Source organism: Methylobacterium sp. Leaf100, assembly GCF_001422845.1.
Lineage (GTDB): Bacteria > Pseudomonadota > Alphaproteobacteria > Rhizobiales > Beijerinckiaceae > Methylobacterium.
Window position 1 is genome coordinate 164,886 of record NZ_LMMW01000056.1, and the last position, 50,254, is coordinate 215,139.

52 protein-coding genes and 1 pseudogene (1 of these 53 running past the window's edge) are annotated in these 50,254 nt (G+C 69.8%); 25 read left to right on the top strand and 28 right to left on the bottom strand.

What is annotated here, in order from left to right:
- A protein-coding gene (rlmN, locus tag ASF25_RS18300; RefSeq protein ID WP_056172397.1) for a 23S rRNA (adenine(2503)-C(2))-methyltransferase RlmN crosses the window boundary here: on the bottom strand, positions 1-587 show its start. The gene continues 715 nt to the left of window position 1, outside the view; 587 of the gene's 1,302 nt are visible here — the first part of the coding sequence; its start codon is at positions 585-587; the stop codon falls past the left edge of the window.
- Positions 588-744: 157 nt separating this feature from the next.
- On the opposite strand from rlmN, the gene ASF25_RS18305 reads away from it, so the two are divergent.
- Complete coding sequence (locus ASF25_RS18305; protein ID WP_056267089.1) at positions 745-1,428, top strand: spermidine synthase; 684 nt, start codon at positions 745-747, stop codon at positions 1,426-1,428.
- Between the two features lies 1 nt (position 1,429).
- Here the strand turns inward: ASF25_RS18305 and ASF25_RS18310 are convergent, their stop codons facing one another.
- The 3 genes from ASF25_RS18310 to ASF25_RS18320 all read right to left on the bottom strand — a co-directional run bounded on the left by ASF25_RS18310 (position 1,430) and on the right by ASF25_RS18320 (position 2,694).
- Positions 1,430-1,630, bottom strand: a complete 201-nt coding sequence (locus ASF25_RS18310; protein ID WP_056266684.1) for a hypothetical protein — start codon at positions 1,628-1,630, stop codon at positions 1,430-1,432.
- 115 nt (positions 1,631-1,745) lie between these two features.
- On the bottom strand, positions 1,746-2,045 hold the full coding sequence (locus ASF25_RS18315) for a hypothetical protein (RefSeq protein ID WP_056306335.1): 300 nt from the start codon (positions 2,043-2,045) through the stop codon (positions 1,746-1,748).
- Positions 2,046-2,085: 40 nt separating this feature from the next.
- A complete protein-coding gene (locus tag ASF25_RS18320) occupies positions 2,086-2,694 on the bottom strand; it encodes a GNAT family N-acetyltransferase (protein ID WP_244473086.1) in 609 nt (202 codons plus the stop codon).
- A gap of 237 nt (positions 2,695-2,931) precedes the next feature.
- On the opposite strand from ASF25_RS18320, the gene zapE reads away from it, so the two are divergent.
- The 4 genes from zapE to ASF25_RS18340 all read left to right on the top strand — a co-directional run bounded on the left by zapE (position 2,932) and on the right by ASF25_RS18340 (position 8,017).
- Positions 2,932-4,161, top strand: coding sequence for a cell division protein ZapE (gene zapE / locus ASF25_RS18325; RefSeq protein WP_244473087.1), 1,230 nt, complete (start codon positions 2,932-2,934; stop codon positions 4,159-4,161).
- A 390-nt stretch (positions 4,162-4,551) separates the two neighbouring features.
- Entirely contained in the window at positions 4,552-5,031 is a 480-nt protein-coding gene (locus ASF25_RS18330) for a (2Fe-2S)-binding protein (RefSeq protein WP_056089887.1), read from the top strand.
- Positions 5,028-7,367: a xanthine dehydrogenase family protein molybdopterin-binding subunit gene (locus ASF25_RS18335; RefSeq protein ID WP_056172378.1), complete on the top strand. Its 2,340-nt coding sequence runs from the start codon at positions 5,028-5,030 to the stop codon at positions 7,365-7,367. The genes ASF25_RS18330 and ASF25_RS18335 overlap by 4 nt, the downstream gene beginning before the upstream one ends.
- Positions 7,368-7,615: 248 nt before the next feature.
- A complete protein-coding gene (locus ASF25_RS18340; protein ID WP_056306339.1) occupies positions 7,616-8,017 on the top strand; it encodes a hypothetical protein in 402 nt (133 codons plus the stop codon).
- Positions 8,018-8,104: 87 nt separating this feature from the next.
- Here ASF25_RS18340 and ASF25_RS18345 read toward each other — a convergent pair whose 3' ends face one another.
- Positions 8,105-8,326: a hypothetical protein gene (locus tag ASF25_RS18345; protein WP_056172371.1), complete on the bottom strand. Its 222-nt coding sequence runs from the start codon at positions 8,324-8,326 to the stop codon at positions 8,105-8,107.
- Positions 8,327-8,676: 350 nt separating this feature from the next.
- On the opposite strand from ASF25_RS18345, the gene ASF25_RS18350 reads away from it, so the two are divergent.
- The 3 genes from ASF25_RS18350 to ASF25_RS18360 all read left to right on the top strand — a co-directional run bounded on the left by ASF25_RS18350 (position 8,677) and on the right by ASF25_RS18360 (position 10,519).
- Positions 8,677-8,883, top strand: coding sequence for a hypothetical protein (locus ASF25_RS18350; RefSeq protein WP_056172368.1), 207 nt, complete (start codon positions 8,677-8,679; stop codon positions 8,881-8,883).
- 413 nt (positions 8,884-9,296) lie between these two features.
- Positions 9,297-9,704, top strand: a complete 408-nt coding sequence (locus ASF25_RS18355; RefSeq protein WP_056306398.1) for a DoxX family protein — start codon at positions 9,297-9,299, stop codon at positions 9,702-9,704.
- A gap of 203 nt (positions 9,705-9,907) precedes the next feature.
- Positions 9,908-10,519, top strand: a complete 612-nt coding sequence (locus ASF25_RS18360; RefSeq protein ID WP_244473094.1) for a hypothetical protein — start codon at positions 9,908-9,910, stop codon at positions 10,517-10,519.
- On the opposite strand, the gene ASF25_RS18365 is transcribed toward ASF25_RS18360, so the two are convergent.
- Together ASF25_RS18365 and ASF25_RS18370 are read right to left on the bottom strand one after the other, a co-directional pair.
- Positions 10,509-11,168: a methyltransferase gene (locus ASF25_RS18365; protein ID WP_056306340.1), complete on the bottom strand. Its 660-nt coding sequence runs from the start codon at positions 11,166-11,168 to the stop codon at positions 10,509-10,511. The genes ASF25_RS18360 and ASF25_RS18365 overlap by 11 nt on opposite strands.
- Complete coding sequence (locus ASF25_RS18370; protein WP_056306342.1) at positions 11,165-12,316, bottom strand: glycosyltransferase; 1,152 nt, start codon at positions 12,314-12,316, stop codon at positions 11,165-11,167. The genes ASF25_RS18365 and ASF25_RS18370 overlap by 4 nt, the downstream gene beginning before the upstream one ends.
- 91 nt (positions 12,317-12,407) lie before the next feature.
- On the opposite strand from ASF25_RS18370, the gene ASF25_RS18375 reads away from it, so the two are divergent.
- The 4 genes from ASF25_RS18375 to ASF25_RS18390 all read left to right on the top strand — a co-directional run bounded on the left by ASF25_RS18375 (position 12,408) and on the right by ASF25_RS18390 (position 16,860).
- Positions 12,408-12,830: a GNAT family acetyltransferase gene (locus tag ASF25_RS18375; RefSeq protein WP_056306344.1), complete on the top strand. Its 423-nt coding sequence runs from the start codon at positions 12,408-12,410 to the stop codon at positions 12,828-12,830.
- Positions 12,831-12,906: 76 nt separating this feature from the next.
- Positions 12,907-14,175, top strand: a complete 1,269-nt coding sequence (locus ASF25_RS18380; protein ID WP_056306346.1) for a DNA topoisomerase IB — start codon at positions 12,907-12,909, stop codon at positions 14,173-14,175.
- A gap of 133 nt (positions 14,176-14,308) precedes the next feature.
- Positions 14,309-15,319, top strand: a complete 1,011-nt coding sequence (locus ASF25_RS18385; protein WP_056306348.1) for an SDR family oxidoreductase — start codon at positions 14,309-14,311, stop codon at positions 15,317-15,319.
- 134 nt (positions 15,320-15,453) lie between these two features.
- On the top strand, positions 15,454-16,860 hold the full coding sequence (locus ASF25_RS18390; protein ID WP_056306350.1) for a cytochrome ubiquinol oxidase subunit I: 1,407 nt from the start codon (positions 15,454-15,456) through the stop codon (positions 16,858-16,860).
- A 2-nt stretch (positions 16,861-16,862) separates the two neighbouring features.
- Here the strand turns inward: ASF25_RS18390 and ASF25_RS18395 are convergent, their stop codons facing one another.
- The 10 genes from ASF25_RS18395 to ASF25_RS18435 all read right to left on the bottom strand — a co-directional run bounded on the left by ASF25_RS18395 (position 16,863) and on the right by ASF25_RS18435 (position 23,334).
- Entirely contained in the window at positions 16,863-17,534 is a 672-nt protein-coding gene (locus ASF25_RS18395; protein ID WP_056172343.1) for a response regulator transcription factor, read from the bottom strand.
- A gap of 213 nt (positions 17,535-17,747) precedes the next feature.
- Positions 17,748-18,644, bottom strand: coding sequence for a diguanylate cyclase (locus ASF25_RS18400; RefSeq protein ID WP_056266647.1), 897 nt, complete (start codon positions 18,642-18,644; stop codon positions 17,748-17,750).
- A gap of 86 nt (positions 18,645-18,730) precedes the next feature.
- Positions 18,731-19,186, bottom strand: coding sequence for a hypothetical protein (locus tag ASF25_RS18405; protein ID WP_056306352.1), 456 nt, complete (start codon positions 19,184-19,186; stop codon positions 18,731-18,733).
- Between the two features lie 197 nt (positions 19,187-19,383).
- Positions 19,384-19,644, bottom strand: coding sequence for a hypothetical protein (locus ASF25_RS18410; protein WP_082479073.1), 261 nt, complete (start codon positions 19,642-19,644; stop codon positions 19,384-19,386).
- A gap of 171 nt (positions 19,645-19,815) precedes the next feature.
- Positions 19,816-19,974 carry a hypothetical protein gene (locus ASF25_RS23290; RefSeq protein ID WP_200918827.1) on the bottom strand — a complete coding sequence of 53 codons (159 nt, stop codon included), beginning with the start codon at positions 19,972-19,974 and terminating at the stop codon, positions 19,816-19,818.
- A gap of 146 nt (positions 19,975-20,120) precedes the next feature.
- Positions 20,121-20,456, bottom strand: a complete 336-nt coding sequence (locus ASF25_RS18415) for a hypothetical protein (RefSeq protein WP_056172336.1) — start codon at positions 20,454-20,456, stop codon at positions 20,121-20,123.
- Entirely contained in the window at positions 20,453-20,617 is a 165-nt protein-coding gene (locus ASF25_RS18420) for a hypothetical protein (RefSeq protein ID WP_156369063.1), read from the bottom strand. Before ASF25_RS18420 ends, ASF25_RS18415 begins: the two co-directional genes overlap by 4 nt.
- A 262-nt stretch (positions 20,618-20,879) precedes the next feature.
- Positions 20,880-21,248, bottom strand: a complete 369-nt coding sequence (crcB, locus tag ASF25_RS18425) for a fluoride efflux transporter CrcB (protein ID WP_082502924.1) — start codon at positions 21,246-21,248, stop codon at positions 20,880-20,882.
- A gap of 25 nt (positions 21,249-21,273) precedes the next feature.
- Entirely contained in the window at positions 21,274-22,416 is a 1,143-nt protein-coding gene (locus ASF25_RS18430; RefSeq protein ID WP_056306355.1) for a complex I NDUFA9 subunit family protein, read from the bottom strand.
- Positions 22,417-22,617: 201 nt separating this feature from the next.
- Positions 22,618-23,334 (bottom strand): sulfate transporter family protein, encoded by a 717-nt coding sequence (locus tag ASF25_RS18435; protein ID WP_056172332.1) that lies wholly within the window; start codon positions 23,332-23,334, stop codon positions 22,618-22,620.
- A 198-nt stretch (positions 23,335-23,532) separates the two neighbouring features.
- Between ASF25_RS18435 and ASF25_RS18440 the strand changes: the two genes are divergently transcribed.
- Both ASF25_RS18440 and ASF25_RS18445 read left to right on the top strand, forming a co-directional pair.
- Positions 23,533-24,531, top strand: coding sequence for a kelch repeat-containing protein (locus ASF25_RS18440; protein ID WP_056306357.1), 999 nt, complete (start codon positions 23,533-23,535; stop codon positions 24,529-24,531).
- 67 nt (positions 24,532-24,598) lie between these two features.
- Positions 24,599-25,933, top strand: coding sequence for an NAD(P)/FAD-dependent oxidoreductase (locus ASF25_RS18445; protein WP_056306359.1), 1,335 nt, complete (start codon positions 24,599-24,601; stop codon positions 25,931-25,933).
- A 59-nt stretch (positions 25,934-25,992) separates the two neighbouring features.
- Here the strand turns inward: ASF25_RS18445 and ASF25_RS18450 are convergent, their stop codons facing one another.
- The 3 genes from ASF25_RS18450 to ASF25_RS18460 form a co-directional block, all read right to left on the bottom strand.
- The gene (locus ASF25_RS18450) at positions 25,993-26,208 is read right to left on the bottom strand and encodes a hypothetical protein (protein WP_056172325.1); all 216 of its coding nucleotides are present in this window, start codon (positions 26,206-26,208) and stop codon (positions 25,993-25,995) included.
- A gap of 34 nt (positions 26,209-26,242) precedes the next feature.
- Entirely contained in the window at positions 26,243-26,479 is a 237-nt protein-coding gene (locus tag ASF25_RS18455; RefSeq protein WP_056306361.1) for a hypothetical protein, read from the bottom strand.
- 117 nt (positions 26,480-26,596) lie between these two features.
- Positions 26,597-29,041 carry an EAL domain-containing protein gene (locus ASF25_RS18460; protein ID WP_056266628.1) on the bottom strand — a complete coding sequence of 815 codons (2,445 nt, stop codon included), beginning with the start codon at positions 29,039-29,041 and terminating at the stop codon, positions 26,597-26,599.
- Between the two features lie 640 nt (positions 29,042-29,681).
- On the opposite strand from ASF25_RS18460, the gene ASF25_RS18465 reads away from it, so the two are divergent.
- The 4 genes from ASF25_RS18465 (at position 29,682) to ASF25_RS18480 (ending at position 33,643) form a co-directional block, all read left to right on the top strand.
- A complete protein-coding gene (locus ASF25_RS18465) occupies positions 29,682-30,755 on the top strand; it encodes a sulfate ABC transporter substrate-binding protein (protein ID WP_056172316.1) in 1,074 nt (357 codons plus the stop codon).
- A 108-nt stretch (positions 30,756-30,863) separates the two neighbouring features.
- A complete protein-coding gene (gene cysT / locus ASF25_RS18470; protein WP_056172313.1) occupies positions 30,864-31,721 on the top strand; it encodes a sulfate ABC transporter permease subunit CysT in 858 nt (285 codons plus the stop codon).
- Positions 31,714-32,592, top strand: a complete 879-nt coding sequence (gene cysW / locus ASF25_RS18475; protein ID WP_056266621.1) for a sulfate ABC transporter permease subunit CysW — start codon at positions 31,714-31,716, stop codon at positions 32,590-32,592. Before cysT ends, cysW begins: the two co-directional genes overlap by 8 nt.
- A gap of 4 nt (positions 32,593-32,596) precedes the next feature.
- A complete protein-coding gene (locus ASF25_RS18480; protein WP_056172309.1) occupies positions 32,597-33,643 on the top strand; it encodes a sulfate/molybdate ABC transporter ATP-binding protein in 1,047 nt (348 codons plus the stop codon).
- 84 nt (positions 33,644-33,727) lie between these two features.
- Here ASF25_RS18480 and ASF25_RS18485 read toward each other — a convergent pair whose 3' ends face one another.
- Positions 33,728-34,150: an organic hydroperoxide resistance protein gene (locus ASF25_RS18485; RefSeq protein WP_056172306.1), complete on the bottom strand. Its 423-nt coding sequence runs from the start codon at positions 34,148-34,150 to the stop codon at positions 33,728-33,730.
- Between the two features lie 249 nt (positions 34,151-34,399).
- Here ASF25_RS18485 and ASF25_RS23940 point away from each other — a divergent pair, with 249 nt between their 5' ends.
- Complete coding sequence (locus ASF25_RS23940) at positions 34,400-34,981, top strand: MarR family transcriptional regulator (protein ID WP_280137360.1); 582 nt, start codon at positions 34,400-34,402, stop codon at positions 34,979-34,981.
- 84 nt (positions 34,982-35,065) lie between these two features.
- On the opposite strand, the gene ASF25_RS18495 is transcribed toward ASF25_RS23940, so the two are convergent.
- Positions 35,066-35,428: a cytochrome c family protein gene (locus ASF25_RS18495; protein ID WP_056089739.1), complete on the bottom strand. Its 363-nt coding sequence runs from the start codon at positions 35,426-35,428 to the stop codon at positions 35,066-35,068.
- A 311-nt stretch (positions 35,429-35,739) separates the two neighbouring features.
- Between ASF25_RS18495 and ASF25_RS18500 the strand changes: the two genes are divergently transcribed.
- Together ASF25_RS18500 and ASF25_RS18505 are read left to right on the top strand one after the other, a co-directional pair.
- Positions 35,740-37,173 (top strand): FAD-linked oxidase C-terminal domain-containing protein, encoded by a 1,434-nt coding sequence (locus ASF25_RS18500; protein WP_056172303.1) that lies wholly within the window; start codon positions 35,740-35,742, stop codon positions 37,171-37,173.
- Positions 37,174-37,324: 151 nt separating this feature from the next.
- Positions 37,325-37,594 (top strand): hypothetical protein, encoded by a 270-nt coding sequence (locus ASF25_RS18505; protein ID WP_056306363.1) that lies wholly within the window; start codon positions 37,325-37,327, stop codon positions 37,592-37,594.
- A gap of 796 nt (positions 37,595-38,390) precedes the next feature.
- On the opposite strand, the gene ASF25_RS18510 is transcribed toward ASF25_RS18505, so the two are convergent.
- Positions 38,391-38,624 carry a hypothetical protein gene (locus ASF25_RS18510; RefSeq protein ID WP_056172298.1) on the bottom strand — a complete coding sequence of 78 codons (234 nt, stop codon included), beginning with the start codon at positions 38,622-38,624 and terminating at the stop codon, positions 38,391-38,393.
- A gap of 707 nt (positions 38,625-39,331) precedes the next feature.
- Here ASF25_RS18510 and ASF25_RS18515 point away from each other — a divergent pair.
- The 3 genes from ASF25_RS18515 to ASF25_RS18525 all read left to right on the top strand — a co-directional run bounded on the left by ASF25_RS18515 (position 39,332) and on the right by ASF25_RS18525 (position 41,356).
- Positions 39,332-40,225: a cobalamin B12-binding domain-containing protein gene (locus tag ASF25_RS18515; protein WP_056306366.1), complete on the top strand. Its 894-nt coding sequence runs from the start codon at positions 39,332-39,334 to the stop codon at positions 40,223-40,225.
- A 101-nt stretch (positions 40,226-40,326) separates the two neighbouring features.
- Positions 40,327-40,749 (top strand): BLUF domain-containing protein, encoded by a 423-nt coding sequence (locus ASF25_RS18520; RefSeq protein WP_056306368.1) that lies wholly within the window; start codon positions 40,327-40,329, stop codon positions 40,747-40,749.
- Positions 40,750-40,879: 130 nt separating this feature from the next.
- Entirely contained in the window at positions 40,880-41,356 is a 477-nt protein-coding gene (locus ASF25_RS18525; RefSeq protein WP_056306370.1) for a BLUF domain-containing protein, read from the top strand.
- 361 nt (positions 41,357-41,717) lie between these two features.
- On the opposite strand, the gene katG is transcribed toward ASF25_RS18525, so the two are convergent.
- The 3 genes from katG to ASF25_RS18540 form a co-directional block, all read right to left on the bottom strand.
- Complete coding sequence (gene katG, locus ASF25_RS18530; RefSeq protein WP_056306372.1) at positions 41,718-44,039, bottom strand: catalase/peroxidase HPI; 2,322 nt, start codon at positions 44,037-44,039, stop codon at positions 41,718-41,720.
- A 389-nt stretch (positions 44,040-44,428) separates the two neighbouring features.
- The gene (locus tag ASF25_RS18535; RefSeq protein ID WP_056306402.1) at positions 44,429-45,091 is read right to left on the bottom strand and encodes a hypothetical protein; all 663 of its coding nucleotides are present in this window, start codon (positions 45,089-45,091) and stop codon (positions 44,429-44,431) included.
- Positions 45,092-45,519: 428 nt separating this feature from the next.
- The gene (locus ASF25_RS18540) at positions 45,520-46,434 is read right to left on the bottom strand and encodes an aldo/keto reductase (RefSeq protein WP_056306374.1); all 915 of its coding nucleotides are present in this window, start codon (positions 46,432-46,434) and stop codon (positions 45,520-45,522) included.
- Between the two features lie 202 nt (positions 46,435-46,636).
- On the opposite strand from ASF25_RS18540, the gene ASF25_RS18545 reads away from it, so the two are divergent.
- Complete coding sequence (locus tag ASF25_RS18545; protein WP_082502914.1) at positions 46,637-47,608, top strand: LysR substrate-binding domain-containing protein; 972 nt, start codon at positions 46,637-46,639, stop codon at positions 47,606-47,608.
- Positions 47,609-47,984: 376 nt separating this feature from the next.
- Here the strand turns inward: ASF25_RS18545 and ASF25_RS18550 are convergent, their stop codons facing one another.
- Both ASF25_RS18550 and ASF25_RS18555 read right to left on the bottom strand, forming a co-directional pair.
- Positions 47,985-49,193 carry an IS91 family transposase gene (locus tag ASF25_RS18550; protein ID WP_056306376.1) on the bottom strand — a complete coding sequence of 403 codons (1,209 nt, stop codon included), beginning with the start codon at positions 49,191-49,193 and terminating at the stop codon, positions 47,985-47,987.
- Between the two features lie 4 nt (positions 49,194-49,197).
- Positions 49,198-50,117: pseudogene (locus ASF25_RS18555) on the bottom strand (tyrosine-type recombinase/integrase).
- Between the last annotated feature and the right edge of the window lie 137 nt (positions 50,118-50,254).

Below are 50,254 nucleotides of genomic sequence, written 5' to 3' on the forward strand. Positions count from 1 at the left end.
CAGTCGTTGAGGTGGTCGCGCGCCACCACCACCTGCGCGACGATCTCGGCCGCCGTCAGGTTGCGCACGAGGCGCTGGGTGCCCGTGTGGCAGAACGAGCAGGTGAGGGTGCAGCCGACCTGGCTCGAGACACAGAGGGTGCCCCGGCCCCGGCCGGGAATGTAGACGCACTCGATCTCGGCGCCGCGATTGTGGTCGTGCTTGCCCGTCGGCGCCATGCGCATGAGCCACTTGCGGGTGCCGTCCCGCGAGACCTGCTCGGTGATCACCTCCGGCCGGTCGAGGGTGTAGGCGCGCGCCAGATCCGCCTTCAGGCCCTTGCCGACATTGGTCATGTCGTCGAAGTGCTTGGCGCCGCGCACGTTGACCCAGTGCCAGATCTGGCCCGACCGCATGCGCTGCTCGCGCTCGGACACGCCGATGGCGCCAAGCCGCGCCTTGAGGTCGTCCCGGGTCAGGCCGACGAGGGAGGACCGCCCGAGGGGGCCGCCGAGGGGCGTCGTCTCCGGCGCGAACTCGGGCAGCTTCTCGATTGCGGGGGCGGCGCTCGCGTCGCCCCGGGCGGTGTCGAACGACGCCGTCGCCATGGTCTTGGAACCTTCGATCTGGAATCGGTCCGATATAGGCGATCGGCGCGGCGAAGGCGAATACGGGTGCGGCATGGCCGGCGTGCACCGGGTTGGGCGCGGTGCGCCGGGTGTGGTACCGGGCGCCACGCCTGTTCTGACGCCCGCGAGGTTCGCCGTGATTCCCTGGGTCGCCCTCGACACCGCCCCGATCCCGGGCACAACCGACGAGCTGCGTCTGCTCCAGCGCGGCCATGAATTCCTCATCCGGATCGGCCGCAACGACCTGATGAACAGCCGCCTCAGCGGCTCGGAGGAGGCGCTGGCGACCTTGACGGCGGCGCGGATCGGCGGACGGGCCGGGGCGAAGGTCCTCATCGGCGGCTTCGGCATGGGCTTCACCCTGCGGGCGGCCCTGGACGCCCTGGGGCCGGATGCGCGGCTGGTGGTGGCTGAACTGGTGCCGGCGGTGCTCACCTGGGGGCGCGGCCCCCTGGCCCACATCTCCGCCGATGCCCTGTCCGACCCCCGGGTCGAGGCGCGGGAGGCCGATGTCGCCGCCCTGATCCGGTCCTCTGCGCTGGCCTTCGACGCGATCCTCCTCGATGTCGATAACGGCCCCGAGGGGCTGACCCGGGCGGAGAACGACCGGCTCTACGACGTGGGCGGGCTGGCTGCGGCGCGCAACGCCCTGCGCCCCGGCGGCGTGCTCGCCGTGTGGTCGGCCCATCCCGATCCGGCCTTCACCCAGCGCCTCGTCCGCGCCGGGTTCGCCGTGGAAGCGGTGTCCGTGCGGGCCGGGCGGGGGCGGGGCGCCCGCCACACGATCTGGCTCGCCGTGCGGCCGGAGCGGGCGAAATAGGTCAGCCCGTGGCGCGCAGGCCGTCGCGGCGGCGGCTCAGGCGCGTGGCGCCGTAGATTGCGGCGAGCTGGCGCCGGGCCGCCTTGACCGGAGGGGCGTCGCGCTCGGCGCAGGCCGCCGCGATGGTCCGCAGGGTGTCGGCGACGGAGCGCTGCAGGCGCAGGTCGCCGGGCTGGCGCGCGACGTGATCGCTGGTGCTCATGCGTGTGGCCCCTCGGTGCCGGCCCCCCCCGCGGGGCGTTGCCGCCAGCATCGGCACGGGGCTTGGCCGCAACATGGCAGCTTGGCCGTGACGCGTCCTGTCGGGACTGCGATGCCTATTCGCGGCCGCCGCCCTCGGTGAAGCGGTCGTGGCAGGTGTAGCCGACGAAGCAGCGCGGCGTGTCGCGCGTCAGCTCGAAGGCCGGCCGCGTCGTTTCCGGCAGGGGGCAGAAGCCGCCGTCGCGCACGAACAGGGCGTAGGTGAACGGCCCCGTCGTGAGCACGATGGCGCCCGTGCGGGCGACGAGGCCGGCCGCCTCGGCACAGATCATCTCCGGCATGGCCGGCCGCGGCTGGCCGAACCCTTGGCCGGAGGAGACGAGCAGGACGGCGGTGGCGAACAGGGTGGGGCGCATGGCGGGAGCCACTCTCGAAAGCGTGATCCCCAGTGTGGCCTCACGCGGCGGCGAGCGCCAGGGTGAAGTCGAACGCCTCGGTGACGCTCTCCTGCCACAGGGAAACGGGCGTCGGCCGGGCGAGGTGAAGCGCCCCCTCGGCCTCCCCGTCCGCCATCCGCAGGTCGGCGCCGACCCGGAGGGCGAGGTTCTGCATCGGCCGGTTCCGGCTGAGGCAGCGCACCCGCAGGTCGCGTACGCCGCGATTGCGCGCCGCCCCGGCGATCCGGCGAAACAGGGCGTGGCCGAGGCCGTTGCGCCGGTAGCCGCGCTCCACCGCGAAGGCGGCCTCCGCCTCGGCGCCGAGCCGGTAGCGCGACGGCGGCGCCCGGGTCGGTCGCAGCTCACCGAGGGCCCGTAGGGTGCCGTCGACGAACCCGCCGAACACCACGCCGTCGATCCTCAGGGCCCGGCGCGCATAGGCCAGGGCGGCCGCGTCGCTCAAGGTGCCCATGAAGCGGTTGGCGCGGGTCTCCGGATCGAGGCGCAGGAAGTAGGCCTCCACCGCCGCGGCATCGCTCGGCCACAGGCGGCGGATGACGGGGTGCAGGGCGCGCGGTTCCGATCGGGGTTCGCGTGTTCGGGATTCGGGCATTCGGGGCTCGGGCATGGTGATGCCTCTCCGGCGTGAGGGCGCGCCGCGGCGCGCCGGAATCCGGGCATTGCCTCCCTCAAGGCCGGGCAGATGTGGCATCGCCACCCGATTTGTGCAATGCAGCAAAACGTCATGCCGGCCCTGTCGCTGGCATACCAATCACCCCGCTTGATCCGGCCCCGGACGCGCGGCAGACCCGGATCGTGCGGGCCGCCCGTCCCGGTCCCGGCCCCTGCGTCGAGGCTTACCGTCGTGAGTTCATCAGCCCCCGTGGCGCCGTCCGATCACGCCCGTTCGGGCGCGGTCTCCCCCGGTCCGGTCTTCGAGCGCTACGAGGCCCTGGTGGCGTCGGGCGCCATCGAGCGCGACCCGGCGCAGGTCCACCTCGTGCGGGCGCTGGACGGTCTGGCGCAGGAACTCGGCCGGCGCCGGCGCGCCCGCAAGGGCAGCGCGCTGGGCTGGCTGTTCGGGCGCAAGGCGGATCCGGCCGCCGTGCCGAAGGGCCTCTACATCTGGGGCTCCGTCGGCCGGGGCAAGACCATGCTGATGGACCTGTTCCACGAGGCGGCACCCGGCCCGAAGCGCCGGGTGCACTTCCACGGCTTCCTCGCCGACGCGCACGAGCGCATCCACGCCCACCGCCAGGCCCTCAAGGCCGGCACGGCGAAGGGCGACGATCCGATCCCCGTGGTGGCCGACGCGCTGGCCGACGAGGCGACCCTGCTGTGCTTCGACGAGTTCACCGTCACCGACATCGCCGACGCGATGATCCTGGGGCGCCTGTTCGACGCCCTGTTCAAGCGGGGTGTCACCGTGGTGGCGACCTCCAACGTCGAGCCCGACCGGCTCTACGAGGGCGGCCTCAACCGGGCCCTGTTCCTGCCCTTCGTCGCCGAGCTGCAGAACCGCGTTGACGTCCTGCGCCTCGATTCGCGCACGGATTTCCGGCTGGAGAAGCTCGGGGGCGCCTCGGTCTATCACGTGCCCGCGGACGCGGAGGCCGAGGCGGCCCTCGCCCGCGCCTTCAAGGGTCTCACGGGCAAGGCCCGGGGCAGGCCCGCCACCGTGCGGGTGAAGGGGCGGGACGTGCCGGTGCCGGAAGAGGCGGCGGGCGTGGCGCGCTTCACCTTCGCGGATCTCTGCGCGCAGCCGCTCGGGGCCTCCGACTACATGGCCGTGGCACGGGCCTTCCACACGGTGATCCTCGCCGACATCCCGGTGATGAGCGCGGAGACCCGCAACGAGGCCAAGCGCTTCATCACCCTGGTCGACACCTTCTACGATGCCCACGTGAAGCTCGTCGCCTCGGCGGCGGCCGAGCCGCCGGGGCTCTACACGGCCACCGACGGCCGCGAGGCCTTCGAGTTCGACCGTACGGTGTCGCGCCTCATCGAGATGCGTTCTTCGGAGTATCTCGCCCTGCCGCACGGGGCCGGGGATTCGGAGGCGTCGGGATCGAGCGCGGGTCTGGTCGAGACCTGAGACCGCGATCGCCGCCCCACGCACTGCCCCTCACGTGCGATCGCGGCCCGCGGTCGCAGCGGCGCGGGTGAAGTTTGTGCGCCAACGCACATCCATAGTGCCGGATCGTCCCGGTCAGGGAGCCGGATCGGACCTCCGGCGTTGCACTGCAGCACGCGCTGCATTTAATTGGTCTCATTCCGAAGAACGACGTCGCGCCCGCCGCGCCGCCCATGCCGCCGCCGTCCGGTGGCGGTTGCCGTTCCTGCAGGAAGCCGGGGCTCTCCGCGCGAGCGATCGATGCGGGACCGCGACACGGATCGCGTGCCCGGACGCCGACCACGCGACCCAGACGGGCGGCCCGACGGTCCACGACCGCCGGAATCGCCCGATTCAGGATAGGACAGACCAATGATCAAACTCACCGTGAACGGGGCTGAACGCAGCTTCGACGGCGATCCCGACATGCCGCTGCTGTGGTACCTGCGCGACGAGGTCGGTCTCACCGGCACCAAGTTCGGCTGTGGCCAGGCGCTGTGCGGCGCCTGTACCATCCATGTCGGCGGCACCGCCGTGCGCGGCTGCGTCACGCCGGTCTCGGCCGCCGAGGGTCAGGCCGTCGTCACCATCGAGGGCCTGTCCCCCGACGGCAACCACCCGGTCCAGGCGGCCTGGCGCGACCTCAACGTCGCCCAGTGCGGCTATTGCCAGTGCGGGCAGATGATGCAGGCCGCCTCGCTCCTCACCGATACCCCGAAGCCCACGGACGCACAGATCGACGAGGCCATGAGCGGCAACCTGTGCCGCTGCGGCACCTACCCGCGCATCCGCGCCGCCATCCATCAGGCCGCCGGCCAGGCTGCCCCCGCCGCCAAGGGAGAGCGCCTGTGATCCACGATTCGAAGATGATGGCCGAAGCCACCGCGACCCAAGACACCGCCCCGACGGCCCTCGCCAATGTCAGCCGCCGCGCCATGCTGGGCGGCATGGGTGCCCTGGTGCTCGCCCTGTCGTGGCGTGATTCGGCGAAAGCCGAGGACAAGGCGAACGAGCCGAAAAAATTCGGCGCCGATGCCATGCCGCACGGGTGGCAGGACGACCCGAAGGTGTTCGTCGCCATTGCGCCCGACGGCACCGTGACGGTGACCTGCCACCGCGCCGAGATGGGCCAGGGGGTTCGCACCTCCATCGCCTTCGTGGTCGCCGACGAACTCGAAGCCACCTGGGACAAGGTGAAGGTCGCCCAGGCCTGGGGCGACGAGACCCGCTTCGGCAACCAGGACACGGACGGGTCGCGCTCGCTCCGCCACTTCTTCCAGCACCTGCGCCACGCCGGGGCCGCCGCCCGCCTGATGCTGGTCCAGGCCGCCGCCAAGCAGTGGAACGTGCCGGTCTCGGAAGTGAAGGCCGAGAACCACGTCGTCACCCACGCCAAATCCAAGCGCAGCCTCGGCTACGGCGAGATCGCGGCGGCAGCGGCCGAACTGCCGGTGCCGGCCCGCGAATCCGTGACGCTCAAGGATTCGAAGGACTTCAAGTACATCGGCAAGGGCAAGATCGGCCTCGTCGACAACCGCGACATCACCACGGGCAAGGCCGTCTACGGCCTCGACACCAAGATCGACGGGATGCTCTACGCCCTCGTCGCCCGCCCGCCGGTCTTCGGCGGCAAGGTGGTGAGCTACGACGACACCGAGGCCAAGAAAGTCCCGGGCGTCGTCAAGATCTTCAAGATCGACGCCCCGGAGGCACCGGTCGAGTTCCAGCCGCTGGGCGGCGTTGCGGTCATCGCGAAAAACACCTGGGCGGCCATGAAGGCCCGCGAGGCCCTCAAAGTGACCTGGGACGACGGCCCCAATGCCTCCTACGACTCCGTCGCCTTCCGGGGCGAGCTGGAGAAGGCGGTGCGTGCCCCCGGCAAGGTCGTGCGCAACCAGGGCGACGTCGACGGCGCGATGGCGAAGGCCAAGAAGCGGGTCGAGGCCGAATACTTCGTGCCCCACCTCGTCCAGGCCCCGATGGAGCCGCCGGCCGCCGTGGTGCGGATCAAGGACGGTTTCTGCGAGGCCTGGGCCTGCACCCAGGCGCCGCAGGCGACCCACGACCGGCTGGCGAAGAAGTTGAATCTCGCGGCCGACAAGGTGCGGGTCAACCAGACCCTGCTCGGCGGCGGTTTCGGCCGCAAGTCGAAGCCGGATTACGTGCTCGAAGCGGCCCTGTGCTCCCAGGCCGTGGACGGCGCCCCGGTGAAGCTGACCTGGACCCGTGAGGACGACCTGCACCACGGCTACTACCACACCATCTCGGTGGAGCGCCTGGAAGCCGGCCTCGACGACAAGGGCATGCCGGTGGCTTGGCTCCACCGTTCGGCGGCCCCCACCATCGGGTCGATCTTCGCGGCGGGCGCCAAGAACGAACTCCCGTTCGAGCTCGGCATGGGCCTCACCAACACGCCGTTCGCCGTACCCAACATCCGTCTCGAGAACCCGGCGGCCGACGCGCACGTGCGCATCGGCTGGTTCCGCTCGGTCTCGAACATCCCGCACGCCTTCGCGATCCAGTCGTTCGTGAACGAGTTGGCGCATGCGGCGGGGCGGGACCCGAAGGAGTACCTGCTCGCCCTCATCGGCCCCGATCGCAAGATCGATCCGACGACGCTCGGCGATGTCTGGAACTACGGCGAGGACCCGGCCCGCTACCCCATCGACACGGCACGCCTGCGCGGGGTCATCGAGGCGGCGGCCAAGGGCATCGGCTGGGGCCGCAAGATGGCGAAGAACACCGGGCTCGGCATCGCCGGTCACTACAGCTTCGTCACCCACACGGCGGTCGCCGCCGAGGTGGAGGTCGGGGCCAAGGGCGAGGTCGTGGTCAAGCGCGTCGACATCGCCGTCGATTGCGGACCGCAGGTGAACCCGGAGCGCATCCGGTCGCAGATGGAAGGCGCCGTGGTCATGGGGATGGGCCTCGCGCTCTCGGCCGAGATCACGTTCAAGGACGGTCGCGCCCAGCAGAACAACTTCGACGGCTACGAGATCACCCGCATCGACGCCGCCCCGAAGGAGATCCACGTCCACCTGCTGCCGAACCCAAACTTCTCGGGGCCGCTGGGCGGCGTCGGCGAGCCGGGCGTGCCGCCGGTCGCCCCCGCCATCGCCAACGCGATCTTCGCGGCCACGGGCCGTCGCATCCGGCAACTGCCGATCCGCGACCAGCTCAGCGCCTGAGCGGACGCCCCTCGGGGCGCCGCGACGAACCCGGCCCTGGGCCGGTGCCTCTCCGGGAACTTCACGACGATGGACAGCACGAGAAACGGGGGTGTCGCATCGCGCGGCACCCCTTTTTCATGGTCGGGCGCGACGAAAAACGGTGGTTCCGCCATCCGGGCCGGAGCCGTCCCGCCTCCCGGCGGGTTGACCCGGGGAAGAGGCCGCCGCTTCGGCGCCTCGCTGCTGTATCGGGATTCGATTCGACGATGCCATCGAACACGACACGACCCGCCTGGCTCGCCGCCGGCCTCCTCGCCGCGACGCTCGCGGGTGCGGTGAGCCAAGCCCACGCCTCGCCCTGCGCGGACGAAATCGCGGCCCTCGAGGGCAAGGTGAAGAATCAAGCCAAGGAGTCGATCTCGGCCTCCACGAGCGGCCAGGCCGATGCCGGCGCGCGCGGCGGCGAGGGTGGGGCGTCCGGCGGCAATCCGAGCACGCACCCCACAACGCCACCGGAGAAGTCGGCCGAGGCCGGCAAGGGCGGCGACAAGGCGATGCAGGCCAAGGTCGCCCTCGACGAGGCCCGCACCGCCGATGGCAAGGGCGACGCCAAGGGTTGCAGGGAGGCCCTCGGGCGCGCCAAGCAGCAGCTCGACGCGGCCCCTTGAGCGGGCGGCGGAGCGGCCCGGACGGGCGGGCTCCGCACGCAAGGACCGTCGTCTCGTCCGACGAGACGCCGGGCCGGGCGGCACCCCTCAGGCGGCTGCGCTGAGGGCGTGCTTGTTGCCGTTGAGGCCGGCACAGAGGTCGTCGATGGCGGCCAAGTCCAGGGCCTCGCCGGAATGCCCGGCGATGGCGTCGATCAAATGATCCTGCTGCGGATTAAATGGATTTCCCTGCAAACGATAGAATTGATAATACCGCAGCGCAGCGATCACTGTATCCCGCTCGCGTTCGGTCATTGCAATACTTTGCATGCCACTCAATTTGACCTCATCCAGACTGCGAGGTGGCTGAGCGTAGGGAGTGCTCATGCCTGAGTAAAAGATGTAAACCAGCCGCGATGCCGACGTCTACCACTTGACAGCGGCGCGAAAACGGGCGGCGGGCCGCGTCGGAATGGGGGGGCGGACGCAAGTCTCTGGCACCGCGCCATTTCTCTTCGATCCAACGGTCACGCTTTTATTTCGCGCCTGTCGCCCGAGTCGCGGCGGACCGGTGGCCGATCGCCGGAAACGCATCCTTAACCCTGCTATGCGATCGTCGCCGGGTCCGACCACGCCGATCCGGTGCTGTCGTGACGACGCGGCGAGAGGGGGCTTTTCGAATGCCCGAGACGCACGGCGAACGATCTCATGGCTCCCATGCCGCGGCTGCGACGGAGGCGGGTTCGGTACGCCGTCCGCCGGCCCTGGCGCCGCACGTCCGGCGCCACCTCGGCCACACCCTGCGGGCCTTCTATCCGGCGGATCCGGCCGAACCCGTGGGCGAGCGGATCGAAGCGTTGCTGATTCGGCTCGGCAAGATCGGTTAGCATCGCTTGCCCCGACGGTGTCCCCGGGACACGGCGCTGGAGCCGGCACAGGAGCAATTGATTCACGCCGTTCCGCATTGCCGGGTCGGCCGGGCCGTGGCGTTCATGAACCGGCCAGAAGCGTGGCCGTAAGGCTGGCGTCCCGGTCCTCGAAGCCTAAGATTCCATCGCCATGCTCGTCCTCGCCCTCGTCGTCGCCGGCAATATCCTGTTGGCGGCCCTGTTCTCCCTCGTCGCCGTCGCCGCCGACTGAACGGGCGCCCCCGCGCGCCCTCTTCCGTGCCGCCCGGCACGGTCCGGTTCGCGGACGCCCGCCGGTGCCGCCGGGGTGGATCGACGCACCGTACGATTCGTGCTCGATGCGGGGCTCCCTCGCCTCGGGTCCCGAGGCGTTCCTCGGAGCACGACACTGCATGAACACCAACGCCCTCTCGGTCACCTGGGCCCCGCGCCTGCTCAGCGTCCTACGCATCATGGCGGGGCTGCTGTTCCTCGCCCACGGGACGCAGAAGCTCCTCGGCTTTCCCGCACGCATGGGTGGCGGCGGCGCGCCGGAACTGGTCTCCCTGATCGGGATGGCGGGCCTGCTCGAACTCGTCGGCGGCGCGCTGATCGTGCTCGGCCTGTTCACCCGGCCGGTGGCGTTCGTCCTGTCGGGCCAGATGGCGGTGGCCTACTTCATGGCCCATGCGCCGAAGAGCCCGTTTCCCGCCCTCAACGGCGGCGACGCGGCGATCCTGTTCTGCTTCGTGTTCCTCTACCTCGCCGCCGCCTGCGCCGGCCCGTGGAGCCTCGACGCCCAGCGCCGCGGCCGGTTCTAACAAGCGCCGCGGCCGGTTCTGATCGCGCCCTTCCCAACGTAAGCTGTGCCGTTCGTCACCGCCCCGGCGGCGCCGGCACGGCATCGTCCTGACACCGGGCCGATCGGGGCCGGACGGACCTTCAGACCATGAGCGCTTCCCTCTCGCCGGCCCCCTGGGACAGTGCGCTGGCGTCCTCCGAAGGGGCACGCCAGCGCCTGCCGATGGCCCTCAAGCTCGCCTACACGGCTTTCATGGCCGTGCTGGTGCCGACCTACGGGTGGTATTACGGGCCGACGAACTTCCTCTACTTCTGCGACATCGCCCTGATCCTGACCCTCTGGGGGATCTGGACCGAGCGCGCGCTGCCCATCTCCATGGGCGCCGTCGGCATCCTGGCGCCGCAGGTGATCTGGGTGGCGGATTTCACCGCCGGCCTGTTCGGCCTGCCGATCACCGGCATGACCGACTACATGTTCAAGTCCGAGAATTCGCTCTTCCTGCGCGGCCTGTCGCTGTTCCACGGCTGGCTGCCGTTCCTGCTGATCTATCTCGTCTGCCGCCTCGGCTACGACCGCCGCGCCTGGGCGGCGTGGTCGGGCCTCGCCGTGGTGGTGCTGGCGGTCTGCTTCTTCGCCATGCCAGCGCCGCGCCCCGATCCCGGCCTCACCCCTGTCAACATCAACTACGTCTGGGGCATGAGCGACACCGCCGCACAGACCTGGATGTCGCCTTACGCCTGGTTCGGCCTCCTCGTCGTCGGCATTCCGCTCGCCCTGTGCGGGCCGACGCACCTCGCCCTGCGCGCCGTGATGCCGAAGGCCGTCAGGCGATGAAGCGCCAGACGCTGCTCTGCTTGATCTCGGCATCCTCCAGGGACCGGCTTACCGGCACCGCGTAGGTGGCGAGCCGTTCGAGCCGGTCGCGCGGCAGGTAGGACCGGCCGGGATCGCCCACCAGCACCGTGGCGCCGCGCGCATGCAGCCCGGCCAGCCACGCGGTGACGCGCTCGGCGAGGTCGCATTCGTAGAAGATGTCGGCGGCGAGCACGACGGCGCTGCCGGGATCGGAGCCGATGAGGTCGTCGCGCACCGCCTCGATGCGGTCGGCGACGCCGTTGGCCGCCGCGTTGAGGCCGATGGCGGGGATCGCGAACCCGTCGAGGTCGCTCGCCGTCACGTGGATCGCCCCGGCTTTCGCCGCCGCGATGGCGACGAGTCCGGAGCCCGAGGCGAAATCGAGGACGCGGCGCCCGGAGACGAGCTCGGGGTTGTCGAGGATGTAGCGGGCGAGCGCCTGTCCCCCCGCCCAGGCGAAGGCCCAGAACGGCGGCGGCAGGCCGATGGCCTCGAGCTCGTCCTCGGTCTTCTGCCACAGGGCGGTGGCCTCGTCGGCGACATGCAGCACGATCTCGGGCGCGTGGGGCACCGGCAGCAGCCGGGTGTTTTCACGGATGAAGGCGAGGGGATCGGGCGAGGCGATCATGCGGCGAGCTCCGCGTAGATCGCACAGACGGCGCCGGCCACGGCCGCTTCCGTGAAGTCCCCCGCCCGGATGCGGTCGCGTGCCGCTTCGCCCATCCGCACCACGAGTCCCGGATCGGCGGCGAGGCGCGCGAGGGCGGCGGCCAGCGCCGCGGAATCGTCGGGCGGGACGACGAAACCTTCGAGTCCGTCGCGCACCAGGGAGCGGCAGCCCGGCACGTCGGTGGTGAGGAGCGCGCGCCCGCAGGCGGCCGCCTCCAGCAGGGTGCGGGGCAGGCCCTCGCCGCCCCGCGAGGGCAGGCAGGCGGCGTGGTGGGCGGCGTAGGCCCCGGCGACGTCGGCGGTGGGCCCGTGCCACGCGATCCCGTCGCGCGACCAGTCCCGGAGCGTCGCCTCGGGGATCGCCCGGCGGTTCGAGGGGTCTGGCGCGCCGTAGAGGGAGAGCTCCACCGCCACCCCGTCGGCGCGGGCGCGGCGCACAGCCTCCACGGCCGTATCGACGCCCTTCGACCACAGCATCCGGGCCACCAGGGCGACCCGCAGGGGCGGGGTCGGCGGCAGGGGTCGGGGCGTGAAGGCCTCGGGATCGACGCCGGCCCCGCCGACGAGGGTGACGGCGGTGTCGGCCGGGTCGAGGCCGAGCGCCCGGGCGTCGTCGGGATTCTCGAACAGGAACCGGGTCCGCTTCGAGGCGAGCGGTCCCCGGATGAGGCCGCGCAGCGCCAGGCGCGACAGCCGGCCGGTGGCGTCGGCGCGGGCGCCGAGGAGCCCGAGGCCGGTCACCGCGTAGACCCGGGCGGGGATGCCCGCCATGGCGGCCGCGGTGCCGCCGACCAGGATGGCGCGGAGCGCGATGCAGTGGACGATGTCGGCCTTCAGCGCCTTGAGGATACCGGCGAGCTGGCCCGCCGCGTACCCCGCCGCCATGGGGTTGAGGCTCGAGCGCTCCGCCTCCAGGTGGACCACCCGCGCACCCGTGGCCTCGATGGGCGCGCGGTGAGCGCGCACCCGCGTCACCACCGCCACGGTGAGACCCATGGCGACGGCCGCCCGCGCCAGGGGCAGGAAGTGCGAGGCGAAGAACCAGTCCTCGGTGACCACGAAGACCAGGGTTTTTCGCGCGTGGGGCGGGTGGGGCGGCGTATCCATCCCTCAGCCTGTAGCATGCCTCGCCGCGCAGAAAGGCAAGACCGCACCAGGACAAGACCGCACGAAGACAAGACCGCCGGAGGACAAGTCCATGCAAACGACCGAAAGCCTGACGATCCGGCCGTTCGAAGCCGACGACCGCGCGGCGGTGATCGCCCTGTGGCGCGCCTGCGGCCTCGTGGTGCCCCACAACGATCCGGACGCCGACCTCGACCGCGCCGCCGGGCGTGCGAACTCCGACGTCCTCGTCGGCGTCACGCCGGGCGGGAGCGTCGCCGCGAGCGTGATGGTCGGCCACGACGGCCATCGCGGCTGGCTCTACTACGTCGCGGCCGAGGCGCGGGGCCGGGGCCACGGCCGAGCCATGGTGGCGGCCGGGGAAGAGTGGCTGCGGGTGCGGAAGATTCCCAAGGCGCAGCTCATGATCCGCGAGAGCAACGTGGGCGTGCGCGACTTCTACGCCGGCCTTGGCTGGAACGCGGTCCCGCGCATCGTCATGGAGCGCTGGCTGTAGCGCGATGTCGCGCCCGGAACGGAGCGGCCCGGCCACCGGTTGTCGCCTCACGAAATCATCCGGGGGAGCGTTTCGCATGACGTCGGATCGGGACGAGGACGGCACCGTCGCCGATCCGCGGGACGCGGCCGAGGAGGCGGGCCTCGCCTATGTCGACGAGTCCACGCCGGGGCTGACCCGCCGCCGGAGCGGCACGGGCTTCGCCTACCGCGACCCCAAGGGCGCCCCGGTGCGCGACGCGAAGACCCTGGCCCGCATCCGGGCGCTGGCCATCCCGCCCGCCTACACCGACGTGTGGATCTGCGCGCGCGCCAACGGCCACATCCAGGCGACGGGGCGCGACGCCAAGGGGCGCAAGCAGTACCGCTACCACGCCGACTTCCGCGCTGCCCGGGACCAGACCAAGTTCGAGCACATCATGACCTTCGCCGACGTGCTGCCGGGCCTGCGCGCCCGCGTCGACGCCGACATGGGCAAGGCCGGCCTGCCCCGCGAAAAGGTGCTGGCGACGGTGGTGCATCTTCTGGAGACCACGCTCATTCGGGTGGGCAACGACGATTACGCCCGCACCAACAAGAGCTTCGGTCTCACCACCCTGCGCGACCGGCACGCCACGATCGCCGGCGCCAAGCTCACCTTCCGGTTCAAGGGCAAGAGCGGCAAGACCTGGGACCTCGGCGTGAAGGACCGGCGCGTGGCCCGGATCGTCAAGGCCTGCCAGGATCTGCCCGGCCAGGAGCTGTTCCAGTACCGCGACGCGGACGGCGCCATCCGCGACGTGACCTCGGCCGACGTGAACGCGTACCTGCGCGAGATCACCGGCCAGCCGGTCACCGCCAAGGATTTCCGCACCTGGGCCGGCACGGTGCTGGCCGCCCTGGCGCTGCAGGAATTCGAGGCGTTCGACAGCCAGGCCGCCGCCAAGAAGAACCTTCGGACGGCCATCGAGAGCGTGGCGAGCCGGCTCGGCAACACGCCGACCATCTGCCGCAAGTGCTACATCCACCCCCAGGTGCTCGACGGCTACCTCGAGGGCGACCTGCTGCTGCAGGTGAAGCACGCCGTCGCGGACGAGCTGCGCGACGACCTTACGCGCCTGAAGCCCGAGGAGGCGGCCGTGCTGGGGCTGCTCCAGGCCCGGCTCGCCAGGGTGAGCAAGGCAACGCCGGTCAGGACGGCCACGCGTAAGACCAAGGCCAGCTCCCAGGCCAAATCTAAGGCCGCGACCAAGTCCGTCGGCAGGGCGGGATCGAACGGACGGGACACGGCGTCCGGCTCCGAAAGGCGCACGAAATCCCGGTCGAAGGCCCCCGATGCCGGGACGGCCGACCGGCCCACCGCCTGAGACCCATCCCGACCGCTGCCGCGAAGACGTGTCGTTTGGGCACGGACCTCCCTCCGCAACCGGATTCGAACACGTCCGTTGCCGAGGACGCGTCCCGGCAGGCTCGCCGGACGGATCTGGATTTTTGGATAGCATGGCACGCATCGCGGTCGTCACGGGCGGGACCGCCGGCATCGGGCTGGCGACGGCGGAGCTGTTCGCCAAGCGCGGCTGGGCGGTGGCCGTCATCGCCCGCGATCCGGATCGCCTGTCGGAAACGGAGGCCCTTCTCAAGGCCTACGGCCGGCCGGTCCTCGCCATCGCGGCCGATGTCGCGGATGCCGAGGCCGTCGCGGGGGCGGCCGAGCGGGTGGAGCGCGAACTCGGCCCCATCGACGCCTGGGTCAACAATGCCATGGCGACCATCGTGAATCCGGCCGACCGGATCACCCCCGCGGAGTACCGGCGCGTCACCGAGGTGACTTATCTCAGCCAGGTCTACGGGACGCTCGCGGCCCTGCGGTTCATGAAGCCGCGCAACCGCGGCGCCATCCTTCAGGTGTCCTCGGGCCTCGCCATCCGGGCCGCACCGCTCCAGGCTCCGTACTGCGCCGCGAAGTTCGCCGTCACCGGCTTCACCGATGCCCTGCGGTGCGAGCTCATCCACGACCGGGTCGCGGTCTCTCTGAGCATCGTCTACCTGCCGGCGGTCAACACGCCGCAATTCAACTGGGCCCGCAACCGCACGGGCCACGGCCAATACGCCCCCGACCCGGTCTACGACCCGCGCCTGTGCGCCGAGGCCATCGTATCCACGGCGGCAAAGCCGCAACGGGACGTCTGGGTCGGTCGCAGCGTGCTGATGATGCATGCGGCACAGGTGATCGCGCCCGGCTTCGCCGATTCCAAGGCCGCCAGCATGTGGGACGCCCAACTCACGGACGCACCGGCTGCGGACAAACCCGGCAATCTGTTCGAGCCCGTTCCGGGACCGGCCCGCATCGACGGGCGCTTCGGCGACCGTACGGAAACCACGCGCAGCGAGTATTGGACCAGCCGCGAGCGCGACTGGATGCTGGCCGGCCTCGGCGGTCTCGCCGCCGTGGGTCTCGTCGGTGCGCTCGCCCTGGCGCGCGGTCCGCGCCGTCGGCTCCCGCGCGCCTGAAGCCGAGGGCTGCGACCAAGCCGCGCCGCGCGCGCGAATTTACAGTAGAGTAGACCGATTCGAGCAAGTTCTCCCGGGCCTGTCCTTCCGGACAAGTCCCGCCGGGGGACGCGGGCCGGACGGGAGGATGATCCATGGATGTCGATGCGCTTCTGCTTTCGCGGATTCAGTTCGGCTTCACCATGGCCTTCCACATCATCTTTCCGGCCTTCACCATCGGGCTGGCGAGTTTCCTCGCTCGCCTCGAAGGCCAGTGGTTGTGGACCGGCAACCCCCTGTACCAGAACCTCTACCGCTTCTGGGTGAAGGTCTTCGCGGTGTCGTTCGGCCTCGGCGTCGTGTCCGGCATCGTCATGAGCTACCAGCTCGGCACCAACTGGTCGCGCTACGCCGACTTCACCGGCAACGTGCTCGGGCCGCTGATCCAGTACGAGGTGATTACCGCGTTCTTCCTCGAGGCGGGCTTCCTCGGAATCATGCTGTTCGGCTGGGAGCGGGTGGGGGACCGCCTGCACTTCGTCTCCACCTGCATGGTCGCCATCGGCACCCTGATCTCGGCCTTCTGGATCCTGTCGGCCAATTCCTGGATGCAGACGCCCGCCGGCTTCGTCGTCGAGAACGGCCGGGCGGTGGCCACCGACTGGTGGCAGGTGATCTTCAACCCGTCCTTCCCGATCCGCTACGCCCACATGGTAATGGGCTGCTTCCTCACCACGGCCTTCGCGGTGGCGGGCATGTCGGCCTGGATGATTCTTCGCGGGCGGAAGGAGCCGCCGGCCAAGGTGGCCGGGGCGCGTGTCTCCCTGTCCATGGCCCTGTGGTTCGCGGTGATCTGCACGCCGCTGCAGATCATGATCGGTGACTCACACGGGCTCGCCGTGCTCAAGCACCAGCCGACGAAGCTCGCGGCCATCGAGGCGAACTGGGACCGGCAGGCCAACATGCCGCTGCTGCTGTTCGCGATCCCGAACATGAAGGAGGAGCGCAACGATTTCGAGATCGGTATCCCGAAGCTCGGCTCCTTCATCCTCACCCACGACTTCTCCGGCGTGGTGCCGGGCCTGAAGGACGTGCCGCCCGATCAGCGGCCGCCGGTCTGGCCGGTGTTCTACTCGTTCCGCATCATGGTCGCCATCGGGCTGGCGATGCTCGGCCTGAGCCTCTGGAGCCTGTACCTTCGCTGGCGCGGCACCCTCTACACCAACCGCTGGTTCCTGAATGCCGCGATGCTGATGACGCCGTCCGGATTCGGCGCCGTGCTGTTCGGCTGGTTCACCGCCGAGATCGGGCGCCAGCCCTACATCGTCTACGGGCAGATGCGCACGGCGGACGCGCACTCGCCGCTCACGGTCAACGCGGTCACCACCTCCCTCGTCGCATTCCTCGTCGCCTACGCGATCATCTTCGGGTTCGGCTCGTACTACCTCGCCAAGCTCCTGCGCAAAGGCCCGGAGCCCCTGGAGGAGGCGGTCCGCGGCGAGGATGTCGCGCGGAAACCCAAGCGGCCCCTCTCGGCGCTCGACGAAACGGTTCGGGCGTAGCGTCAGAAGCCGGCCGGGAGGGCGAACTGGCCCGTGGACGGGCCGGCCGTGCGGCGCACGGGGGTGGATCCCTCGGTGTCCGTCACGGGGGCGAGACCGAGCTGGCGGGCCAGGGCGACGAGGTCCTTGAGGCGACCGGTCTGGGTCTTGCGGCGCAGGTTGAGCCGGTGGGTCTCCACGGTGCGGACGCTGAGGCCGAGGCGGCGGGCTACTTCCTTGTTGCTGAACCCGGCACTGAGGAACCGCAGGATCTCCGCCTCGCGCGGGGTCAGGCCGTCGGTGGGGGCCATACCCTGCGCCGGCGCGTCCAGGCCGGCCAGGGCCAGGATGGCGGCGCAGACGACCCGGGCGGAGGCGGTGCGGGCGACGAACATGTCGGTGCCGGCCGCGACCAGCCGCGCCATCGCGGCGGCGTCCAGGGTCTCGAAGGCGGCGACGATCTTGAGGCCGGGACACCGGGCCCGCAGACCGCCGATCCGCGCCACCCCACCTTCGGGATCCCCGTCGCCGACGACCACGAGGGCGACATTGGCCCCGGGCACGTCCGATCCGCCGCGGGACAGGTCCGCTTCGCTCACCGTGTGCAGGGTCGGCTCGTGCTCGAGGGCCGCCCGAAAGCTCGGCTGCAGCCCGTGCGGCTCATCGACGATCAATACTCCAACGGCCTGATGCATGCCGCAATCCCCCTCATGTGCCACCACGAGACACCGCGGCAGTACTGCGAAGGTTCACTTCAAGATCTGTTCCAGGCTTCTGTTTACCATGTCTTGTGTGATTTCAAGATCAGCGCGGAGGGGCCGGGCGATGCCAGTGACGATGACTCCGCGGGATGCCGTACGCCGCTGTCTCGCGGCGGTACAGGCCGAAGTCCCGATGGGAGAGGGGGATCAGCCGGCGCGGGCGAGGATCAGGTCGGAGGTCGCGGTGACCACGCGGTTGCGGCCCGTGGACTTGGCTTCGTAGAGCGCGATGTCGGCGCGCTTGACCAGGCCCTCCACCGTGTCGGCCTCGATCCAGTCGCTGACGCCGAAGCTGCAGGTGAGCCGGATCGGTGCCCGCGCCCCGCGGATGCGCAGGGCCTCGATTCCCCGGCGCAGGCGCCCGGCGAGGGTCTCCGCTTCCGCCGCCGGACGATGCGGCAGGACGATGCCGAACTCCTCGCCGCCGAGGCGCCCGACGATGCCCTCGGTGCCGATCTCGCGGGCGACGGCCTGGATCGCCGCATCGCCGACATCGTGGCCGTACTCGTCGTTGATGCGCTTGAAGTGATCGATGTCGAGGAGGATCGCCGACATCTTGCCGTGGTTGCCGGCCCGGTCGGCCGCCTCGCGGGCGCGCTGGTAGAAGGCGCGGCGGTTGAGCAGGCCGGTGAGCGAATCCGTCTGGGCCAGGCGGATCAGCTCGCTCTGCATGGTGGTGAGCCGGTCGGCGGCGCGGAGCCGGGCGTGGAGCTCCTCGGGGCCGGGCGGCTTCTCGATGAAGTCGTCGGCGCCGCTGTCGAGGGCTTCGGCAAGGTTTCGGGCGTTGCGCGCCGAGGACATGGTGATCACGTACAGAGGCCGATTGGCCTCCGCCAGCAGACGGGCGGACCAACACAGTTCCAGGCCGCTGAGGGGCCTGACTTCGAGGCTGGTGATCAGGACGCGTACGGATTGTGTGGTCTCGACGAAATCCAGGGCCTCGCTGGAGTTCGTGAAGGCCGTGACCGTATGCCCGTTGGGCTCGAGCAGGGCGGCGATCATCTTGAGAACGACGCGGCTGGTGTCGACGAGAACAATATGCATGGCGTGCCCCTCACGTTTTCGGAAGGTATCGCCGAGAGATTAAATTGTTGCCAAGTTTTCTCGCCGCCCGCGATGCTTCGCCAAGCTCAGCGCAACGTTGCCTGCCGGGCCGGTACGCTCACGGGCACGACGCGTGCGCCCCCGGCCGACGCGTATGGCGTGGCGGACGGCGCCGGGGCGAACCGGCTCGCGCGGTCGCGTGCGAGCACCCGTGGTCCTGGCGTCGTACGCGCTTTTGCGGTCGCGCGGGCGGTGGGTGCAGGCGATTCGATCACGTAGACGGTGGGCGTTCCGACGGGCGCAGGGTGGATGCCCGAGACGGTGGGGACGCCGTAGGTGCCGTAGCCCCAGGCGCTCGGGACGATCTGGTCGGGCCGCGGAAACCGGGTGAGGGGTGCGCCGACATAGTCGCCCCGGATCGCGGAGCCGGCGTAGCCGTGGCCCGGCCCGACGTCGCCGTAGATCGCCTGTGCCTGCGCGCCGGCGAAGGTCGCGCACGAGAGGGCGGCTCCCAGCAGGGTCGCCTTGAGACGCGTGATCATCGGTGGCGCACTCCGCAACGGGGCCTCGTTCCTGGCCGGCATCATGAGGCACAAACCGCCGGACCGCCCCGGCGTTCCGGCGGGTGGGGGAGGGGAAGAGTGCGTAGGCCTCGGCCCGACGAAGAAACCCGCCTCGCGGCGGGTCCGATCCACGGGGGATCGCGTCGTCCTCCGGTCCGCGACCCTCGCGGGGTCGCTCAGCGGCAGGTGGTGACCCGCCGGACGATCCAGCCCTCGCCATCGACCCAGAGGCGGCGGCGCGAACGGCTGCAATTCGTCAGGTCGTCGTCCCCCTCGGTCATGGCCGCGACGGCCGTGATCGGACGGTTGGGAAGGGCGGACGCCTCGGACGAACCCTGGTTCGCGGCGGGCGCCGCCTGGGCGCCGGAAAGGCCGACGCACGTGACAAATAGGGCGCCCGCGGCCATGGCGGACAGCCGTGTGTGAAAGACCGACATATCTGAATCCTGACCGCGCACCGCTCGGTACCCTCGACCACCGTTCGGAACGGCCGCGAAGGCCGCTCTCGCTACGACAGATCAAGTCGCGGCGGGCCGGAAGGGTTGCAGGAATTCAGGCGCCCCGGTGGCAGAAAAGTGTCGTTCGCCCCAAGACCAGGCTTCGCCGGCTCAGGGATTCGCCGTCACGGTGATCATCGGAAGGGTGACGGCGACCTGTGCGTCGCCCGGCAGGCCACCGGGCGAGGACGGAAGCAGGATGGCGCCGAGCCCGAGAAGTAGGCTGAACCCGAGCAGGGATACCTCGATGCCGCGATAGAATCCGTCCATGCCGCGCCCCTTCCCAGTGCCTGCGGCCATGATCCGCTACGGTGTGTGAGGAAAGGGTAACCTTGAGTGAGGAAGGGACCTTGGGTGTGGAAGCGGTACCCGCGCGCAGTTCGGATCCGCGGGCGGCCCGCCCCGCCCGCGTCGCGTCAGGCGGATCCGGCGGCCGGCATGCGCAGGAGATCCGGCTGCGGCGGATGAAGCAGGGCGGCGGCGAGGTTGGCCTCGAGGACGATGAGGTCGCAATCGGGGTCGGGCTCCCAGCCGCACCCGCATCCGCCGGGCTGCTCGTGGGCCCGGGCCACCTGCCGGTAGAGGGCGCCGAGGGTCCGGGCCGCCGTTTCGAGGGCCTGCATGGCCGGCAGCGGCGCCCGGTTGAGGCTCTGCCAGAACGCCCGGCGCAGGGACTCGTCCAGGGTGTCCTCGGCCGAAGCCGCCTCGGCGCAGGCGTGAGGGGCGGGGTCGGCGTTGAGGCGGGGGTTCACGCGGGCGTCCTCCGGCGGATGTGGGCCGCGACCGGATCCGGGGCGGTGGCGACGAAATCGATGAAGTCGGTCAGGCGGTGCAGGCGCAGGTCGATGCAGGAGCCGTCCCACCAGGCGAGCTGCGCATAGCCCCGGACCCAATCCAGTGCCCGTTCCATCATCGTCGCCTCCCTGCCCGTCGCCGAATCGACGATGACAGCAATGCAGTGCAACAAGATGGATTTCAATCGTATTGGGAAACATTGGAATGCGTATAAATCGATGCTTCGAGCCTAAAAGACCCAGCTTCGATTTGGATCAATTCCAGGTCTTCGGTAAAATCCGAGCGCGGGCATGGGTTTGCCGCGTCGGCCCGCGAAGGGACGGCGGACGGGAGACGACAAACGGGGACGACGAAAAAAGATCGAGCGCGGTGACCGCCCGCTACAGCAGCGTTCGCATGGCCAGGAGTCCCAGCAGGAGGCCGCCGAGGCCGATCCAGACGGAGCCGAAGATGTAGGCGAGGGCGGCGGCATTCTCCCCGCGCTGCAGGAGGACGACCCCGTCGAGGGCGAAGGTCGAGAAGGTGGTGAATCCGCCGAGCACCCCGGTGGCGAGGAACAGCCGCAGGGGCTGGCTGCCGCCGCGCAGGGCGTACCAGCCCACCAGCACCCCCATCAGGGTCGAGCCCAGGATGTTGATGGCGAGGGTTCCGAAGGGAAAGCCCTGACCGAGGCGCACGGCCGCGAGGCCGACGCCGTGGCGGGCCATGCCGCCGAGGCCCGAGCCGAGGAAGACGAGGAGGAACCCCACCGCGACGCTCACGGGGCGCGCCGTCTCAGCCGCGGGTGCCCCAGCGGGTGCCCATCCGGCTCGGCTGGCTGGCGTCGGGGCCCAGCGCCGGCCCGCTCGGCTTCGAGGGCGCGTAGGGCACCGGGGCCAGGGTCTCGGGGACCTCGGATTCCACCGCGACGCGGGGCTTGGCGAACTGGCCGGCGGTGCGGAAGCGCCAGAGATAGCCCGGCACCACCGCCTCCATGGTGGTGGGCTGGAGGCCGATGCCCTCCAGGGTGCGTCCCTCCGCCTTGGCCGCCTCCGAGACGACGTTGTCGGACTGGAGCAGGGTGACCTGATCGCGGGTGAGCTTGAGGGAATCCGGCAGGAGGCCGAGGGTGAGGGTGTCGACGATCTCGAGGGCGCGGGCCTGGAGGCGGGCGACGGGCAGGGGTAGATCGAGCACCTTGCGGCGGCGCATGATCACCGTGAGCATGTAGCGCACGATGGCGTCCAGGGTGGCGACCTCCGGGCCGCCGAGCTCGTACACCCGTCCGGCCGGCACGCGGCCCTCCACCGCCCGGGTCACCGCCTCGGCGACGTCGCCGACATAGACCGGCTGGAATCGGCTCCGGGCCCCGGCGAGCGGCAGCACCGGCAGGACCCGGGCCAGGGACGCGAAGCGGTTGAAGAAGCTGTCGCCCGGGCCGAACACCAGGGACGGGCGCAGGATCACGTGCTCGCCTCCCGCCTCCCCGATGCGGGCCTCGCCCAGCGCCTTGGTGCGGGCATAGGCCGACGGCGAGCCGGCATCGGCCCCGATGGCCGAGACGTGGACGAGGGGCGCCCCGACGGCGGCGGCCGCGCGGGCGATCTCGCCGGCGCCCTCGGCCTGGAGCTTGGCGAAGCTCTGGCGCCCGGTCTCCTGCAGGATGCCCACGAGATTGACCACCACGTCCGCGCCGTGGACCGCCGCCGCGATGGATTCGGGGTAGCGCAGGTTCGCCTGCACGGCGACGATCTGGCCGACCTTGCCCAGCGGCTGGAGGAACAGGGCGAGGTCGGGCCGGCGCACGGCGACCCGGATGCGGTAGCCGCGCTTGGCCAGCGCCCGGACCACGTGGCGGCCGAGGAAGCCGGAGCCGCCGAACACCGTGACGAGCTGGGCGTCGGGGCGGGTGAGGGGAAGGGTCTCGAAGCCGGTCATCGCTCTCAAACGTCTCGAAAAGCGGCCCCGGTGCGCCTGGCCGTGCCCCGATCGGGTCACGGGTCCGCGCCGGTCCTGGACGGGTGCCGGAACCGGCAGGCTTCAACCGGCAGGCTTCGACGGGGGACTATCTAGAACAGTTCCGGGCCCTGGGGGAGCCGGATGCCGACGAAAACCGCCGGCCTGTCACCCGGGGGCGCGTCAGCGCAGGCGCGCGGGCGCCTCGGGCGGGGCGAGGGGGGTGCGCCGGCTCAGGCCCTTGTGGACGTGGACCATCAGGGCGATGCCGAACAGCGGCGTGAGGAGGTTGAGGACCGGCACCACCATCAGGCCGGCCAGAAGCGCGCCGGCCGTGAGGGTGGTCGGCCCGTAATGGCGGCGCATGGCCCCGGCCTCGTCCATGGGCCGGAAGCGCCCGGCGGCGAGCTCGAAATACTCGCGCGAGAGCAGGTAGGCGTTGGCGCCGAAGAACGCCACGAGGTTCACGCCCGGCACGAAGAACAGGATCAGGGCGACGAGGTTCACCAGGAGGGCGAGGCCCGCGAAGCGCACGGCGTAGAGCATCGCCCGGCCGAGCGGCAGGGCGGTGCCCGGCGGATCGTGGGGAAAGTCCGTGCGCTCGACGATCTCGGCCGCGTCGTCGAGGAAGAAGCCCGCCACCAGGATCGAGATGGCCGGCATCACGTAGGCGAGCCCCACGAACAGGCCGGCCCCGGCGAAGAACACCGCCAGGGTGTCGAGGAACGGATAGTCCACCGAGAGGTGGTGCTGGGACAGGAACCAGTTGATCGCCCGGGTGAGCCCGGCCCAGACCACGATGAGCAGGCCGACGGTCAGCCCGAGGGACTTCCACAGGATCGCCCGCAGGGGCGGCGAGAAGACCTGCCGGAGGGCGGCGAAGGCGGCCTTGAACAGCATGCCGTGTCTCGAATCCCGTCTTCGTGTCGGATCGTCCGGCGCGGGCGCCGTTCCCGCACGCACGTCCCGAAGGTTCTGCCGGCACGGTTCTGGCGGCGCGGGCGGGTGGATGCAAGGGTGCCGCCGCACACGGTCCGCGTCCGGCAGCCTTAGGCCGCCCTGCGCGTTCGTCCCCGGAGCCCAGCCGGAGCCGACGCCATGCGTGCCTTCCTCGCCGTCCTGATCCTCGCGGCCACGATGTCCGCGAGCGCGCATGAGGCCGTGGGCACCCATGAGGCCGTGGGCACCCATGAGCGCCTGGGGGCAGGGGGGCCGGAGGGGTCAGGCACCTGGCGGGCCGCCGCGCCGGCCCCCGCCCCGCGCTCGGAGGTGGCCGTCGCCGCGCTGGCGGGCCTCGCCTACGTGATCGGCGACTACAACGGGGCCACCGGCCTCCTCGTCCACGATCCGGCCACCGGCGCGTGGGGGACGGGGGCGGCGTTCCCGACGCCGATCCATCACGCCATGGCGGCGGGGTTCGGGGACCGGGTCTACGTCTTCGGCGGCTACGGCGCCGGCTGGCGGGCGAGCGACCGGGTCTGGGCCTACGATCCGAAGGCCGATGCTTGGAGCCCGCGCGCGCCGATGCCGAGCGCCCGGGCGGCAGGGGGCGCGGTGGCGATCGGCGACCGCATCCACGTGGTCGGCGGCAGCGTCTCGGGCGGCGGCAACGCGGCCGGCCATGCGGTCTACGACCCGGCGCGCGACCGCTGGACCGAGGCCGCCGCTCTGCCGACCCGGCGCGACCACCTCGCCGTCCAGGCCGTGGACGGCCGCCTCGTCGCCATCGGCGGGCGGATCGACGGCGACCCCGCCCGCAACCGCACCGTGACCGAGATCTACGACCCGGCCGCCGACGCCTGGCGCACGGGGGCGCCGATGCCGACGGCCCGGAGCGGGGCCGCGGCGGCGGTGCTCGGCGGACGGATCTTCGTCATGGGCGGCGAATCGGACGCCCGCACCTTCGGCGCCGTCGAGGCCTACGATCCGGCGCGGGATGTCTGGACCCGGCACGTCCCCCTGCCCACCCCGCGCCACGGCTTCGGCGCCATCGTGGCGAATGGGCGCATCCACACCCTGGTGGGCAGCCCGAAACCGGGGGGCGACCGCTCGAGCCTCGTCGAGGTCCTCGACCTCGGCGACGGGGCGCGGCGCTGACGCTGCGCGTTGCCGCGCATCGCCGGCCTCTGATAGGCCGACAGCCGAGCGAGCCCCGGACCCGACCATGCGCAGACCCGAGCACGACAGCCTGCCGCCCAGCATCGCGCCGCGCCTCGCGCCCCTGCCGGCCGCCGCGGAGGTGATCGTCATCGGCGCAGGGGCGGCCGGGATCGCGGCGGCGCGGGCGCTGACGCAGGCTGGGGTCGCGGTGGCGGTGCTGGAAGCGCGCGGCCGGGTCGGCGGGCGGGTGGCGACGGCCGCCCTGCGCGGCCACGCCGTCGATCTCGGCGCCCACTGGCTCCATGCGGGGCCGATCAATCCCCTCGTGCGCCTCGGCGAGGCCCGCGGCGAGCCCCTGCGGATCGCCGCGCAGGCGAGCCACGTCCGGGTCGGACGCCGCGCCGGCCGTCCGTCCGAAGCGGCCGCCCTCGGGCGCGCCTTCGCGGCGGCCGATCGGGCCATGAGCGACGGTGCGGCGCGCGGCGGACCGGACCGCCCCGCCGCCGGCGCCCTGCCGCCGGGGCTCGGCCCCTGGGGCCGCCGGGTGGAACTGGTGCACGGCCTCGTCTCGGGCCGGCCCCTCGATGCGGTCTCGCTGCAGGACTTCCCCAGCATGGAGTACGGCGACAACCGCTTCATCGCCGGCGGCTACGGCGGCTACCTCGCCCGCCTCGCCCAGGGGTTGCCCATCGCCCTCGACAGCCCGGTGACGGGGATCGACTGGGCCGGGTCGGGGGTGCGCGTCACCCTGGCGGATGGCGGCGTCCGCACGGCCCGCGCCGTGATCGTGACGATTCCCACCATGGTCCTGCGGGACGCGTCCCTGTTCACCCCGGCCCTGCCGCCGGCCGTGGCAGCGGCCATCGAGGGGTTCTCCGTCGGCATCTACGAGCACGCGGTGCTGCACTGGCCGTCCTGCCCGTTCCGGGGCGCCGACCGCCTCGCCAGCCTCGTCGGTGGGCCTTTTCCGGTTCCGGGGCTTCTCACCCGCATCGACGGCACGCCGTTCCACTACTTCGAGCTCGACGCGCCCATGGCGGCGTCCCTCGACGCGCGCCGCGCCGGCCCGGACGGGGTGCGGCGGTTGGTCCGGCGGGCGCTGGAACAGCATTTCGGCGCCCGCGCCCTGCACGACCTGTCGATCCCGGTGGTCAGCGAATGGCGCCACGACCCCTGGTCGCGCGGCTCCTGGGCGGTGGTGCCGCCGGGCCATGCCGGCGCCCGCCTGAGCCTGCACGCCCCCGTGGGCGAGCGGATCTGGTTCGCCGGCGAGGCCCTGTCGCGCCTGCAATGGGGGACCGCCGGGGGCGCCTACGCCGAGGGCCTGCGCGCGGGCGCGGAGGTCGCCGCGATGGTGCGCGGCGGGGCGGCGCCGGATCGCGCCGCAGACATCGCGTGACTTGCTCCGCGTGACTCGCGGGCCGTGCCTTGCGCCCCGTCGCGGCTCGGACGGATTGGTCAGCTGCGTTCGGGCCGCGTCGGCGGCGGGTCGCCCGCCCCCTCACGCAGGGCATCCTCCAGGCGGACCAGCGCCGTCGCGATCCGGTGCGGCAGGTCCGTGCCGTCGGCCAGGGGAAACGCGTCGGCCAGGGCACGGTCGACGCCCGTCCGGAACGGGCTCCGATGGCCCGGCCCGGAGCGGGGCGTCCAGATACGGGATGCGGACGCTGTCATCGTGCTCGGGCTCACTTGCAGGCTACAGGCCAGGCTATTTGCGCTTCAGGACGTCTCGCAGCGGAAACGAGGCCCGCACGACGCGGTCCTCGTCCGTAATCTCGAAGACCTGACCGTTCACTTCCTCGCCAGCCCGAAGCTTCGAGGAGAGAATGTCGCGCGCGGCCAGCAGGGCTTCGCGACAGGCAGCCTCGACATCGGGCAGGAGGCTTCCTTCCTCGTCTTCGATGAGACAGTCACCATCACGTATGTTGATGAAGAAGCGCGGCATGTCCGACCAACGCAGGAGATGCTGCGGTGTTGCCGTACGATAGCGTCCCGGCTTCGTTTAAGATTGATCGCAGGGTCTTCCCGTGCGGTGAGCCCGCCTCCTGTGCGCTGGAAAAGCCTATGCGGCGACGCGCGCGTCCGTGATTTCGTCGGAGAAGATCGCCTGGAAGCGGTGGGGCAGGGTTGCGATGAGGCCGTCGATCTCGGCGCTCGGGCGGCCCGGACTGAACAGGAAGCCCTGGATGTCGTCGCAGTGGCGCGCCCGCAGCATGGCCGCCTGCTCGACGGTCTCGACGCCCTCGGCCGTGACGGTGATGGACAGCTTGGCCGCGAGCGTCAGGATCGCCTCGATGATCGCCAGGCATTCGTGCCGGGTGCCCATCTCGTTGATGAACGAGCGGTCGATCTTGATCTTGTCGACGGGGAACCGGATCAGGTAGCTCAGGGACGAGTAGCCGGTGCCGAAATCGTCGAGCGCGATGCGCACGCCGAGCCCGCGCAGTTCCTTCAGGTTCGACACGGTGGTGCCGTTCATCTCGAAGAACACCGACTCGGTGATCTCGAGTTCGAGGCGGTCGGGCGCGAGGCCGCTGGCCTCCAGGGCCTGGAACACGTCAAGGACGAAATCGGCGTGCCGGAACTGCGTCGGCGAGATGTTGACGGCGATGCGGATCGGCTCGGGCCACCGCGCCGCCTCCCGGCAGGCCTCGTGCAGCACCCAATGCCCGATCACCGCGATGAGGCCCGAGGCCTCGGCGACGGGAATGAAGTCGGCCGGCGAGACCGGGCCGCCGGGATTGCGGGTCCAGCGCAGGAGGGCCTCGAAGCCGCGGACCTCCCCCCGGGCGAGGCCGACGAGGGGCTGGTAGTGCAGGCTCAGCTCACCCTGGGCGATGGCGCGCTTGAGGTCGACTTCGAGGTCCCGGCGCTTCAGCACCGACGCTTCGAGATCGGGGGTGAATTCCGACACCTCGCCTCGGCCGGCGGCTTTGGCCCGGTAGAGGGCGAGGTCCGCCCGGCCCAGCAGGGCCTCGGGCGTCGTGGCATCGTTCGGGGCCAGCGCGATCCCGATGCTCACCCCGATCTCCACCTGCACGCCGTCGATGAGGTAGGGGAGGCTCACCTGCCCGATCACCGTGCGGGCGAGGGCGAAGGCATCGTCCGCGTCGGCGCAGGGATGCAGGATGGCGAACTCGTCGCCCCCGAGGCGCGCGACGAGGTCGCCGGGCCGGGCGAGGGCGCTCAGCCGCGTGGCGACGCCGGTCAGCAGCGCATCGCCGAGGGCATGGCCGAAGGTGTCGTTGACGATCTTGAATCCGTCGAGGTCGAGATAGAGCAGGGCACAGGGCTGGCCCGTCCGCTCCGCGCGCTCGCATTCCATCGAGGCGAGATCCTGGAACAGGGCCCGGTTGGCGAGGCCCGTCAGGGAATCGTAGCTCGCCAGGTAGGCGATCCGGGCCTCGGACTGGCGCGCGACGGTGATGTCGACGCCGATCCCGCGAAAACCGAGAAAACCGCCCGACCGGTCGTAGAGCGGCTTGCCGCTCAGCCGCCACCATTGCGGCGTCCCGCCGAGGGTCACCTCGACGACGCGCTCGCGGAACGCCTGGCGCCCGGCCACGAGGGCGACGAGTTCCGCGGCGGCGGCGCCCGGGGCGGCCGTGGACATCTCCGCGTCGCGGAACAGCGTCTCGAACGGGGCGTCCCGGAGCCGCGTCGGGGATCTTCCCGAAATCTCGCCGAGGCGCTGCGAAACGTTCTGCAACCGGCCGTCGGGATCGGTTTCCCACAGCCACTCGCTGGCATTCTCGGTGAAATCGTTGAGAAGGAGGCCGATGGTCTCGTTCTGCTCGGCGACCCGGACGCGATCGACGATGCGCCCCATGGACACGTGCGCCATACGTCTGGCGGTGAACAGGATGAAGCCGGCGTAGATCACGAACAGGACCGCGAGGACGCGGGCGACGTCGTCGCCGCGTGCCGCCAGCGCGAGGAATCCGCCGATGACCACGGGCACGGCGAACAGGGTCGCCACATGGCGGATCGGTCCGAGGGCATAGGCGGTTGCCATCAGCCCGGCGCACACGGCGACCACGTAGGTGCCGTGGTCGGGATCGGCCCGTACGAACAGGGCCATCGGCATCGTCGCCCAGGCGAGGCCGAGGCACAGGGCGAGGAGCCGGACGGTCGTCTGCCCCTTCTCGACGCGCGCTGCGGACGACGCTTCGCGGCGATAGAGGGAGGCGCCGGCGATGAAGGCGGCGGAGGGTAGGACGACGCCGGCGCACAGGGCGAGCAGGTAGGCGTCGGAGGCCTTGTTCCAGAACAGCAGCAGGACCGTGGCGACGACGACCACGTGCGTCAGGCCGATATGCACGCTGAGGTGAAGCGTTTCCTCGAGCTGCCCCGTCGCGGTCGCGATCCTGTACCGGGCGGACGCCGCGTCCCGTGCCGCGGGGGCGTCGAAGCCGGCGGCCTCGAAGGTCGCGTCCCGGCTCCGCGCCGAGACGCCGGTGGCGAGACCGGTGACGGCCGCCCGGAGGGTGGCCCCGCGGTGCGACAACGCGCGTGAGCCCGGAGTGGGACTTGAACTCGAAGTGCGACTTGAGCCCGAGATGGGACTTACGCCCGAAGTGGGACTTACGCCCGAAGTGGGACTTGAGCCCGAAGTGGGACTTGGCATTCGGAAGGTCCCGTTTCCGTTCAGCGTCCACCCTCCGCCGGAAAGGGACGGTGCACCCTGCGCGCGAGTCCTTTGAAGGATCGTTAAGCGCCCGCTTCGGTGAACGGAACGCCATCGTACGCGATCGCCGCACGAGCCCGAACCCGGATGGATCGCGGCCGCCTGCCCCGCGGGTCGACCTCGCGGCGATCCACGGCGGGGCGGCGCTTGTACGAGTCGGTTCCGGGCGGGAACGCCGACGAAAAACGGCGCCTGACGACTAAAAATGTTCTTCTTGAAGAACACTTGCGCGGAGAACGAACTTGCTCCCGATGCCGGTGTGCGGAAAACGACCTTTTCCGTCTCCCCCGAAGCTTGACCCAAACATGGGAATTCCCATCTCCCGGAGCCTTGTCCCCGGGAAACGGTACGGGCAGGCCGGTTGACATCGTTCGTTATATAGAACGAAAACCTTGCCGTGGACCGGACGACCCGTGATCGGCTCCGGGATCCAGAACGGCCCGTTATCAAGAGGCGACAGATGTCGAGCGAGACCCACCAGACCCGAAGCCGCCGAAGCCTGGCTCTGTCCGCCTGCCTCGCCACCGCCCTGCTGCTGGCCGGGCCCGTCTTCCTGACGGGACCTGTCTCCCCGGCGGGACCCGCTCGCGCCGACAGCGAATTGCTCAACGTCTCCTACGACCCGACCCGCGAGCTCTACAAGGACATCAACGCCGCGTTCAGTGCCGACTGGAAGGCCAAGACCGGCGAGACCGTGACCGTGCGCGCCTCGCATGGCGGCTCCGGCTCCCAGGCCCGCACGGTGATCGACGGCATCCCGGCCGACGTGGTGACCCTCGGCATCCCCTCCGACATCGATGCCATTTCCCGGCTGTCGAAGAAGATTCCCGCCGACTGGCGCACGAAGCTGCCCAATGCCGGCCTGCCCTACACCTCGACGGTGGTGTTCCTCGTGCGCAAGGGCAATCCGAAGGGCGTCAAGGACTGGGGCGACCTCGTCAAGCCCGACGTCAAGGTCATCACCCCCAACCCGAAGACCTCGGCCGGCGGCCGCTGGAACTTCCTCGCTGCCTGGGGCTACGCCTACGAGAAGGACGGCAAGGACGTCGACAAGGCCAACGCCTTCGTGGGCGAGCTCTACAAGAACGTCCCCGTCCTCGACACGGGCGCCCGCGGCTCCACGGTGACCTTCGCCCAGCGCGGCCTCGGCGACGTGCTGCCGACCTGGGAGAACGAGGCCTACCTCGTGTTCGAGGAATTCGGCCGCGACAAGTTCGACGTGGTGGTGCCGCCGACCTCGATCTACGCCGAGCCGCCCGTCGCCCTCGTGGACGCCAACGTCGACAAGAAGGGAACCCGCAAGCAGGCGGAAGCTTACCTGCAGTTCCTCTACTCGGATGCCGCCCAGGCGATCTTCGCCAAGCACCATTACCGGCCCCTCAACCGCGCCGCCGCCAAGCCCGAGCATCTCGCAGAGCTGCCCGAGCTGAAGCTGTTCAAGATCGAGGATCTGCAGGGCAACTGGGACGATATCCAGAAGAAGAACTTCGACAACGGCGGCCTGTTCGACCAGCTGAGCAAGGCCGGGCGGTAACCGCTCCTTCTTCCCTGAACCGGCTTCGCCCAACGGGCCTGGCCTGAACAGGGGCCCCTCCTCCCCGCCCGCCGGGGAGGAGACCTCTCGAGACGCCCGGACGAGCCCATGGCCTCCCCACCCCTCCGCCCGCGACGGCGCTTCCGCCAACCGAGCGTCATTCCCGGCTTCGGCCTGACGCTGGGCTACACCCTCACCTGCCTCAGCCTCATCGTGCTGCTGCCGCTGGCCGCCCTGGTGGTGCGCGCCTCCGGGCTCGGGCTCTCGGGGATCTGGGAGGTCGCCACCGATCCGCGCGTGGCCTCGGCGCTCCGCGTCAGCTTCGGCATCTCGGCCCTGGCGGCGCTCACCGCCTCGCTCTTCGGCTTCCTCGTCGCCTGGGTGCTGACGCGCTACGACTTTCCCGGCCGCAGGCTCGTCGACGCGGTGGTGGACCTGCCCTTCGCCCTGCCCACCGCCGTCGCGGGCATCGCGCTGGCCTCCCTCTATGCGCCGAACGGCCTCGTCGGCGAGCAACTGGCGAAGCTCGGCATCCAGGCCGCCTACACCCCGGTGGGCATCTACATCGCCATGGTGTTCATCGGCCTGCCGTTCGCCGTGCGGACGGTGCAGCCCCTCATCGTCGAGATCGACAAGGAGATCGAGGAGGCCTCGGCCACCCTCGGGGCGGGCCGCTTCCACACCCTGACCCGGGTGGTGCTGCCGCCCCTGATCCCCGCGGTGCTCACGGGCTTCGCGCTCGCCTTCGCGCGGGGCGTCGGCGAGTACGGCTCGATCATCTTCATCGCCGGCAACCTGCCCTACGTCTCCGAGATCGCGCCGCTCCTCATCGTCATCAAGCTCTCGGAATTCGATTACGGCGGCGCCTGCGCCATCGCGACGATCATGCTCGGCATCTCGTTCGTGACCCTGCTCGCCATCAACCTCATCCAGGCCTGGAGCCGCAGGAGATTCGGCTATGTCTGAGATCGCAACCGACCTGCCGAGGCAGCAGCCGGCCAGCGTCGTCACCGAGGGCGGCCTCGTGCGCGGCCTCCTCATCGCCGTGGCGATCGTCTTCCTCGCCCTGTTCCTGGTGCTGCCCCTGGCGACGGTGTTCGTCCAGGCCTTCGCAAAGGGCTGGGACGCCTATCTGGCCGCCTTCCACGAGGCCGACGCCCACGCGGCCATCCGCCTGACCCTGATCACGGCCGCCATCGCCGTGCCGTTCAACCTCGTCTTCGGCGTCGTGGCCTCGTGGGCCATCGCCAAGTTCGAGTTTCGGGGCAAGAACCTGCTCATCACCCTCATCGACCTGCCGTTCTCGGTCTCGCCGGTGGTCTCGGGGCTGATCTACGTCCTCGTCTTCGGCTCCCAGGGGCTGATCGGGCCGTGGCTGATCGAGCACGACATCCAGATCATCTTCGCGATCCCCGGCATCGTGCTGGCGACGATCTTCGTCACCTTCCCGTTCGTCGCCCGCCAGCTCATCCCGCTCATGCAGGAGCAGGGCACCGCCGAGGAGGAGGCCGCGTTGACCCTGGGCGCGTCCGGCTGGCACGCCTTCCGGACGGTGACGCTGCCCAACATCCGCTGGGGGCTCCTCTACAGCGTGCTCCTCTGCAACGCCCGCGCGATGGGTGAATTCGGCGCAGTCTCGGTGGTCTCGGGCCACATCCGGGGCCTCACCAACACGCTGCCGCTCCACGTGGAGATCCTCTACAATGAGTACAACTTCGTTGCCTCTTTCGCCGTCGCCTCCCTCCTTGCCGGTCTCGCTCTTGTCACCCTCGGCCTCAAATCCCTCCTCGAATGGCGCTACGCCGGCGACATCGCGGCGTCCGGCCGCCGGCACTGAACCGGTGAAGGGCTCCACCGCCATCCGGGTCGAGAACCTGTCGAAGACCTTCGACACGGCCGCGGTCCTGCATGACCTCTCCCTCGACGTGCGGGCGGGCGAATTGTTGGCGCTCCTCGGGCCCTCGGGCTCGGGCAAGACCACGCTGCTGCGCATCATCGCGGGCCTCGACTTCCCCGACCGCGGCCGCATCGTGTTCGGCGCCGAGGACGCGACGCGGCTCCCCGTGCAGCAGCGGGCCGTCGGCTTCGTGTTCCAGCACTACGCCCTGTTCAAGCACATGAGCGTCGCCGACAACATCGCCTACGGGCTGAATGCTCGGAAACGCGCCGACCGACCCAGCAAAGTCGAGATCAAGCGCCGCGTCGGCGATCTCCTCGATCTCATCAAGCTGTCAGGCTTCGCCGACCGCTATCCCTCCCAGCTCTCGGGCGGCCAGCGCCAGCGCATCGCGCTCGCCCGGGCGCTCGCCGTCGAGCCCCGGGTGCTGCTCCTCGACGAGCCGTTCGGCGCCCTCGACGCGCAAGTCCGAAAAGATCTGCGGCGCTGGCTGCGCGAGATCCACGACCGCACCGGCCAGACCACGATCTTCGTCACCCACGATCAGGACGAGGCCCTCGAACTCTCCGACCGGGTCGCTGTCCTATCGCGAGGGCGCCTGGAGCAGATCGGGACGCCCGACGAGGTGCAGGAGGCGCCGGTCTCGGCCACCGTCCTGAAGTTCCTCGGCGACACCATCGAGGTCGAGGCCATCGCCCAGGGCGGCCAGGTCCGGGTCGACGGCCGGCTCACCCCCGTGGCGGCGCCCCCCGGCCTCGTCGGCCCGGTCAAGCTCTACGCCCGTCCCTGGCAGCTCCAGTTCGCGGAAAGCCACGAGGCGCACCTGCACGGCACCGTGCGCTCGTCCTACCGCAGCCAGGGCCGCCAGCGCATCGAGGTCGACCGCCCCGAGGGCAAGACCGTGGTGGTGGAGGCCTCCGACACCGCCCGCCTGCCCGCCGGCCGCCCCGTCGGCCTGCGCATCCTCGCCGGGCACGTCTTCGCCGGCTGACCGGGGTTCCGGACACGACGGCGGCCCCCTCGGAAGGTCCGAGGGGGCCGCATGGCATCGCCGGGTCCGTCCGCGGGGACGGGATCAGGCGGCCGAGATGTCGACCTGGATGTTGCCGCGGGTGGCGTGCGAGTACGGGCACACCACGTCGGCGCGCTTCACGAGATCCTGCGCCACGGCTGGGTCGACGCCCGGCAGGGTCGCCTTGAGGGTGACCACGAGGCCGAAGCCCGTGCCGTCGTCGCGCTTGCCGATGCCGACGGTGGACTCGACCTTCGAATCCTCGGCGATCTTCACCTTGTCCTGGGCGGCCACGAACTTGATCGCGCCGAGGAAGCAGGCGGCGTAGCCGGCGGCGAAGAGCTGCTCCGGATTGGCGCCGGGGGCACCGTTGCCGCCGAGTTCCTTCGGGGTGGTGAGCGTCACGTCGACGGCCCCGTTGTCGCTGGCGGCGGAGCCCTCGCGGCCGCCGGTGGCGTGGGCGCGTGCGGTGTAGAGTGCCTGCATGATCGGTCTCCTCGTTGGGCTGATGGCCGTGACGGCGCGCCAATTCGATTGCGCGCAATCTAGTTTTCATGTCGCACAAATATCGATTGCGCGCAACCCGGTTGCGGTGCCGCGACGGTCGATTGTGCGCAATATGAGTTCCGCCTAAGATGGGCGTTCGTCGCGCCCTGGGGAAAGGGCGGCACCGGGAACCGGTTCCGTCCCCTCGAACGGTGCGATGGGTCACGCATGGAAATGGAAAGTCGCCGCATGTCCGGCCGAGAGGATGCCCCGCTCTCTCTAGAAGTCCCGGCGGCCCCGTCCGCGGCGCAGAGCCTCGACGGGCAATTGTGCTTTGCCGTCTACGCGGCGGCGCACGCCTTCGGCCGGGCTTACCGCGCGCTCCTCGCCGCCCACGACCTGACCTACCCGCAATACCTCGTGCTCCTCGTGCTGTGGGAGCAGGAGGGCGTGACGGTCAAGGAGATCGGCACCCGTCTGTTCCTCGATTCGGGCACCCTGACGCCGCTGCTCAAGCGCCTGGAGGCGTCGGGCCATGTCCGCCGCGCCCGCGACCGGGCCGACGAGCGCCAGGTGAGCATCTTCCTCACGGAGAAGGGTCGGGACCTGAAGGGCCGGATGGACTGCGTGCCGCACGAGGCCGGCGGCCTCACCGGCCTCGATCTCGATGGGCGCCGGGCGCTCCTCGACGTCCTGGTGACCCTGCGCGGCGCCCTGCACGAGCGCCTGGGCGAAGGCGAGGGAACGTCCGCCGCCCCCGGCCGGGCGCGACCCGAGACGCGGGCCGGCAAAGGAAAAGCCGCCCCCGCGGGAGCGGGGACGGCTTCCTGACGATCTGCCTCGGCGAACCGACCCGCCGGTGGCGGGCCGGGCTCGGGATTTGGATTTGGTCTCGGATCAGGACTTGGTCTCGGATCAGGACTTGGTCTTGAGGTAGGCGATGATGTCGTCGACCTTCTTCGGGTCCTTGACGCCGGGGAAGACCATCTTGGTGCCGGGGATCTTCTTCTTCGGGTCGGTCAGCCACTCGTGCAGGTTGGCTTCGTCCCAGGTGATGCCGGAGCCCTTCATGGCCGCCGAGAAGGCGTAGCCGTCGGCACCTTCGCCGGCCTTCGCGCCGACGACACCCTTCAGGGTCGGGCCGACGCCGTTCTTCTCGAAGTTGTGGCAGGCCTTGCAGGGGGCGAACGCCTTCTCGCCGGCGGCCGCATCGCCTTCGGCGTGGGCGGAGAGAGGGAGCACGAGCGCGAGGGCGACGCCGAGGATGAGATGACGCATTCTTGTTTCCTCCTGAGGGGCGGTTTTGGGCCACCCCGGCTTATGGCAGAGCTTGGTCCTTTAGAACAGATCGAGGGTAAAAACGTTCCAGTCCGTCCGATGGCGTCTGCGGCGAAACGAAGCTTCGCCGGGCCGGCGCCGTCGACCCGTCCCCGACCCCGGCGCGAAGCCCCTGGGAAGGGCGCGGCTTTGGCTGTAGCGTCGTCCCTCGAAGACTGCTGCGACCGCATCGCCGGTCTACGCCGTCCAAGCTGAGCGTGGGCTGAAGACCCGGCGCCGACCGTCCCCGAGGAACGCCCGAAGGACCCGAGATGACCATCGCCTTTCCCGTGCCGGATGCCGGCATCGTCGCCCGCCGCGACGCGATCATCGAAGGGCTGCGCCCCCTGGTGGCGGCCGAGGCCCTGGTGACCACCGAGGACGAGCGCCGCGCCTTCGAGACCGACGGGCTGACGGCCTATCGCAAGATGCCGCTCGCCGTGGTCCTGCCCTCCACCACCGCGGAGGTCTCGGCCGTGATGGCGTATTGCCACGCCAACGGCGTGCGGGTGGTGCCGCGCGGCGCCGGCACCTCGCTCGCCGGCGGTGCCATCGCCCAGGAGGACGCCATCATCCTCGGGGTGGCCAAGATGAACCGCATCCTCGACATCAGCTACGAGAACCGCACGGCGCGGGTGGAATCCGGCATCACCAACCTGGCCATCTCGGGGGCGGTCTCCCACGAGGGCTTCTTCTACGCCCCCGACCCGTCGAGCCAGCTCGCCTGCACCATCGCGGGCAACATCGCGATGAATTCCGGCGGGGCGCATTGCCTCAAATACGGGGTCACCACCAACAACCTTCTCGGCGTCACCCTGGTGATGAACGACGGCACCGTGGTGGAGATCGGCGGCGAGCACCTCGATTCCGGCGGCTACGACCTGCTCGGCCTCGTCTGCGGCTCGGAAGGGCAGCTCGGCATCGTCACGGAGGCCACCGTCCGCATCCTGCGCGGTGCCGAGGGCGCGCGCCCGGCGCTTCTGGGCTTCGCCTCCGTGGAGGATGCGGGCGCCTGCACCGCCGCCATCATCGCCGCCGGCATCATCCCGGTGGCGATGGAGTACATGGACCGCGAGGCGATCCTCATCACGGAGGATTTCGCCCAGGCTGGTTACCCGCGCGACGCCGAGGCCATGCTGATCATCGAGGTCGAGGGCTCGGACGCCGAGTGCGAGGCCATGCTCGCCCGCATCGTCGCCATCGCGGAGGATTTCCGCCCGACGAGCCTGCGGGTGTCGAAGTCGGAGGGCGAGTCCGCCGCCATCTGGAAGGGCCGCAAGTCCGCCTTCGGTGCCACGGGCCGCATCTCCGACTACATCTGCATGGACGGCACCATTCCCACCGGCCAGCTGCCCCTGGTGCTCGAGCGCATCGGCGCCATCTGCGCCGGCCACGGCCTGCGGGTCGCCAACGTGTTCCATGCCGGCGACGGCAACCTGCACCCCTTGATCCTGTTCGACATCAACAAGCCGGGCGAACTCCAGAAGGCCGAGGCCGCGGGCGACGCCATCCTCAAGCTCTGCGTCGAGGTCGGCGGCTGCCTCACGGGGGAACACGGCGTCGGCATCGAGAAGCGCGAGCTCATGCGCTTCCAGTACGGACAAGCCGATCTCGACCAGCAGATGCGGGTGAAGAACGTGTTCGACCCCGGCTGGCTCATGAACCCCGCCAAGGTGTTCCCCCTGGAAGGCCGCGTCGCGGCCTGACCCCGATTTGACTTCTCGCAGGCCGCGTCGCGGCCTGACCCCTTTCTGAGTTTGTCGACGGGCCGCATTGCGGCGTGAACGAAGTGAGCGGCGTCCCGGAACGGGGTGGAGCGTGACGGTGTTTCATCCTCCGCAATCGTGGAGGATCACCATGCGGATCGTTTCGACCCTGTCGGCCGTCGCCCTCGCCACCCTGGTGAGCGCCGGCGCGGCCGAGGCCAAGGGCTGCATCAAGGGCGCGATCATCGGCGGCCTCGCCGGCCATTACCTCGCCGAGCGCGGCGTCGTCGGTGCCGTGGCGGGCTGTCTCGGCGGGCGCTATCTCGCCAACCGCAAGGCCCGGCGCGAGCGGGAGATCGACTACGGCTCCCGCGTCCAGCAGCGCGGCGGCGGCTACAACCAGCGCGGCTACAGCTACTGAGCGTCACGGCCGGCCATCGCGCCGCCTTGCCGTGCTCGGGCCAGGAATCGTTCGCGGCCGGAGAGACGTGGAATGCTTCGGCCGGGCGGCTTCGCCGGGCCGGGCGCTGCCGTCTCCCGACGGGCCTGGATGGCTGCGCGCGGCGGAAACCTGGCGCATCCCGCGCCTCCGGGCGGGGGCATCGCGGCTGGCCGTGAGCGCACGGGCCGTATCGCCGACTGGCCTGAGAGCCGACCGGCGAGGCGCCGGGCTTGGCCCTCTCGGGTCGAAACGGCGTCCCTCTCCCAAGGCCCTTCGACTGCACGTGGAACCGCCGGAACGGCTCGCCCACCGCCTCGTCGACGCGGTCATTCCGCCCGGCCGCCTCGTCCCGGCGCAGACGCGCCGCTTCGTCATAGGGGGCGGCTCGGATCGAAGCCGGATGCGCGCGGAACGTGTCTCCCGGCTATCGGATCGGCCGGTTTCCACGGCACGGTCGGGCGCCCCCGGCCGGCTCGCCGTAGGACCTCGTCGGGTGATCTGGCTGTCGAAGGTCGAGACGTTGCCCCAGTACAGGGCCGGGTGAGCGTTGAAGATCCGGAGGCCGCTCGTGCGCAGGGCCAGGAGGCACACCGCATCGACCCACTGCGTGATGCGGACGACCACGGGATGCCTGTACATCCTTCGGCGACGCTCGACGTCGCCGATCCCGGACGTAGAGCGGGTCGGTTGCGAGCCAAACGGTCTTCTTCGAAGTCGTGGCCGTCGGGGTGGAGGCCCCTGCGTCGGGACCTCCGAAAGCGTCGCGTATTCGAGATCACATGCCGCGGTTCATCATCCGGTTCTTCATCATGCGGCGCTTCATCATGTTCTTCCGCATCATGCGCTTCTTCATCATCATCCGCTCACTGCGGTCCATGCGGACCTGGGTGACGCCGCTCTCGGACTGAAGGCCGTTGACGGACATCGGGGCGGCCGTGGCCGAACCGGCGGCGAGGGCGATGCCGCCGAGGGCAGTCAAGGCGGTCAGCGCAAGGGTGAACGTCTTCATGTGTGATCTCCTGTGGAGGTGAACATCTTATCCAACCCACGAGACAACAGCATGATTGTATCGTTGTTCCCGAAAGAACGAAGAATTACTTTCCGATACTCTGATGATCTTGCAAGAGTCATCCCGCGCTCACATCAAGGCTTTTGCCTGGGCGCGATCCTATCCTCTCGCGTCGGTACGGAACGGGTCGGCGCGAAGTTTCAGGTCATCCACCAGGACGCCGCGGAGTCGGATCTCGACCCCGGACGAGCGGACGGTGTCGACCCGACGAGATCGGGGCCGCCCGCATCGGGGCTCACCCTTTCAGCAAAGGCGGCCCCTCTCCCGCTCACGGGCGAAGGCCCGCCGATGTGGCGCCGCTGCCCCCCTCACCGATCGACGCACGACCGCTTCCGGCGGATGGCGGAGAGCGGCTTATCCGGCAAAGTCGGGTCGGGGGCTGGCTGGCCGCTCTGCGACTGGGTCGGGTGGGAAGCGGTCGGTCCCCTCCAGGCTGCACTCGACGAGAGACGGACGTTCGACGACCTGTCTCTCGGCGAGTTGGGTCGTATGATCTGCCCGCCGTGAACCGCTGATATCGGCCGAGCGGGGTCGGAAATCCGCCGCCTTTACAACGCCCGCATTTGCGTCTCTGTTGCTCTCCGTACTCGCCGGACGACGGTCAATAACAAACGGGGACTTGAACCCCGGACCATGGGGATGAGGCAATGCTGGATCCAGGGTCGACCCATCGGGAGTGGGCGGGTCTCATTTCGGCGGGGATCGCCGAAGCGGCGTATGTTCGGGAGGACTATGCACGACGAAGATCCGTGGACGAGGCACGGCAGCGGACCCTGGCGCTCGGCCGCATCGTCCAGACAGACATCATCCCCCGGCTGATGCTGCTTGAACGCGGCGAAAGGCAGGTCCGGTCGGACGTTCCACCGAAGCTGGATACGGAAACGGTCGCGGGCTTCACGGATCTGATCCTCGGGCACGACGTCACGGCCGTCATGAACGCTTTCTCAGCCCTGACGGCCAAGGGCTATTGCGTCGACGACCTGTTCCTCGACCTGCTGGCACCTTCGGCGGCCTTGCTGGGACGCATGTGGGACGACGACCTGTGCGACTTCATCGAGGTCACGGCCGGCCTCGCCCAACTCCAGTTCCTGCTGGCCGCGTATCGCATGGACGGAGGCATCGCGCCCTACGATAGCGAGCGCCGTATCCTTCTGATGGGATCGCCAGGCGAACTTCACACCTTCGGCTTGGCCATCGTCGAGCAGTTCATGCGCAAGGCCGGCTGGCATGTGGCGAGTGGCCTTGCCTCCAGTCCCGAGGAGATCGCCGATCTCGTCGGTTCGGAGCCGTTCGGCGTGGTGGGCCTGACGCTGAGCCGGGAGAGCCATCTCGATCAACTCGCGGCCTCGATCCAGGCGGTGAGACGGGCGTCACTCAACCCGTCGATCGGCGTCATGGTCGGGGGACCCGTCTTCCTCGAACATCCCGAATATGTCGAACGGGTCGGTGCCGATGCCTCGGCGGTCGATGCTGCAACCGCCGTGCTGCTCGCACAGAGACTGCTCTCGTCTGTAAGCTCCGAGCGCTCGAAAAGGCCCTGAGAAACCTGCAATCACCGCAGCGATTTCTCATCCTTCGAGCCTTCGACCGACCGAATGTCGATACCTCCACCGATCCGACGGCCCGATAGGATCCAGCAGCAATGTCCGTCGTTCAGCTCATCTATGCCTCACGCCCGTTTGGCTTCGATCAAGCGACGCTCAATGGCATCCTGTCGCAATCGCGCCGATGCAACGCCCGCGATGGGATCACCGGCGCCCTCATCTGCAGGGCAGATGTCTACATGCAGTTGTTGGAGGGCTCGGCGGGCGCGCTAGATGCAACCTATGCCCGGATCTTGAGGGACGACCGGCATTTGGAGATCAGGCGGTTGTCTTATTGCACCGTGGCGGACCGATTGTTCCCCCGCTGGGCCATGCGTGACGATCCGGCCCGATCTTGGATGTGGTCGCAAGCCGAAGTCGCAAAAGGGGCGATCGATCAAGCGACTTCTCTGCAAGCGCTCAGGATATTCGAGCGGCTCGCGGCTGAACCTGAATGCGACGACGCATCGTGCGCCTCATGAACAGCTAGGGGATCGGACAAGGATGAATGGCTGGTCGGCGGATCGGACCGATGCCGCTCGGTGGATTCGGACGCCGGCCCTGTTCAAGTCGCATCCTGGTCTGCCCGGAATAGATGAAGCGAGATCACCCATGTTCGACGAATACGGCATCCCGCGCGGCGTCAATTTTGACGAAGATGCGCTCGTTCCACTCTATCATTTCGTCTACTGTAGCCGTGCCGCCGAAGACGTTGACGATGCCGAAGTCTCCCGCATCGTCGAGGCGGCCCAGCGCAACAACCTTGCACACGGAATCACCGGCGTGCTGGTTTTCGGCAGCGGCGTCTTCTTCCAGTGGATCGAAGGACCAGCCGGCCAGATACAGAAACTGATCGCGATCCTGCATCGTGACAAGCGGCATTATGACATCGTTTCGCTGAGCCAGAGCGAGGAAGAGCGAGAACGTCTTTATCCGAACTGGGACATGGAGAAGGTCGAAGCCGAAGATATCCGCCTGGTGCTACGGGATGCGCTCGAAAGCGCAGACGATCAAAACAATCGCGTGGCGCTGACGCGTATTCTCGAACACCTGGATTCGGGCACGCTCGACCCGCTTGGTCGGGGCTGACCGGGACCCACGTCCGCTTTCCAGCAGACCCGAGGCCAATTCGTACGACCAAGTCGGGTCGACATCCGCCGGTCCGCTCTTCGCCTGGGTGGCGTGGGGTATGGCCGAGCTGCGTTCGGACGGCCGTGCGGAGAAGCGGGCGTTTCCCCGGGCATCCAGCCGTCGGACCCGCCGGTGGGGACGCCCTCCTCCTCGCCTGAGCGCGGGACCCCGACGGATCGCACCGACGGATCGCACCGACGGAGGGGACGGCGCTCCTGCGCCGAGCCGCCCTCGCGGTGCCCCCGTCCCACCGGACGGTGGGACGGGCTGTCTACCGGCCGTTCGTCGGTCAGGCGGCCTTCACTCAGGCGGCCCTCCCTCAGGCAGCCATGGGCCCGTAACGCCGGTGGCCCTTCACGTCGTACCGGTCGAGCATCATCACCTTGTCCCAGACCGCCACGAAATCCGCCACGAACCGGCTCTGGCCGTCGCTGCCCGCATAGGCATCGGCGATGTTGCGCAGCTGCGCGTTCGATCCGAACACGAGATCGTTGCGCGTCGCCTCGAACTTCGCCTGGCGGGTTTCGCGGTCCTTGAGCGTGAAGGCCGTCCCGGCCGCGTCCGTCGTCTCCCAGACCAGGTTCGTGTCGGTCAGGGTCCGGAAGAAGTCCGTCGTCAGCACGCCGACCCGGTCCGTGAAGATGCCCCGGTTCGACCCGTCGTGATTGGCGTTGAGAGCACGCAGGCCGCCCGTCAGCACCACCCATTCGGGGGCGGTCAGCGTCAGCAGGTTGGCCTTGTCGAGGAACATCTCCTCTGGCGCCAAACGCTGCGCCATCGCGTCGAACCCGTCGTCGACGTAGTTGCGGAAGCCGTCCACGACGGGCTTCAGCCACGTGAACATCTCGATGTCGGTCAGCGCCTGCGTGGTGTCGACCCGGCCGGGCGTGAACGGTACCCGCGTCGCGACCCCGGCATCCCCGGCCGCCTTCTCCACGGCGATGCAGCCGGCGAGCACGATGAGGTCGGCGAGCGAAACCTGCTTGCCGTCGCTGCGGCCGCCGTTGAACGTGGTCATGACGCCGCGGAGCGCCTCGACCACCGGCGCGGCCCGGCGGTTCACCGCCCAATCCTTCTGGGGGCTCAGGGCGAGGCGGCCACCGTTGGCGCCCCCGCGCTTGTCGCTGTCGCGGTAGGTCGAGGCCGCCGAGAAGGCCGTGAAGGCGAGGTCCGAGACCGAGAGGTTCGTGGTCAGGATCGCCTGCTTCAGGGCGGCGATCTCGGGCTCGCCGATGGGGCTGTAGGCGGCCTCCGGAATCGGGTCCTGCCACAGCAGGCCGTCCTCGAGGGTCGCCTCCGGGCCGAGGTAGCGGTGCCTGGGCCCCATGTCGCGGTGGGTGAGCTTGTACCATGCCTTGGAGAAGGCCTGCGTGAAGGCGTCGAAGTCGCCCAGGAACTTCTCGCAGACCTTGCGGTACGCCGGGTCGACCTTCAGGGCGATGTCGGAGGTCATCATCATCAGGGGATGCATCTGTCCGGCGACATGGGCGTCGGGGGTCTTCGGCGCGTTCGGATCCTTCGGGGTCCATTGCAGGGCGCCGGCCGGGCTCTTGGTCTGCTCCCAGTCGAACTTGAAGAGGTTCTCCAGGTAGGCGTTGTCCCACCGGGTCGGATCGGGGGTCCAGCTGCCCTCGATGCCGTTGGTCATGGTGTCCTTGCCCGAGCCGGTGCCCTTCGGGTTGTTCCAGCCCAGGCCCATCGCCTCCATGGGCGCCATTTCGGGCGGCGGTCCGATCTCCTTGGCGGGGGTCATGCCGTGGCTCTTGCCGAAGGCATGGCCGCCGGCGATGAGCGCCACGGTCTCCTCGTCGTTCATGGCCATGCGGGTGAACGTCGTCCGGATGTCGTTGGCCGAGCCCTGCGGGTCGCCGTTCGCGTAGGGCCCTTCCGGGTTCACGTAGATCAGCGCCTGGTGGGAGGCGGCGAGGGGGTTCTCCAGGTCGTAATCGGCGTCGCCGTTCCGGCCCCGCCAGCGCTGGTCGCGGTTGACCATCTCGTCGAAGCTCGAGACCGTACCCATCTCGACGACCTCCGGCCCCCAGTAGGTGGCGTTGTCCGCCTCCCAGGCGTCGAGGCGCCCGCCGGCGAACCCGTAGGTCGGCAGACCCATGATCTCCAGGGCGCAATTGCCGGTGAGCACCATCAAGTCGGCCCAGGACAGCGCGTTGCCGTACTTGTGCTTGATCGGCTGCAGCAGGCGACGCGACTTGTCGGTGTTGCCGTTGTCCCACCAGCTCGAGATCGGCGCGAACCGCTGCATCCCGGTGCCGGCACCGCCGCGCCCGTCCGCGATGCGGTAGGTGCCGGCCGAGTGCCAGGCCATGCGGACCATCTGCGGGCCGTAATTGCCGTAATCGGACGGCCACCACGCCACCGACGAGGTCAGGAACTGCTTGATGTCGCCCTTGAGGGCGTCGAGGTCGATGCTCCCGAAGGCGGCGGCATAATCGAAATCCGGCCCGAGCGGATCGGCCGCGAGCCCGTTCTGATGCAGGAGTTCGACCCTCAGGCGGTGCGGATACCAGTTCTCCAGGGCCGGACGGGTGCCGAGCGCCCCGCCGATGCGGTCACCTCCGAACGGGCACTTGCCCTCCATCGGGTACGAGTCGGTGTTGGTCTTGTCCGTCGTCATCTCGTTCATCAACGTTTCCCTCGGCGCAGGGCCGGCGCCACCGGACGGATCGGGCCGTCGCCGGCGCCGTGAGGCGTGCGATCCCCCATGCGAAAGCAACTCTTGCGCGACCCGACACTGCCAGCGAAATCAGGCGTCTTTAACAAAAATCAAGGCGTCTCCGGTTCCCATCCGTGTCGGACGTCCGCCGAACGCCTCCGGCCAAGCCGCACGTTCGCGTGAGCCAGAGGTGCTCATGCGCGACGCTGATCGGGGGCGATCGGGACGGCGATGTCCGGGCGGACTTCGCCACCGACCTGGTCGGCGTCCGGAACCGCACCGCCATCGACTTCGTGTTCTGAGGGCCCGCCCGGGGTTCCTCGGCGGCCATACCCGGAGCCGACACCTCGGGGCCGGCTTCAGGGAACGGACGCAGCGGCCTCCGCCTCCACCCGCGCGGCGATCCACAGCACGTGGCGGCGGCCGCCCGGATGGGCGGGGAAGCGGATCTCTTCCACGGAAAAGCCGCAGCGCTTTAGCCGCGCCTTGAAGCGGCGGTCCGGGCTGCCCGACCACACCGCCAGGAGGCCGCCGGGCCGCAGGGCATAATGCGCCCGCCTCAACCCCCAGACATCGTAGAGCCGGTCGTTGGAGCGCCGGGTCATGCCCTTCGGGCCGTTGTCGACATCGAGGAGGATCGCGTCGTACCGCGCCGGGCCCGACTGGATCAGGCGGTTCACGTCCGCTTCGACGAGTCTGACCCGGGGGTCGTCGAGGCTGGCCCCGTGCAGGTGCGCGAGGATGCCCCGCGCCCAGGCGACGACGCCGGGCACGAGTTCGGCGACCACCACTTCGGCCCGGGGGCCCAGCACGTCGAGGGCGGCCCGCAGGGTGAAGCCCATGCCGAGGCCGCCGATGAGGATGCGCGGGGCCGGCCTCTCCGCCAGCCGCCCGCACGGGAGGGTGGCGAGCGCCTGCTCCGATCCGCGATCCTGGTCGGTCATCAGTTCGGCCGTGCCGACCTGGATCGAGTAGGCCTCGCCCCAGCGGCGCAGGTGCAGGGTCTCCCGCCCACCGGGAATCGGGGTGCTGTCGAGATCGACCCAGGCCGTCGCGGTCGTGTCTCCGCCAAAGCTCCTAAGCCGGTTTTGCACGCATGGTCTCCGGTTCTGCGTCGATACTGTGCGTCATCGACGAGGCCTGGATCAGTTCGCGTCGGCGTGCAAGCGCGAACGAATTCAGGATCAGAACCCAACCCGGCCGACTGTCCCAAGGGCTGCTCGCGACCCAAGTCGGTCGTACAGGCCGGCGCGAGCGCACCTCAGTAGCAGCCTCTCGCTCGGCTTTGGGGATCGTCCGTCTCAACAATCCCGTGCTCCAATTCGTGCAGCCAGGTAAGACGTGGCCGAGCGCAGCATGAAGGGTACGAGACCATCCATGCTGCGTGTCGTCTCACGAGGGCGTGACTGTCGACCTCACGCGCGTCGGCGCGTCAGTCCGGCGGCCCCGCTCAGGCGACGTGGGCCGGATCGCCGATTGACCAGGCCAGGCCATCGCCACGATCCATATCGCGGATCGTCGCCATGTCCGCGTCGTCGATGCGGAAGCCGTCAAGGTCGAGGTTCTGGCGCATGCGCTCGGGGTTGAGGCTCTTGGGCAGGACGGCATACCCGTTCTGGATGCCCCAACGCAGGAGAAGCTGGGCTTCCGACACGCCGTACTTGGCGGCCATCGTCTGGAAGACCGCATCCGGCTCCCGCATCGCATCGGTCTTGGCGCTGTCCTGTCCCGGCTCGATGCGCCAGGTGGAGAGGGGGGCGAGACTGCTGTAGGCGATGGGCGTGATGTTTCTCTCGCGCATGTAGGCGATCAAATCCGGCTTCTGCGACCAGGGATGGAGCTCGATCTGGTTGACGTCCGGCATGGTCAGCCCTGCCGCCTCGATCTCCTCCAGGTGCTTCCGGCTGAAGTTGCTGACGCCGACGCTGCGGGCCTTGCCGCTGCGCTTGATCTCCAGCATCGCGCGCCACTGGTCCAGGCGGCCGGCGCCGGTATGCGGTGAGTGGATGAGGTAGAGGTCGACGTCCTTGAGGCCCAGGCGCGTCAGGCTCGCATCGCACTCCGCGATCGTCTCCTCGTACGACTTGATCTCCTCGCCGAACTCCCGGGCGCCGGGCCACAGCTTCGTGGTCACGAACATGTCCTCGCGGCGAAGCCCGGCGTCACGGAGACCTGCGTGCATGCCGGCGCCGACGGCCTCCTCGTTCTGGTAGACGGCAGCCGTGTCCACGTGCCGGTAGCCGAGGGAGATCGCGGTGCGGACCGCTTCCGCGGTCTGGTCCGGCGCGATGAGATAGGTGCCGAAGCCGACGGCCGGGATCTGAACATCGGCGGTTAGCGGGAAGATCTTTTGAAGGGGGGCCATGAACGTCTCCAGGATGGGTCACCGGCAGAGGCCGTGACCGACGGCGGCGGTCGTTTGACCGGGGCCACGCTGGCCCAGACCGCACGCTGCGTCTGAGGAATTCCTAGCGTAGATATTCACGCGACATCAGGCCGGATCGTTCGCTTCTTTGTTGCCTCACATGCTACAATAGCCAGCGCAACCATAAGCGCCCGAGGCAACAATGCGAGACAGGTTCGACGGTGTGCAGATCTTCGTCGAGGCGGTCGAGGCCGGTAGTTTCGCCCGTGCGGCGGATCGCCTAGCGCTGTCACGCTCCGCTATTGGTAAATCCGTCGCCCGCCTCGAAGAACGCCTCGGCGTCCGGCTGTTCCAGCGGACGACCCGGGCCCAGAGCCTGACGGAGGATGGCCAGCAATTCTACGAACACTGCCAGCGCGCCGTCGATGAACTTCGTACCGGCGAGGCCCTCCTCGACTCAGGCCGCCGCGAGGTCGCAGGACGGCTGCGCATCTCAATGCCGGTTCTTTTCGGCCGGCGCCGTGCCGCACCGATCCTGCTCGATTACGCCAAGGAGCACCCGAAGCTCGAACTCGAACTGAGCTTCAACGACCGCGTCATCGACGTCATCGCCGAAGGCTTCGACATCGGGGTTCGGTTCGGCGCGCTGGGCAACGGAACGTCGTTGCGCGCCCGTCGCCTGAGCACGGAACACCGGGTGCTTTGCGCCGCTCCCGGCTACCTGTCGGCGCGCGGATATCCCGAGGTACTTGCGGATCTGGCCGCCCACGACACGCTGATCTACGCGTGCGGCGATCGAGAATACGGCTGGCGGCTTCCCGATGCCGATGGCGCACTCGTGGCCGTTGCCATTGCCGCCCGACTGCGCTTCGACGACATCGAGGTGATCGCGGACGCGGCCCGCGCGGGCCTCGGGCTCTGCTGGCTTCCCCACTGGCTGATCCGCGACAGCGTGCAGACGGGCGAACTCGTCGAGATCTGGGCGGACCGGCCTTGTACGACGGTGGATTGCTTCGCCGTTTGGCCCGCGACGCGCTACCTGCCGTTGCGGTCCCGCCTCGCCATTGATGCACTCGCGGATCGGCTGTCAGAAGGAAACCGGCCCGGCCGCTTGGCACAGCGTCGCCAAAAAGAGGTCGATGTCGTGCAACCTGAAGAGTTTCGGGCGCCGTGAGGCGTACGAAAGTCGTGGAGGAACGAACCCGCGGGATGGCGGACGCCGAGCTATGGAGATTTTGGCAGACCGTCGTCCCCAGTGTGGGACGGAAGGCGCGTGAACGGCGCCGCCTGGGTCCCTGCGCAGTCCCGGATTGCCCGGTAGCCGGCGTTTTGCGAAGCGCCCGAGGGTTGAGGGGCAGTGTTCGCGAGGCTCATCACGGCGTTCGGCACGCGGAGAAGCGAGCCCCGAGGTGCGCCTCCTCGGATGGCTGGCGCTGTCAGGCCATGCCGGGTCATGGCGTACACGCCCGGTTCGGCGCGGGGCGGAACGGTGGCCCGCGTGCCCCGAGGTGCGCCTCCTCGGATGGCTGGCGCTGTCAGGCCATGCCGGGTCATGGCGTACACGCCCGGTTCGGCGCGGGGCGGAACGGTGGCCCGCGCGGTTGGTACCAGCCTGCGAAGGAGCCGACGATCCTCATGGGACCACCGCAGCAGGGGCAAGGCCCTCGCACGTCGGTGGCAGCGTCTCGCGCGTCCGGCTCAGGGTCGGTGGATCGCGGCGGGACCGGTGTGCCGAGGATCGCGCGGATGTGGGCCAGACCGGCCTTCCGGTTCGAGCCGGTGAGGAAGCCGTAGTGCCGGATGCGGTGGAAGCCGCGCGGCAGGACATGGAGGAGGAAGCGCCGGATGAACTCCCCGGCGGACAGGGTCATGACCCGCGCCTGCCCGTCCTCGTCGCACCGGTAGTCCTTGACCCGGAAGCTGACGTTCGCTCCGTCGAAGGCGAGGATGCGTCGGCTGGAGATGGCCACGCGGTGGGTGTAGCGCGACAGGTAGGCGAGCACGGCCTTCGGTCCGGCGAAGGGCGGCTTGGCGTAGACGACCCAGCGCTTACCGCGCACCGGGGCGAGCGCGCGGGCGAAGGCCCTGGCGTCGGCGAGAGGGGCCAGGGTGCCGAAGAAGGCGAGCGTCCCGGTCTCGTGGAGGGCCGCGAGCCCTTCGAGGAACAGGCGGCGGAACAGCATGCCCAGCACCCGCACCGGCAGGAGGAAGGCCGGGCGTGACGCGACCCACTGGGTCCCGTCCGACGAGAGGCCGCCGCCGGGCACGATCATGTGGAGATGGGGATGGTGGGTCATGGCCGAGCCCCAGGTGTGGAGCACGGCGGTGAAGCCGATGCGGGCACCGAGATGCTTCGGGTCGGCGGCGATCCGCGTCAGGGTCGCGCTCGCGGCCCGGAACAGCAGATCGTAGACGGCGGCCTTGTTCTGGAAGGTGATGGCGGCGATCTCGGCGGGCAGGGTGAAGACGACGTGGAAGTAGCCGACCGGGAGGAGGTCGGCCTCGCGCGCGGCGAGCCAGTCCCGCGCCGCCGCGCCCTGGCAGCGTGGGCAGTGCCGGTTACGGCAGGCGTTGTAGGCGACGCGCAGGTGGCCGCACGCGTCGCAGCCCTCGACATGCCCGCCGAGGCTGGCCGTGCGGCACTGCTCGATCGCCGCCATCACCTTCCGCGTAGCCAGGTCCAGGTGCCCGGCCCCATCGGCGCGATAGGCGGGGCCGGCGGCGCGGAAGACGTCGGCCAGCTCGATCGCGGCGCGCATCGCCTCAAGCCGGTACCGGGCCGTCCGTATGGAACAGGGCGAGCCTGTCGAGTGGGCTCGTCACGGCCCGCACCGTCCGGGTGGCGACCTTGGCGTAGAGCGCCGTCGTGTCGAGCCGGGCGTGTCCCAGCAGCACCTGGATGACGCGGATATCGACGCCGTCCTCCAGGAGGTGGGTGGCGAAGGAATGGCGAAGGAATGGCGAAGGGTATGGGGACCGACACGCTTGGGGATCCCGGCCGACCGGGCCGCCTCCACCACGATGCGGTGAAGCTGGCGCGTGCTGATCGGGCGGGCCCAGTCCTGTCCGGGAAACAGCCAACCCTCGCGATGCAGGACGCCCTGGCGGTGTCCCTCGGTCCACCAGCGCCGCAGGAGACCCAGAAGATCGGCGGACAGCATCGCGTTGCGGTCGCGGCCGCCTTTGCCACGCTCGACCCGCAGGAGCATGCGCGTCGAGTCGACGTCGCCGACCTTGAGCGCCGCGACTTCGGCCACGCGCAATCCCGCGCCATAGGCCACCGACAGGGCCGCCAGATGCTTGAGGCAGACCGTGGCGCCGAGCAGCCGGCGCACCTCGTCGGCGCTCAGAACGTCGGGCAGCGGGCGCGGATGGTTGAGGCGGACCAGCCTGCGAGCGAGATCGGGCCGGTCGATCGTATGGACGAAGAAGAAGCGCAGGGCCGAGACGATGGCATTCATCGTCGGCCCCCCGAGGCCGACCTCCTGCTGCGCGATCTGGAAACGGCGCAGGTCGTCGACGGTCGCCGTGTCGGGCGAGCGCCGCAGGAACGTCGCCAGACGCCCGACATCGCGGAGGTAGTTGCGCTGCGTCTCACGGGAGAACCGACGCAAGGTCATGTCGTCGGTCAGGCGCTGACGCAGCGAGCCGACGGCAGCGGCGGGAACGGCAAGGATGGTCATGGGATGGCTCCACTCGGATGAAGGGAGCCACGATCGTCCGCCCAGGCCGGGCGACGCTCAATCAGCGCAGGGCGCTCGTCTCAATCCGAAACCCTCGAAGCTGCCACCCATCCCGCGCAAGCGGGTTCGTTCATCCA

Coding starts and splice junctions, on each gene's coding strand:
- ASF25_RS18510 (WP_056172298.1), bottom strand. CDS start 38,624: ATGAAGACGTTCACCCTTGCGCTGACCGCCTTGACTGCCCTCGGCGGC.
- ASF25_RS18320 (WP_244473086.1), bottom strand. CDS start 2,694: ATGCCCGAGCCCCGAATGCCCGAATCCCGAACACGCGAACCCCGATCG.
- ASF25_RS18430 (WP_056306355.1), bottom strand. CDS start 22,416: ATGACCGGCTTCGAGACCCTTCCCCTCACCCGCCCCGACGCCCAGCTC.
- ASF25_RS18485 (WP_056172306.1), bottom strand. CDS start 34,150: ATGCAGGCACTCTACACCGCACGCGCCCACGCCACCGGCGGCCGCGAG.
- ASF25_RS18495 (WP_056089739.1), bottom strand. CDS start 35,428: ATGCGTCATCTCATCCTCGGCGTCGCCCTCGCGCTCGTGCTCCCTCTC.
- ASF25_RS18550 (WP_056306376.1), bottom strand. CDS start 49,193: ATGCGCGCCGCGATCGAGCTGGCCGACGTCTTCCGCGCCGCCGGCCCC.
- ASF25_RS18375 (WP_056306344.1), top strand. CDS start 12,408: ATGCAAACGACCGAAAGCCTGACGATCCGGCCGTTCGAAGCCGACGAC.
- ASF25_RS18445 (WP_056306359.1), top strand. CDS start 24,599: ATGCGCAGACCCGAGCACGACAGCCTGCCGCCCAGCATCGCGCCGCGC.
- ASF25_RS18340 (WP_056306339.1), top strand. CDS start 7,616: ATGCCATCGAACACGACACGACCCGCCTGGCTCGCCGCCGGCCTCCTC.
- ASF25_RS18465 (WP_056172316.1), top strand. CDS start 29,682: ATGTCGAGCGAGACCCACCAGACCCGAAGCCGCCGAAGCCTGGCTCTG.
- cysT (WP_056172313.1), top strand. CDS start 30,864: ATGGCCTCCCCACCCCTCCGCCCGCGACGGCGCTTCCGCCAACCGAGC.
- ASF25_RS18405 (WP_056306352.1), bottom strand. CDS start 19,186: ATGATCACGCGTCTCAAGGCGACCCTGCTGGGAGCCGCCCTCTCGTGC.
- ASF25_RS18360 (WP_244473094.1), top strand. CDS start 9,908: ATGGCCCTCAAGCTCGCCTACACGGCTTTCATGGCCGTGCTGGTGCCG.
- ASF25_RS18450 (WP_056172325.1), bottom strand. CDS start 26,208: ATGACAGCGTCCGCATCCCGTATCTGGACGCCCCGCTCCGGGCCGGGC.
- ASF25_RS18350 (WP_056172368.1), top strand. CDS start 8,677: ATGCCCGAGACGCACGGCGAACGATCTCATGGCTCCCATGCCGCGGCT.
- katG (WP_056306372.1), bottom strand. CDS start 44,039: ATGAACGAGATGACGACGGACAAGACCAACACCGACTCGTACCCGATG.
- ASF25_RS18370 (WP_056306342.1), bottom strand. CDS start 12,316: ATGGATACGCCGCCCCACCCGCCCCACGCGCGAAAAACCCTGGTCTTC.
- ASF25_RS18540 (WP_056306374.1), bottom strand. CDS start 46,434: ATGGCCCCCCTTCAAAAGATCTTCCCGCTAACCGCCGATGTTCAGATC.
- ASF25_RS18365 (WP_056306340.1), bottom strand. CDS start 11,168: ATGATCGCCTCGCCCGATCCCCTCGCCTTCATCCGTGAAAACACCCGG.
- ASF25_RS18410 (WP_082479073.1), bottom strand. CDS start 19,644: ATGTCGGTCTTTCACACACGGCTGTCCGCCATGGCCGCGGGCGCCCTA.
- ASF25_RS18500 (WP_056172303.1), top strand. CDS start 35,740: ATGACCATCGCCTTTCCCGTGCCGGATGCCGGCATCGTCGCCCGCCGC.
- ASF25_RS18330 (WP_056089887.1), top strand. CDS start 4,552: ATGATCAAACTCACCGTGAACGGGGCTGAACGCAGCTTCGACGGCGAT.
- ASF25_RS18440 (WP_056306357.1), top strand. CDS start 23,533: ATGCGTGCCTTCCTCGCCGTCCTGATCCTCGCGGCCACGATGTCCGCG.
- ASF25_RS18385 (WP_056306348.1), top strand. CDS start 14,309: ATGGCACGCATCGCGGTCGTCACGGGCGGGACCGCCGGCATCGGGCTG.
- ASF25_RS18315 (WP_056306335.1), bottom strand. CDS start 2,045: ATGCGCCCCACCCTGTTCGCCACCGCCGTCCTGCTCGTCTCCTCCGGC.
- ASF25_RS18395 (WP_056172343.1), bottom strand. CDS start 17,534: ATGCATCAGGCCGTTGGAGTATTGATCGTCGATGAGCCGCACGGGCTG.
- ASF25_RS18380 (WP_056306346.1), top strand. CDS start 12,907: ATGACGTCGGATCGGGACGAGGACGGCACCGTCGCCGATCCGCGGGAC.
- ASF25_RS18400 (WP_056266647.1), bottom strand. CDS start 18,644: ATGCATATTGTTCTCGTCGACACCAGCCGCGTCGTTCTCAAGATGATC.
- ASF25_RS23290 (WP_200918827.1), bottom strand. CDS start 19,974: ATGGACGGATTCTATCGCGGCATCGAGGTATCCCTGCTCGGGTTCAGC.
- ASF25_RS18390 (WP_056306350.1), top strand. CDS start 15,454: ATGGATGTCGATGCGCTTCTGCTTTCGCGGATTCAGTTCGGCTTCACC.
- ASF25_RS18435 (WP_056172332.1), bottom strand. CDS start 23,334: ATGCTGTTCAAGGCCGCCTTCGCCGCCCTCCGGCAGGTCTTCTCGCCG.
- ASF25_RS18455 (WP_056306361.1), bottom strand. CDS start 26,479: ATGCCGCGCTTCTTCATCAACATACGTGATGGTGACTGTCTCATCGAA.
- ASF25_RS18505 (WP_056306363.1), top strand. CDS start 37,325: ATGCGGATCGTTTCGACCCTGTCGGCCGTCGCCCTCGCCACCCTGGTG.
- ASF25_RS18345 (WP_056172371.1), bottom strand. CDS start 8,326: ATGCAAAGTATTGCAATGACCGAACGCGAGCGGGATACAGTGATCGCT.
- ASF25_RS18525 (WP_056306370.1), top strand. CDS start 40,880: ATGTTCGACGAATACGGCATCCCGCGCGGCGTCAATTTTGACGAAGAT.
- ASF25_RS18515 (WP_056306366.1), top strand. CDS start 39,332: ATGCTGGATCCAGGGTCGACCCATCGGGAGTGGGCGGGTCTCATTTCG.
- ASF25_RS18420 (WP_156369063.1), bottom strand. CDS start 20,617: ATGATGGAACGGGCACTGGATTGGGTCCGGGGCTATGCGCAGCTCGCC.
- ASF25_RS18520 (WP_056306368.1), top strand. CDS start 40,327: ATGTCCGTCGTTCAGCTCATCTATGCCTCACGCCCGTTTGGCTTCGAT.
- ASF25_RS18310 (WP_056266684.1), bottom strand. CDS start 1,630: ATGAGCACCAGCGATCACGTCGCGCGCCAGCCCGGCGACCTGCGCCTG.
- ASF25_RS18545 (WP_082502914.1), top strand. CDS start 46,637: ATGCGAGACAGGTTCGACGGTGTGCAGATCTTCGTCGAGGCGGTCGAG.
- cysW (WP_056266621.1), top strand. CDS start 31,714: ATGTCTGAGATCGCAACCGACCTGCCGAGGCAGCAGCCGGCCAGCGTC.
- ASF25_RS23940 (WP_280137360.1), top strand. CDS start 34,400: ATGTCCGGCCGAGAGGATGCCCCGCTCTCTCTAGAAGTCCCGGCGGCC.
- ASF25_RS18355 (WP_056306398.1), top strand. CDS start 9,297: ATGAACACCAACGCCCTCTCGGTCACCTGGGCCCCGCGCCTGCTCAGC.